Raw genomic sequence first — 57,671 nt, forward strand, 5'->3', positions numbered from 1 at the left:
TAAATTAGGAAAGAAGAAAATTCCTACCACAAAAGCAGCCAAAATTAGTGGAGAAATAAGCATCCCCATTGGCGCTTCATGAATTGGTTTATCCAACTTTTCAGGTTGAGCAGGCCCAAGAAATGTTTTAAAGATGAAAATCATACAGTAAATGAACGTAAAGATACTAGCAACCCACGCAACAATAGGGAATACAATGCCAAATGTTTGAAGGGAAAAGACATCCGCATTACTTATTTGAACGGTTGCAGCAAAAAACATCTCTTTACTTAAGAATCCATTAAATGGAGGTAATCCAGCCATCGATAAACTACCTATTACAGCAACTGTAAATGTAAATGGCATTAACGCCATTAATCCACCTAGCCTTCTAATATCACGAGTACCAAGCCCATGATCGACAATCCCAACGACCATGAAAAGTGCTCCTTTAAACGTAGAGTGATTAATCATATGGAAAAGAGCAGCAAATGTAGCTTGAGTATAAATAACAGATTCCGTCGAGTAACCTATATGTAGTGCTACTGAACCGAGTCCGAGTAAACTCATTATGAGACCTAGTTGACTTATCGTTGAATAAGCTAACAATGCCTTTAAATCGGTTTGTTTAACCGCATTAAATGAGCCCCAGAATAATGTAATCATCCCGACGATACTAACCGTCCAAAACCACACTTGATCTCCGCCGAATACTGGCGTAAAACGAGCCACCAGGTAAATCCCTGCCTTTACCATTGTTGCAGAGTGTAAATATGCACTTACTGGAGTTGGGGCTTCCATTGCGTCTGGCAACCAAATATGAAACGGAAACTGTGCTGACTTTGTAAAAGCACCTAACAATACTAAAATCATTGCGGGCATAAATAAAGCATGGTCTGTGAAACCACTTATGCTACTAATAATTTCCCGAATACTAAAAGTACCTGTCATCGTATGAAGCATGATAAAACCAACAAGCATAGCCACTCCACCACTTACCGTGATAAGCATTGCTTTTTGCGCTCCTAGTCTAGAACCTTTACGATGATTCCAAAAGGCAATTAATAGGAAAGAAGAAACACTCGTTAATTCCCAAAATACATATAACACCATTAAATTATCAGAAAATACGACGCCGAGCATGGCACCCATGAATAATAATAAGTAGACATAGAAGTGTTGGAGGGATTCTTTTGTAGAAAGATAAAAAATGGAGTATAAAATGACTAAACTACCTACACCAGTTATAAGTAAACCAAATATCATACTTAAACCATCTAAATAAGTAGTGAAGTTAATATCTAATGTGGGAATCCATTGGTATGTATCAGTAAATGTTTGACCACTTGCTACCGAGGGAATTAACCTAGCAAGCAGGATAAACAAAGTAATAGGTACTAACATAACAAACCATCCAATATGTATAAATCTGAATCGTCTATAAATAAATGGGACGAATGCAGCTATGATAAATGGAAGAATAATTGCGAAATTTACGGAAAACAAATCCTAACCTCCAGTTCTTTTTTACTTTTAATTTTTGATTTTGATAGAATCATTCTATTTCGTGAAGAACGCTTGACTATACCTGAAACTAGTAGCATAATAAGAAGCCATGTGGGTCATTAACAATTTCCCAAAATTTAAAAATATATTAAGGAAAAGCACTAAAAATACGAGTAGATGTGGACATATACTTAGTAAATTATACACTAAGATAACACCCACTGCACTTCAAGCGCTTTAATACTAAATAACTTAAAACGAATTAGATATGTATATAGATTGTAGAAACGAACATAAAAGAGGAGTAGGTAACGATGAAACGTACAAAAGGTCGTATGGACGAAAGTATACTAGTTTGTGTATACTACGGACCAAACGGAGAGCGTCTTATTAGAAGAGGACATAAAATGGCAAGTATGCTAGATTGTCCCCTATATATCTTGACAGTTGATCCACTACCATACGATGCATTTGATGCTGAGAAATCAGGATATATTGAACAATGGAAAAGCTTAGCGGAAGAATTAGAAATAGAAGAATTTATCATTCGCGACAATGAAAAACGACCTTCTCCAAAAGTTATTAAAGAAGTCGCGCATAAACTAAACATCACCCAAATCATCATTGGCCAAACTGCTCAAAGTAGATGGGAAGAAATTACCAAGGGATCTTTTATGAATGTCTTATTAAAAGAAATTCCATTTGTTGATTTCCATGTCGTTTCCGTTGAACGTTCCGTAAAAGAATCAGAAGATGGAGTTTTCGAAAAAGGAGTCCGTGCTTATTTAGTTGTTGACGGAGATACGTACAAGGTTTCTTTTACATTTGCTAAAAACATGTGCCAAGAGGGCATATTCTTTAAAGAAGTAGGTACAGACTTTGATAATGGAATTTTTAAGTTTATGCATAACAACAAGATGCATCAAGTCCATATCCAAGATAATTTATGTACCGATTCTTCTCAAGTTCCAGATGGTTGTAGCTTAAAATTATAATCCCAAAAGAGAGACTCCAAGAGTTCTCTCTTTTTTTAATGAAGATTTTGCGAATTCCGAGTGAAATCTTGCGCATAACGGGGGCGACCTTGCGAGTAGCACCAATCTTGCGTGTTCCGAGTGAAATCTTGCGCATAACAGCGGCTACCTTGCGAGTAAGACAAGTAATCTTGCGAATATGGCCAGTGACCTTGCGAATAGCACCAAACTTGCGTGTTCCGAGTGAAATCTTGCGCATAACAGCGGCTACCTTGCGAGTAAGACAAGTAATCTTGCGAATATGGCCAGTGACCTTGCGAATAGCACCAATCTTGCGTGTTCCGAGTGAAATCTTGCACATAACGGGGGCGACCTTGCGAGTAAGACAAGTAATCTTGCGAATATGCTCTCCAATCTTGCTCCTAAGCATTTTCTACACAAAAAAAGAAGCGACTACTAAAGTCACTTCCCTCCCATTTATCCTTGCAATGCAATCTTTCTATCTTTTGGCAACGCTAAGGCTACCAGCCCGATGATTGGTAACACTGAAACAATAATCATCGTCGTATAAACACCTAGATGATCCATTAATATCCCGATCACTACTGCTCCAATAGCACCCATTCCAAATGCAAGTCCTACCGTTAAGCCTGCCATAGTACCAATTTTACTCGGCACAAGCTCTTGTGCATAAACAACTGTCACTGAAAAGCTTAGCATGATGAAAAATCCGATTAAAGTAAGTAAAATAACAACCACCCATATAGGAACATATGGCAATATTAAACTTAGTGGAATCGGTACAGCCACAGAAAGTAAAATAACATTTTTTCTGCCCATACGATCCGCCATCGGCCCTCCAAAGAATGTTCCAACTGCTCCTAATGCTAAGAAAATAAAGATGAAAAGTTGCCCTTTTTGAATCGTAAATCCGTAATTCTCCATCAAGTGAAAAATATAGAAATTGGTCATGTTGGTCACATAAAATGATCTTGCAAAAATGATAACCATTAGAAGAGTCAAAGCGATAACTACTTGTTTCTTAGTTAAAGATGGCAAGGAAGATAGAAGTACTTTCTTCGTTTTAGAAAGCTTCTCCTCTTCCAACTGTTTCTTATACCAAGCAGATATTTTCGATAATATAAAGATTCCCACTGCAGCAACAACAAGAAATAATGCTGCTCCTCTTTGTCCAAATGGTACTAAGATGAAAGCACTAATTAGTGGTGCGAGTGCTTGTCCAGAGTTTCCTCCAACTTGATAAATAGATTGTGACAATCCTCTTTTAGATCCTGCTGCCATGTATGAAACACGAGAACCTTCTGGATGAAAAACAGCAGATCCAAAACCTAAAAATATAACAGATACAAGAATAATCCAGTATTCCGGTGCAAATGCTAATCCTAACATACCGATAAATGAGCTCGTCATTCCGATTGGAAGTGCATAGGGCATTGGCTTTTTATCACTAATAAATCCAACAACCGGCTGCAATAATGATGCCACTATATTTAAAACAAAAGAAATCAACCCTAATTGCGTAAAAGTAAGTCCAATTTCTTTTGCTAAAACTGGAAACATTGCTGGAATAACAGCTTGTAATGAGTCATTAAATAAGTGGCAAACCCCAATCGCAAACATGACAGGATACACCGGATTTCCAAGTTTATGCGTAGAATCTACCGTAGCCATACTATTTGATCACACTCTTTCTTGTTTCCGAATAAAGTAATAGATTTATTATAGCGCAAATCCCGTTGAGTAAACTGAAAATATTTACTTTTAGAAATAAGAATAGATTATAGTTGGTTGTTAACACTGAAAGGAAGGACATTTAGTTATAAAGGGGTCGAGCCTAATGAAGGATTTATTTGAAATAGATTTTTGGGAAATGATTATTCGAACTACTGTTTCTTTTGCGGCACTTCTATTATTAGCAAGAATTTTAGGGAAAAAACAACTTAGTCAGTTAACCTTCTTCCATTATATTACCGGAATAACCATTGGATCAATCGCTGCAGAAATTGCGTCACAAACAGAAACGCCATTTGTAAACGGACTAATATCACTTATTTGGTGGTCCGTCCTGACATGGCTGATGAGTTACCTCGCTTTAAAGTCGCCTAAGCTTCGAATCCTTTTCGACGATGAACCTACGATTGTTATTAAAGATGGGGAATTATCCGTAAAATCTCTAAAATCTGCACGCTTACATTTGGACGATCTTATGATGATGCTTAGAGAACAATCGATCTTCTCCATTCAAGATGTCCATTATGCAGTACTAGAAACAAATGGAGAATTAAGTGTTTTTAAAAAAGTGGAACTACAAGAAGCGACCAAACAAGATGTAAAAGTACCGACTACGCTTCCTGTATATATGCCAACTGAAATTATATCAGATGGGAAAGTTGTGCAAAAAAATTTAACCGAGCTCGATTTAACAGAAGAGTGGGTCATGAAAAAACTTCGTAAACAAGGAGTAGAATCTGTCCAAGATGTCTTTTACGCACAAATCCAAACAAATGGTTCTCTGTATATTAGCCTTCGTAAAAACGGTATATAAAAAGGACTTCCAGCCTAATGGAAGTCCTTTTTTCTATCAAATCAATTGCTGGATTGCTTTCAAAAGTTCAATCGGTGCTTCGTACATACTCATATGACCAACATCTTTCACTAATACTTGTTTAATATTCTCACCACTTGTTGTAAATGTTTTTTCTGAAGGAATTAATTGATCACTATCCCCCGCCACTAGCAAAACTGGTAACTTAGTATTTTCTAAAACTGCTATGCGATCTTTTCTTTCCTTCATCGCATGTAGAGCATTTTTGGCTCCTACTGATGATGTTGTATACCCTATTTTCTTCGCTTCCTCTATTGCTTTCTGATGATCTTCTATATGATCTGGAGCAAATAATTTCGGTACTAAACCATCGATGAATACTTCCATTCCTTCTTCATCTATTTTATAAGCTGATGATACTCTGCCTTCTCTTGCTTCTATAGAATCTGCATAAGCTGTAGAATGTACTAATGAAAATCCATTTAATCGATTACTATACGATTCCGCAAACGCGAGCGTTATATAGCCCCCTAAAGAATGTCCAACCATCGTCACTTTTTCAATTTCTAATTCATCTAGAAAATCTTGTATAAAATCTGCATAATGATAGATCTCATTCATATTTTCCCAAACCTCTGAATCGCCATGTCCTGGCAAGTCAATCGCTAGTACTCGATTCGTTTTAGAAAGCCCCGGAATGACTTCATTCCAATAGGTAGAACTCCCACAAAAACCATGGATAAGTAAAAAAACTTCGCCTTTACCCTCGTCTTGATACGCTACTTTTTTGTTATATACTTCTACAGAATGCACATTCATTTCTACACTCTCCTTTTTTACTCATTATAATGTATTCTACCCTTTCCTTCCAAATAAAAACCAAGAGTATAATATTTATACTTGATATATATTTTATACTAAATTATACTAATTGTAGAAATGAGGATTGAAGATGAAAATTTGTCCATACTTAGAGTCGTCTTTTCAAATACTCGGTAGACGTTGGAACGGATTAATCGTTCATTACTTATCGAACTGTCCAGACTATACCGCACACTTTTCAAATATGAAAAAAGACTTAACCGATATTACGCCACGTGCATTATCACTTAAATTAACTGAACTCGCTGAGCATGGTTTAGTAGAGAAAATAATGACCGTAGAAAATTCGGTTAATATAACCTATCACTTAACTATCGCCGGCCAAGAACTTGCTGAAGCTCTTAAACCAGTACACGCTTGGGCAAAGAAACATATAACGTTAGAAAACTAGGGAATGGGGAAAATAACATGACAAACCAAAATCCAATGATGTGTGATTTAGAAACAGGAATTTGTGGACCAGCTGGAGAAGGAAACGCTGAAATGAGCTTTATCGATTTATCTACACCAAGCAAAAAAATCGATCTATATTACGTAACAGATCCAATTTGTTCACATTGCTGGGCCCTCGAGCCAACATTGCGTAAATTCGTAGAAGAGTATGGTCAATACTTTAACATGCATACAATTATGGGAGGCCTACTTGAAAAATGGGATGGCTTTGCAGATGTTTCTAACGGAATTTCTGGTCCTGAAGACGTTGCAGGACACTGGAGAGAAGTTGGAGATCATACGCGCATGCCAATTGATGGATCATTTTGGTTGGAAGATCCAGTCTCTTCATCCTTCATACCATCTCGCGTTTATAAAGTAATACAACAAAAAGATGCTAGCTTAGCACCAGTTTTCTTACGTAAAGCAAGAGAAGCAGTATTTCCTTTCAACAAAAATATTGGTAGAGACCAAGTATTAATCGACATTATCAATGAAATGGGATTGAACGGAGAAGAAATTGTAAAAGAATCATATCTTCCAGCAGCACAAGATAGCTTACAAGAAGACTTCCAGATGGCCGGTCGCCTAAGTGTACGTGGATTCCCAACCATTATTTTCTTAAATGAAGAAAAAAAAGGAGTCAAAGTAGGCGGTGCTCGCCCATTCGACTCTTATGTGCAAGCATTAAAACAAATACTACCTGAAGAAAATATCCAACCTAAAACCGCTCCAAAACTACAAAATATCTTGAAAAAAGAAGGCTTATTATTCTCTCGTGAAATCGAAGAACTCTACGGATTAGAACAATCCGACGTTGCCGCATTTGTAGAAAAAGAATTAACTACTGACGGCTATATTGTAGAAGAAGTTCTTGGAGAGAAATACATTAAAGTTAATAAGTAATCATAGAACGCCCTCAGGTATTGATACTTGTGGGTGTTCTACGTCTTCTTATCCCGGTACTTTTCATAAGCCATTTCTAAGTACATCACTTTACATCATACTTTCTCCCCTTCTAAATGCTTCGTACAATTATATAAATGACACAGATTTTCACTTTCTTGTAATTCAATAATCGTAACCGATGCATTATCTACATCCTTTAAAAATTCTCCGTCTGGAACCAGAGCATGGATAAGCCTTCCTATTAAATCTCCATGACTAACTACTAATACACGGCTACCTGAATGTACTTGTTTTACTCTCTCGATAAAAGACATCCCACGAGAAAAAGTAACATCCTCTGGTTCAAAACCTAAATCCAACTCTTTCCAAGATGCTCCCCACTTTTCTAAGCGCTCTAGCTCAGTTGTTCCTTCAGCAACTCCTCCACCAACTTCAACTAAACGCTTATCTATACGGAATTCAGCACTTGGTAACCTTTCAGCAATAATCTCAGCAGTTCTCCTTGCTCGAATTAAAGGACTTGTATAAATGACATCCCATTCTTCCTGCTCCATTCTATCGGCAACCCGTTCTGCCATTTCAATTCCTTCTTCATCTAAAGGAATGTCCGTATTACCTTGCTCTCTTCCTTCTTTATTCCAAGCTGTTACACCATGCCTTATAAATCCAATAGTCGTCATACCCTTACCCCCTTACATGCATTATAAATAAATAACGAGAAAATTAACAAGTCATCGGTGAATTTGCGATGCTGCCTTATTATTACCGTTCTACTTGACCTTAACGCTACGTCAAGGTTTAAACTAAGCTTATAAGGAGGTGCTGACTTGGAATATACGGTGCAAAAACTTGGCCAGTTAGCAGGAATAAGCACGCGGACACTTCGCTATTATGATGAAATTGGATTACTGAAACCAACTCGAATTAATTCATCTGGTTATCGCATTTATGGCTCTGATGAAGTAGACCGACTGCAACAGATTCTTTTTTACCGAGAGCTTGGCTTAAACTTAGATAGTATCAAAGAAATAATCACATCATCCACTTTTGACGCAGCAACTGCATTAAAAGAACATCGAAATAAACTGCTCCAAAAAAGTGCACAACTGGATATGTTGATAACTAATGTGGATAAAACCATTCAACTAAGAGAAAGGAGCATTACAATGTCAGATAAAGAGAAATTTGAAGGCTTTAAACAAAAATATGTGGATAACAATGAGGATAAGTACGGAAAAGAGATTCGAGAACTATATGGGGATAACACTGTTGATAAGTCTAATGCAAAAGTTAAAGGAATGAACCAAAAACAATATGATGAAGTAACAAACTTAGAGCAACAAGTATTAGATAACTTGAAAGTGGCTATGGAAACAGGTGATCCAGCTGGCGAACTATCACAAAAAACAGCAGATTTACACCGACAGTGGATCAGTTATTACTGGTATCAATATTCAAAAGAAGCACATGCAGGACTGGCCGAAATGTACGTTGCGGATGAACGTTTTACTGCTTACTACGATAAAGTACAAAATGGTGCTTCTGTATTTTTAAGAGACGCCATTCTTATATACACAAAAAACTAGAAGGCGAGCCAAACGCGGAAGCGCCTATCTCTGCTTCGCGCAGGAGCACAAGAGATAGAAATAGAAATAGACATATTATGTAGAAATTTTCTTATTCTTTTAAAAAATATCCAGTTCTAAAGCAATTTTAAATTGCTTCAGAACTGGATACCTAGTGTCAAGCCAATATGCGTGTTGAAAGCTTACCCTTTTTTCACTTACAGCCATTCTTTCCTCAATTCATCATCATATAGGTTACGATGATCCCCAGAGTAATCCCGATTACGACAGTTGACACATACAATACTGCTCGTTTCAATTCCCCATCCTTTCATATCCTTATTACCTAAAGTTTATTAATGAAGCTTGAAACTTATTCGGTAGCAAAAAATGAACGAGCTGGATCAGGGAGAAATGAACGGTAAAGCTTATACCATCTATTTTTCTAATACTTGTTCGAGTATGTGGATATCCTCTGGATAACTCAAAGGAAGCATTTTAATTTCCTCCAATGACTTCCAAGCAACTTCATGTATAAATTCATCTGAATCTTGGAAAGTTATTTCCCCACTCTCTATTTCTACTAAAAAATATTCGACATAATAAGAAATTCCATATTCACTAATAACTCCACTTTTATTATGTATCTTTTCATCTGTTCGAACGATTAAACCCGTTACTTCATAAAACTCTCGTTCACAGCACGCTTGAAAAGTTTCTCCTTCTTCGAATGTCCCTGTAGGAACAGTCCATTTCTTTTCTTCCTCCGGAGCTGCTTGAAGAACCATTAACACTTCATTCTTATCATTTATACAAATGCCAGCAGCACCTTGCGAACTAAATACATTCATTTTCATACCTCTTTCTTTCGATCACTTTGTTTAGATTAAATCTTCTTCAGATACTACAGGTTCATACCTCGACTGTTCTAAATCAACAAGCCCATTCGCTAGAAAGGACACTCCCTCTGCTTCTAACAATGTTCTTTGAGAATAAGCAGATTCTTCATCCTTCATGACGATTTCACCCTTTGCATTGATGACACGGTGCCAGGGTAATTTATGCTTCTCACTCATCGAATGCAAGATGCGCACAACTTGTCTTGCACCCCTTGGACTGCCAGCAACCTTTGCTATTTGCCCATACGACATAACCTTCCCGATAGGAATAGACTTTATTATATTAATTACTCTTTCAGTAAAAGGGTTCATCATGTTTCAATCCTTTCATTCTTTTCAATTATAACCGATTTTCACGTATTTCTTTCTAGTACGAAATAAAAGACTGTTCTAAAAGTCAGTGATAAGTTGACTTTAGAACAGCCTTTTAGTTTTACTATTTTTCATCAAACAATTCTTTTACCCATCTGTCCTAAAGCGTAGTGAATTCCATGTTGAAGCGTTTTAAAACAATCGAATTTTGATAATTGTACATCTGATTGTATAATGACCATACTTAATTGTGGTGAAATTCCTACGAGAACAGTTTTGATCCCAATTAGCGAAGTAGCAGAAGCTATATTTTCTATTAATCTCGCTGTATACTGACTTATATTTTGATGAAGTCCAGTTAAATCGAGAATTAAGTAACTCGCTTTATGCGAAGGCAAGTTTGTTAATGTTTTTTCCACTATTGAAATAGCGCGTTCTTCATCGTATTTTCCGATTAGTGGAACGACCACAATCCCCTCTAATACTGGGATAATCGGAGAAGATAGTTCTTTTACAAGCTCCGTCAAGTCTCTCGTTTTATCTTCCACAAGTGCTTCTAATTCCAGAATGTGGTCCGTCTCCGTCTTTTTAGCCAACTGACGAATGTTATGATTGACCGTAATATCAGATTGGAAATATCTCACAACACTATATTCATGTCCCTCTATTTGATCTTGAATTATTTCATACCAAATATTGGTCCCTAACATCGCTGTAAAAATCCCTGCGTAATGAGCTGGTATGTACTTTGCTCCAGCAGACTTTCCTTGTGCTTTATGAATTTTATATTCCCAACTATTTTTAAACTTCACTGTAAATGTTTTGGACTCTATATCCAATTCCTCAATAACTGCATGTCCCCATCCTGCAGAAGCATATGTATTGGTAATTAATTTAGAAGCTTCTTCAATACTGACATTCTTCTTTTTTTCAAAGTACTCACCTACAGTAATTCCTTGTCTAAATCCTGTCGTTTCAAATACTAATTTAGAAGCTTCTGTTCCAGAAATTTCTTCGATTGTGTCAAAAAATGATTTCATGGCTGAAGAAATCCAAAATAATACAGAGTCCTGTTGTTCAAAAATCAATTGACCTTCTTCTAAATTCCAACTAAACTCAATCCCATTTATATCCATCTGTTTTTTCATATCCATTTATATATTACTCCTTTGAACTTCTATAATGTTACCTTTATAATTCGACAAGATTAGCAAATTTCCTTTTCATGAAATAATTATACCTTACTTTTCTTCTATTATTTAATGTGTACAATATGTATTTACATATCGACGAAAACCTCACTAACCATCACCCTCATTATCTTTGTATGTTAAAATTACCTAAAGTACAAATCTGAGAGGAGATTTTTTTATGCAAGTCGTTTCGATCCGAGACGTTCATATTGGAGAAGGTATTCCTAAGATTATTGTCCCATTGATGGGAAAAAAAGAGGAAAACCTGCTTTTAGAGATTAGAGAAATACTACAAACTGAGCCTGATATTATTGAGTGGCGTGTAGATGTACTTGAAGAAGTAGAAAACATAGCAGCCGTGAAACAAACGCTATCTGCTATTCGTAAAGAGCTGTACCCTATTCCCCTCTTGTTCACTTTCAGAAGCCATCGTGAAGGTGGAAATAAAATAATTACGGATGCTTATTACAAGCAATTACTTGAAGAAGTTTCGCAAACAAACGATGTTGATTTACTAGATGTGGAATTATTTTCTCCACATGTAAACGAAATCGTAGAAACTGCGAAAAATAATCATGTAACAATCGTTATGTCCAATCATGATTTTGAGAAGACACCCGCCAAAGAGGAAATCGTTTGGCGACTAAGAAAAATGCAGGAGCTTGGTGCACATATACCTAAAATTGCAGTAATGCCAAAAACTCCTGAAGATGTACTCACATTACTAGATGCTACATATACCATGCATACACTTCATGCGGATCGTCCCATAATTACGATGTCGATGGCCTCCACTGGCTTGATCAGCCGAATTGCAGGGGAAACATTTGGTTCTGCTGCAACATTTGGCTCCGGTAAAGAGGCTTCTGCTCCTGGTCAAATTCCAGTTAACGAATTACGAAACGTACTCGGGATCTTACATAAAAACATGAGATAAATTAAGTATTTTTTCCTTATATTTCTAAAAAGGGGCTATCCTCAGGAGGCCTGTTTTCACAGACGTCCTGAGGATAGCCCCTTTTTATTAAAAACAGAATTATGACACAAGAAACTTAATTTAATTTTGTCACTTCTAATAATTCGTTGATTGGTAATTGTAATGCTCGGTTACCCAGCTCTTGCTTTAATTGTTCATTATGTAAGTACTCTTCAGGCGTAAATAACTCTTCACGACCTTTTTTCAAGTACTCATAAAATACAGGAGGTAAGAAGTTCTCTTTTAATATAACTTCAACCGCTTCTCCTGTTTCCCGTGTAAAGACATACGCGTAAGAAGTTGGACGATATGGATCATATTGAGCTTTTGGATAAGCTGTATCGACCGTATAGGTGCCTCTCGTTTGAGCACGTGTAACAAATTCGAAAGCATCGCGGAAACCTGGACCACCATGACCAGACAATATGGAAATATCTTTACGATTTGGAATCTCCTCACCATATAAAGCTTCAAAAGCTGCTTGAATAATTCGGAAACCAACACCTATCGCCATATAAGCAAGCGTCCCATGATATTTGCGAATATCCTCAAAGCTAATTTCTAATAAATCTTCACGGTCATAAATGTTAATTGTATTCATACATTTTATCTCCTAACTTGTTTTTTGTGGTTTAACCTTCTTATAATTAAAATGTAATTAGTAATAAAAAAAGGAACAAATAAGTATGGTTTTTTTCAATATATCCCCTCTATCTCCTTACTTCGATAGTATACGTAAACCACCGTTTATTTGTTGAATATACGGTGCATTAATATCTTCTAAACTCATTAAAGTATCATACTGAATCGTAAATGGAATTAACTCTACTAGTAATTCTTCTGGTAAAAAGAACCCGTTATAAAAGCCTGATTCTAAGATTAAACTTGCACTATTTCCATCCTCATTTTGTAAGACTTGCCCAAGTAATATAACGTGCCCATCTTTCCTCTCATACACGACATACACATGATCGCTACGGAAAAAATAGCGTACCTCGCTCCCTTCATTAAGAAAGGATTCCTGTACTTCATAAAAGGATGAATCTCCTCTTTCTGCCCATTCAGTTAATGACTTTTCTACCCTTTTATTGTCTGCTTCAAGGGCTGCAATGAGAGAGTCTTCTATTTCAGCAGTCCAGTCAATATCCAAGTAGTTAGCAATTTGTTCTAATCCTATATCTGCATTTTCCATTAAAAAAGCTTCTCTTGACGCTAGATTTCGTTCAATCATTTCAAGTAATTTATGATGCCCCTCTAATGATGTTTTAGAAGCCTCAAGTTGCTTAAACTCTAAGTACAACGTATTTAGTTCTTCCATAGACGATTGAATACTTTTTTCCATTACCCATCTACTACCCATTAAATCAACAATATCTTGGCCATCTAATATTAAGGCAAGCCAAGTATCCAGACCAACCTCTGTATAAAACTGGAGTTGTTCCGCCCCATCCCGTTGATTCTCTTTAAAATTCTTATCCATTTCTTCTACTGTTGGTGTTAACTTTGCAATCTTTTGTTCTGTATGATCCATTTCTTCTTTTAACTGACCAATCGTCGACTCATCGTAAACAACTGCCAAGAAATCGGCGAATGCACCAGTCAAATGTCCATATGCCGGTGTTACAAGTACAAGGAATAACGCTATAATAAGCCCTATTTTTTTATACATTTTTTATCAGCTTCCTTGTGGATAAATAACTTGCGCATAGTCCAATACCAAGACCACAGAATAATTGGCAGCCCAGTACAAACAAGAATGTCGATATGTCCATTTTCCACAAAAACTGTATCGTCTCACTTACTGGTTGAAATACGAAATAATATATGCCAATTACCATTAAAATGGAAGCTATACTTCCTATCAAACCAATAATCAAGCCCTCTAATAGAAATTGAAATCTAACTATTTTCGGATTAGCTCCAATTAATAACTTTACACGAATTTCTTTTTCTCTCTGATATAGCGCTAAGTGAAAAGCTATGTATACCATCATAAACGCAATAACAAAAAAGAAAATAATCGCAAATAAACCATACAGTTCTATTTTCTCAAGTGCACTCGCTAAATATTCGGCCATTTGTTGTGGATAAACAACCTTCTCTATGCCCTTCATTTCACCAAGACTTTCGGCTATTTGTGACATTAGCTGTACATCTTTCACTTGAAACTTCACAGCATCTTGCATTGCACCATTACTAAATGAATCCAATAAATATTCTTTTCCAATAAAAAATAAAGATAAGCGGTCTAGTAGTACCTCCGCGGTTTCAATTTCCACTTTTTCAATATATGTATTTTTCTCTAGAACTTGTGCTACTTCTTCTACCACAAATCCCTCTTCGATATACACTTTCATGGAAAGCTGAGATTCCACGTAAGCAATCGTATCTTGCATAGCCAAACGTGCAAGTAGTAAAGAGCCAACAAGTACCATCGCTACAAAAATAAGTGCAACTGATGCCAACGCTGCACCTTTATTGCGCTGCATACCTTGTCTGACATCTTGCCACATATAGCGCACATTATTGGCGTTCATATACTCCCCCCTCTTTCAATATCCACGACTTCTCTGCAAATGTCTCTATTAAATGCTGCGAATGGGTAATGACGAGCATCGCTACGCCTTCTTCCTCCCGCAATTCACGCATTAGCATCAATACTTCACTTGCTGTCTCTGGATCCAAGTTCCCTGTAGGCTCATCTGCTAAAATAATTTTCGGCTTATTGAGTAGAGCACGCACTATCGCAACACGTTGCTGTTGACCTCCAGATAATTTAGTTGGAAGTACATGGGCCTTCTCTTCTAATCCAACTCTCTTAAGTAAACGCATTGCTTCTGCTTCCATCTTATCCGGGTCTCTTCCTAGTATTTGACCAGCAAGCACTATATTTTCTAGCACTGTTTTTCGCTCAAGTAATTCAAATGATTGAAAAATCACTCCCATTTTTCTACGTAATTCATATTTTGCCAGCTTATCAATCGATACGCCATCGATTGTAATGCTACCAGTATCTCTTTCTAACTCACGGTAAAGTAGTTTTACTAATGTACTTTTCCCTGATCCTGAGCGTCCTTGGAGAAAAGCAAATTCTCCAGGAGCTATATGCATATTTATATTGTGTAAAATAGGTTGTTGTTCAAAACTTTTTGACACTTGTTCCAGGTGGATCACCTTATAACTGTCCTTCCACTAACCATGGTAAAAAGCCACGTAAAAACCGTTCAGTCGCCGGCATGAAATACGAACCATAATGGAAATCTGGATCGAGTGTAGTATTTACCCAAGTACCCTTTGTGCTTACTCGGTCAATATATAGAACTGCTCCACCATCATCTGTTGAAACGAGCACTTCACATTTTTCTGGTGGCCAATATACGCCGTGTTGATGCCATGTTGCATCAGAAAGAGTTAAATAATTTGTGAATAAATCATGTTCGGGAGCAGATAATACTAATCCGCTTTTCGGATCTTTTTCAAGCCACCACCAAAAGTTTGTTGGACGGAATTCCCATTTGTGACTTGGCAACCAATCAAATCCCTGTGGACCCAACGTCACAACTGTTCCTCCATCATTGGCAAACGCATAAATCTTCTCTACATTTTTCTCAAGCAATCCCAAATGTGTTTGAGAAGGAATAAGTAATACATCGACCCCTTCTAAAGAGGCTGTTTCTAATTCACGTATCGGAATCAGTCGATTAATATACTTTGCAAACTCAGATGTTTTATATGTACGATGATGGTGTGAACTGCCACCGTAAACAACCGCTATTTTTTTCATCCTGTAGTCACCTCTTCTTGTAATGTCGCATTCTCTTCATGTACCCATTTTAATAATTGCGGACCAATTCGATCGGTTGTTTTATTGATTTCAGGTGTCATATAACCAAACAAATCTGAACCTACATGGACAAATATAATGCCTTTTGTACTCACTCGGTCAATATATGTTATAGGAGTATCACCAGGTAAAGTTAAGAGAACTTCTGCACCCTCTGGAACAGGATGATGCCCTCTCGCAAAAAATCCAGAAACCCCTTTATTATATGTCATATCATCTTCTAATACACCTTCAAATATTGGATGTTGTGTATGAATAGAAACTTCATAATCTTTATAACTATGTATCTCTTTTGGAACGAATAATTGACCACCCGGTAACCAGTCTGTCACTAAGTTACCTGAAAATATAAGTATTTTTCTTGCATTCACAAAATCTAATATAATTTGGCGATGTTCATATAAAAAGTCTTGATCCGCAAAGCCACTTATAACTAAACAGTTATAAGGTGTTAAATTGATATTCGGCAAATCATAAATATCAACATTCGTAAAATCTTCTCTTGCTTTATTTTCACCACGTTGTGCAAAAACTGCTCCTGGATTTAGTTCTATAAAGTTAGTTTTCATTATTAATCTCCCTTATGATTTTCTAATATGAGCAATGCATCGATCAATGACTGTGTATAAGGATGTTGTGGATTTTCAATAATATCTTTTGTTTTACCTTCCTCCACAATTTCACCTTGTTGCAACACGATTAATCGGTCACAAAACCCTTGTGTCAGTGCAATATCATGTGTGACGAATAAGTAAGAAACTTGATTGTATTCGTTCATTTTTTTCATTAATGCTAATAGTTCTAAACGCAGCGAAGTGTCTAACATGGATGTTGGTTCATCTGCAATAATAAGCTTCGGTTCACATACGAAAGCACGCGCAAGACCAACCCGTTGTCGCTCACCTCCAGATAACTCGTGTGGATAACGATCTATATATTTATCTGGATCTAATGTCACGCTATTTAATGCACGGCGCACCTTCTCTATTCGTTTCTCTTTATTCCCTTTATCAATTCCTTGAATCACAAGTGGCTCTGCTACAAGCTGACCAATTTTCATACGGGATGAAAGTGCTTCATATGGATCTTGAAACACCATCTGAATATACTTGGCAAGTGAACGGCGCTCTTTCCCTTTTAGAGATAAAATTTCTTGTCCTTCGAAGAAGATCTGTCCTGCATTTGCCGTCTCGAGACCAGCAATAATACGACCAATCGTACTCTTTCCTGCTCCACTCGCTCCGATCAGCCCTATAATTTCACCGTGCTTTAATGAAAAAGAAACAGATTTTAGCACATTTACTTGTACATCTTTTGAGCGTCCGAATGCTTTTTCTAAATCCTTCACCTCTAATAAAGATGTCACGAACTCAGCACCGCCTCTCTCACTTTTTTCGGTTTCAATAATGGGATTGAATCGACTAAACGTCTCGTGTATGGATGACTCGAGTTTTCTGCAACTTCTATCGACTCGCCACTATCTATGATATGACCATATTTCATGATGATTAAGCGATCCGTAACTGATAAGACTGCCGGTAAATCATGTGATATAAAAATCATCGAAATGTTTAACTCACGTTGTAATTTACGTAGCAACTGGACAATTTCAACTTGAACAATCACATCAAGCCCAGTTGTCGGCTCATCAGCTATGATAAGTTTCGGTCGATTTATTAATGCCATAGCAATAATTACTCGCTGACGCATACCACCAGATAATTCATGAGAAAAGGCAAATCTCCATTTAGTATCAAGTCCGACTTGTGTCATTACTTCCATTACACGTTTATCCATTTCAGCTTCGTCTAATTTTTGATGTACTTTAATCGCTTCTTTTAACTGTTTATCAATTGTAATAACTGGATTGATCGCATTCATCGCTGCTTGTGCAATATAACCAATATCCTTCCCACGCAATTGACGGATTTGCTCATCATCTAAAGTTTCCAATGCTTGTCCTTCAAAATAAATCGACCCTCTGCTTCTTCCCGGTAACTTCAATTGTTGAATAATACTAGTAGCTACTGTTGATTTACCGCTTCCTGACTCTCCGACAATTCCTAGCACATCACCTCGTTGTAAATCGAAAGAAACGTTTGATACGACTTCTTGATACAAACCTTTTTTAGGGTATTCCACAGTCAAATTTTGAACAGATAGCACAATATCTCGCTCAACTTGCGTTAAATCCTCTACCACTTCTCGTTTTTGACGTTTCGGTGCTAGCGCGTATGAGCTTAGTCTTGGATTCACTTTTTCTTCTAAATAATAGCCCATTAAAGAAAAGGCTAATACGACCATGACGATACAAATACCAGGCGGAATAATCCACCAAACCCATGCCTCTGTTAAAAATGCACTTCGGCTATTGGCATAATATAAAATACTTCCCCAACTCTTAACTAATGGATTCCCCATCCCTAAAAAACTTAAAGAAGATTCCAATAAGATTGCTGTATTCACGGCTCCAACAAATTGTGGAATGAATAGCGGAAAAACGCTTGGAAAGATATGTTTCTTAAAAATATACAAATGATTTGCACCCATCGTTTTAGCTGCAAGCACTGGTCCTGTTGTTTTGATAGATAAAGTTTGCGCACGAATTTGCCTTGCCTTTCCTGCCCACATAACTAAAGTAATAACAAATATTTGCGTAAATATCCCCGGTCCCATATATACGGCAATAACAATCATCAACGGTAGAAATGGCAGTGTTAATACAACGTCAATAACACGCATCACGACTACTTCAAACCAGCCACCGATATAACCCGCTAAAATTCCTACACTACCTCCAATGATTGTGGCAAAAAGAGCCGTCAAGATTCCAATCGTTAATGAGGTTCGCGCCCCCTCAGCAAGCTCCGCTAAAATATCTTGACCCATATCATTCGTTCCAAGCCAGTGGTCCCTGTTAGGAGCCATAAAAGAAGGACCAGATTGCTTATATGCATCATATGGGATGATAAAAGGTCCAAGTACAGCAAAAAGAACAACGGCTATAAATAATACGAATCCTACAGCACCAATGACTTTTGTTGATTTACGCATGATTCATATCAGCTCCCTTTATCTTTTTAAGCGTACGTGCACGAGGATCAACGAGAGGATATGTTAAATCAGCAAATAAATTCGCTCCAATCACACCAAGTGTAATAATTAAAAATATACCTTGCATCATTGGAAAGTCTCTTGCAATAACACTTTCATACAGTAGTCGACCAATACCTGGATATGAAAAGACAGATTCTACCACTACCGCTCCGCCCACTAGAGTACCTAGAGTCATCGTAAAATGCGTATAAATTGGTAGTAAAGCATTGCGCAAGGCATGATTGAAGATTAGTCCTTTTTTATGTACACCTTTTGCCTCCGCCATCGTAATATAGTCTTGTCCAAGAGATTCAAGCATCGAAGAACGTGTTAGTAAATAGTTAGACCCTACTGTTGCTAATGTAATCGTCGTTAATGGCAGCACTGCATGCATTGCAACATCCTTTATATAACCCCAAACGCTCCCATCTTGCATCATCGAAACAGCACCATATGTCGGAAACCAACCTAGTTGAACCGCTAAAATAGCTAAAAACAAAAGTCCTACCCAAAAACCTGGAACAGCTTGTAATGTCAGCATTCCTACTAATAATGAGACATCACGACTTTTCCCACGATTCCAAGCAGAATAAGCGCCCAATATAACACCAATTACAGCGCTAAATAACATTGCAGGCCCGACTAATAACAATGTCCATGGTAATCTATCGCCGATTATTGTCATAACAGGCTCTGCATATTTAATCGACATTCCAAAATCAAACGTCACAATGCCTTTTAAATATTCAATATACTGTTCCCATAAAGATCCACCAAGACCCATTGATTCAAGAGCCTGCTGCTTTTGTACTTCTGTTAATTCATTAATCGTGTCCCCGAAAAAATATAATAGCGGATCACCCGGGGCTAACCGGGGCAAAGCGAAATTAATCGTCAATGCCACGAGTAACACAAGACCATATTGAAGTAGTTTTTTTCCAAATGACGATAGTGTACTATTCATTTCTTGCAAATCTCCTTATTCGCTCAATATTGGAGCCGTTGCCGAAACAGCTTCACGCGTTTCCTCTGGTAAGAATGAATATTTGTGTACAATCCCATAACCTATAGACTCTACGTATTGATCATACACGTCAGCATTATAAGCAAAGACTTCTTCCGGATAATACAGTGCAATAGCGGTTGGTTGGTTATTGTATAACTCTTGCATATCAAATGAAATGGTTTTACGATCTTCGATTGTAGTTGCAGCCATCCAATCTTCAATTAATGTATCCATTGCCGGATAAGATACACCTTTCGTCCATAGATAGGATGCACGATGAGACATAACGAATTGGTCTGGATCCGCTACACCATGTGGACCTATTAAACTAACATACGAATCAAAATTATCTTCTGAATTGGCAGCTGCATATGTAGTGGCATCCATTGCTTCCACTTCAAACTGTAACCCTACACCTCTTAACTGCTCTTTCAACATTTCTGCTACTCGCACATAAACAGGTTCGCTTGCAGAAACAATTGTATTCATTACTAACGTTTCGCCTTCAGGTGTTTCACGGAAACCATCATTATTTGTATCCTTGTAGCCAAGTGAGTCTAGAATTTCATTTGCTTTAGCAATATCATATGGCGTCGATAAATCTGGATTTGTCCACGGAGAATCGGGATGTGGGTAACCCGTTAAACCAGCACGTCCCTGACCTAATAACACAGTATCCACAATGCTTTGACGATCTATCGCTAGTGATACAGCTTGACGTACTTCTTCTGTATTAAATGGTGCACGTTCATAATTTAAGCCAAATTGGACAATGGATAATGGAGATACTTCTGCTAATTCCAGTGAATCAGTATTTTTAAATGAAGCTTGTAATTCAGCTGGTACTGTACGTGTAGATACATCAATTTCACCTGCACGTAATGCGTTAAACATAGCTGTTGCATCTTTTATTATCGGCATACTCAATGAAGCAACGGTAGGTTTGCCCATGAAATAGTCATTATTTGCTTCAAATTTATAATACTGATCTGCTACATATTCTTTTAAAACAAAAGGACCTGTTCCTACAGCTAACTCAGCATACTTACGTGGATTTTCAACATCTTTCCAAATATGCTCTGGTAAAATTGGTAAGTCTGCAAATGTAATTGTTGCAAGTGATGGACATGCATAAGCACACTCAAAACGAACCGTTTTTCCATCCTCTTCAATTTCAATTACATCAATTTTTGGTACTTCACTAACATGGTGCGTATGGCGGTTTGCTGGACCATCCCGGAAGTATTCATACGTAAATTTCACATCTTCCGCCGTAAAGTCTTCCCCGTCATGCCATTTAATACCATCGCGTATTTTCACAATCCAAGTTGTATCATCTAGCTGTTCTGCAGACTCCGCTAACCAAGGAATCGGTTCATCTACATATGGTGACGGTGAAAATAACTTGTCATACACTAAATCAGTTAACCAGTCTACGTTTCCTGTATATATATTTAATGGACCCACATCTGATGGAATTCCAACTTTTAATTCTTGTACTTGTTCTGTTGCCGTTCCTTCACTTTCTGAATTTGTTTCACTGACCTTTCCTTCCGCTTCATTCGACGAACAACCTGCTACTAGAAACACTAATAGTAAAAGCGGTAAGCTCCATAATTTTTTAATCTCTTTATGCAAAATAATTCCCCCGTTTAGATTTAATAATAGAATTTGAATTTCTTCTTCCTTCCGTACTTTAACATCAACGATAATGATTCTCAATATCAACTAAACGTGGGATTTCGATTTTTCTCATAGTTAAAAGGAATTTAGCACTAACTATAAAATATATAAATAATAGTATTCAAAATATTAATAGTTAAGATATGGGGTATTAAGATATAAAAATAACCCAAGCTATAATAAGCTTGAGTTACTTCACACTATTTGCATTCAACAAGGGCTTTTCATATGTATAAAATTGGTTTTGAACGTATTGACAGAAGTTTATCTCTCTTTGTGACAGCATTTTTTGAGGATTCGATACAATTGCATTTTGGCGTTTAATACAAAGTCCGTGAATCGACGTCGCTACAATCTTTCCCTGATTTAAAATTGATTCTATTATTTTTAGAGGTAAAAAAGAAACTCCTATATTAGATACTACCGCTTGCTTAATAATTTCAAAATTTGTCATTTGCATATACTGCACATTTAGATTCTTTTGATCAATTTTATCTTTGATTAACTGTTGCAAATACAAATTTTCTGGCAACAATAGCGTCTGATTTTCTAAATCTCGTGCATAGATCAATTTTCTTCCCGCTAATGGATGATCGCAGGACATTATTAAAAATAATTCCTCTTCAAATAACAAGTCAACTTTATATGCTTGTTGAAATTCTGAATCATTCTCATATACTGGCATAATCGCAAAATTTGTCTTCTCATTAAGTAACTTTTCCTTAAGACTTTCATAGCAATTGCTTTTAATTGAGAACGACTGCTGTTCAAATCCTTCTAAATTAAGAGGTAAAATAGTCGTGAAAAATTTTTCTGCTATGTAATGACTTACATGTACAGAAAGTGGAGAATCTACTTGATGCATTTCTTGCAACATTTGCTTATCTAGTAATAACATTTTCTTAGAATATTGTAAAAAGACCTCACCTTGCTCAGTCAATTCGATCTGTCTATTTTTACGTTGAATTAACACCGTCTTATATTTTTCTTCTAACTGCTGGATTTGATGACTAATTGTCGGTTGTGAACAAAACATTCTACGGGCCGTTTCTGTAAACGAACGACATTCGTCTAGAACAATAAACATTTGCATTTTATCTAGCATATAACTGACTCCTTTATAAGTTAATACTTTATGTGATAATGATTATCGTTATCATTATATCTTACCACTCGTAACTTCTGATGTCGATTACAATAGTTCTATGAATAATCATCGACATTAACCTACAAAAAAACCAAGGGATGCTCAATTCCCTTGGTTTCCATTTATACATCCATACTTTCCAATGCTAACAATTTCTCTTTCATTTCTAATCCGCCTCGAAAACCAGTTAATGCGCCGTTCTTTGCTACTACCCGGTGACAAGGAATCGTCATTAATACTGGATTTGCACCAATCGCTGCACCAACTGCTCTCACCGCTTTTGGATTTTGAATCATATTTGCAATATCCGAATATGATTTCTTCTCTCCATATGGAATTTTCGTCAGCGCATCCCAAACCGCCAATTGAAAAGCGGTTCCTTTTAAATCCACTGGTATCGTAAATTCACTGCGTTCACCATCTAAATACGCTTGTATTTGATTTGTATAAACTTCTACTACTTCATCATTACCTACTAACGCAAGCTTCGGAAAGCGTTTTGTCAGCCACGTTTCCATTTCTTCAAATGGTTTATTTGGTGAACCTATGTAACACAGTCCTTTTTCAGTTGCTGCTATATATAATTTCCATTCGTTATGAATGAAAAGCTTCCAAAATATTTTATTCATCAGAAAATACCTCCTACTTGCATATACTTGTATCATAACAAAAAAGTTTGAAACATTCTTTCAACCTATTACGTATAGAAGGAAGAATATAAAAACAAAGAGATGGGAGTATACATATGACCTTATTCATTGATCAAGTAACAAAAAAATACCAAGACTTTGTAGCTGTAGATAATCTGTCTTTCACGATAGAAAAAGGTGCAATTTTTGGATTAATCGGACAAAACGGTGCCGGTAAAACAACTACATTTCGTATGATTTTAGATCTTCAAGAAACAACTGAAGGAAATATTACATGGAATGGAACACATATCAACTCTATTAATCGAGACGTTTTAGGTTATTTACCTGAAGAACGGGGTATCTTCCCTTCCATGACTGTAGAAGATCAGCTTTATTTCTTTGGAGAGTTAAGAGGTCAGCAAAAAAAGAAGCTTAAAAAAGAAGTAGATTATTGGATTGATCGTTTTGAACTGGAAGATAAACGAAAAGCAAAGGCCGAAACTTTATCGAAAGGGAATCAGCAAAAAGTCCAACTCATCGCTAGCTTTATTCACAAACCCGAATTTCTCATTTTGGATGAGCCATTTAGTGGATTAGACCCTGTTAACATGGATTTATTAAAAAACGCAATTTTAGAGTTGAGAGACAACGGAACAACGATTCTTTTCTCCAGTCACCAAATGGATAATGTAGAAGAGCTTTGCGATCATCTTTGCTTATTAAAACGTGGGGTCTCTTTGTTCACAGGTAGTTTACTAGACTTAAAAAAACAATACGGGAAAACAAAATTGACGATACGAACAGAAATACCAAAAGAAGTATTAGAAAGACTTGAAGGCGTGAAGGAGATTCACGTCGGCAAGGATCAATACACGCTAACTTTGATAAACGAATCGTATGCACAGTCTATTTTTGACTTTGTGTCTAATGGAAAATATATCGAGAAATTTAGTTTAGATTATTTGTCTTTAGAAGAAATTTTCAAAGATAAGGTTGGTGGTACACATGTCTAAATTTTGGCTGCTCGTCAAGCAACTATATAAACAAAAAGTGAAAGCAAAATCATTTATTTTCTCTATCGTACTTTATATAGCAGTTATTAGTGGAGTCATGTTTTGGTCCGATATTAAAGAGGCCTTCTTCCAAGATGAAGCTATGCAAATTGCTTTAGTTAATGAAACAAATGCAGAGCTAGAAGGGTTATTTGAGTCTACAAGTGATATTGAATTTACATTTCCAAATGAAGATATAGCTGATTTAGAAAAGCAGGTCATTGACGGGGAGTATGCCGCAGCAATTTTTGTCAAAGATCAAGAAAATTCATTGGCCGCAGAAATCGCTACATTCGAACCACTGACATTTAATGATCAGTTAAGTATATCTTCTATACTGCAATATGCAGGCAAACTATATGAAGTCCAACAACTAAATTTGACTGCTGAACAGGCAGAAAAAATTCTTCAATCCGAAACGGTTATTTCAATGAAAAATTTAAACGAACAATCTGTTAGCGGTAAAAGTGAGGACGAAAAAGCTGCCGGTATAGGTGCTTCGTTCTTAGTTGGATTTTTAATCTATTCGTTTGTCATGACATTCTTATCTATGATTACAACGGAAGTCGCTTCTGAAAAAGGATCGCGTGTATTAGAAGTATTACTTGCAAGTGTGAAGCCGGCCACTCATTTTATGGCTAAACTGACAGGAATATTCCTTCTTGCATTAACCCAAATTGCAGCATTACTAATTATTCAAGGACTATTATTTATGTTCATCGATGGCGGCTCAAAATGGGATCTCGTAATGGAGATAGCCAATGAATTATCCTTGACTTATATTGGATATGCAGTCGCGTTTTTATTGTTAACTATTATTCTTTATCTAATCCTTGGAGCATTACTAGGCTCTCTTGTTTCCAAAGTAGAAGAAGCTGGCCAAGCAATGATGCCTGCTATGATGCTTGGACTTACTGGATTTTATGTATTAATCTCAGGAATGGCTAGTCCCGATACTATGCTCATAAAAGTATTTTCATATATTCCATTCACATCTGGAATGGTTATGCCACTTCGAATTGGGGCAACAGATCTCGCGGCATTCCAGCCAATGCTATCCATGCTTATATTAATTGGAACAGTTATACTGTTGTTCCTACTAAGTCTATCGTTCTATAAACGAAGTGTACTGACATACAGCTCAGGCGGAATCATTCAAAAAATAAAAACAGTTCTTAAAGTAACAACCTAATATTTCTTCAAAAATCGTGAAAGCTATTCGCTTTTGCGATTTTTTTGGATTCAAATCAATTTTTCTTGCATAAAATAATTCATGAAAGAAGGGATGCGGATATATGTGTGGAATAACAGGTTGGATACATTTAAAAAAAGATTTACGAAACGAAATGCCAATTGTGGAAAAAATGACTGAAACATTGAAAAAACGTGGACCAGATGATCATAATATATGGCATGCCCCTCACGTACTACTAGGTCATCGTCGTTTAACCGTAGTGGATCCAATTGGTGGAAAGCAGCCTATGGTCAAAACAGTTCAATCTAACCAATATACACTTTCGTATAATGGGGAACTGTATAATACAGAAGATCTACGAAAAGAATTATTAAAGCGTGGTTATTCTTTTTCCGGGCATTCAGATACGGAAGTGTTATTAACCTCTTATATCGAATGGAAAGAAAAATGTATAGACCATTTTAATGGAATTTTTGCTTTTGCAATTTGGGATGACCTGGAACAAAAGCTTTTTATCGCTAGAGACCGACTAGGTGTTAAACCCCTATTTTATACAGAAAAAAATGGTAGTTTCCTCTTTGGGTCAGAATTAAAAGCTCTCTTGGCACATCCAGATATTTCGGCAAAAATAAACCGTGCAGGCTTGTCCGAAGTTATCGGTTTAGGACCATCTCATACTCCTGGATCTGGCGTTTATGGAGGCATCAATGAATTACGCCCTGCTCATGCACTTACCTTCACCCGAGATGGTCTTCATATTTGGCGCTACTGGAACGTAGAAAGCAAACAACATACAGACTCATTGGATGAAACTACTGATCGTGTTCGTTTCCTAGTAACGGACGCTGTAGAACGACAACTCGTATCAGATGTACCCCTTTCTACCTTTTTGTCAGGTGGCATAGACTCCAGTATCATCACAGCAATTGCAGCGAATGCATATGCGAAAGACGGCAAAGGACCTCTTCACACATACTCCATTGACTACGAAAATAATAGCCAACATTTTCAAGGGAATGCTTTCCAACCCAGTCAAGATGCGCCTTGGATACAAAAAGTATCTGACTATCATCATACAAATCACCATTTTTCCGTCATAAGTCAAAATGAATTGGCTGAATACTTAACCGAAGCTGTCCACGTTCGAGATCTCCCTGGGATGGCGGATATTGACTCTTCGCTCCTTTGGTTCTGTAAAGAGATAAAGCAAGATTTCACGGTCGGTTTATCTGGAGAATGTGCGGATGAAATATTTGGTGGATATCCTTGGTTCCATACAGTAGCTGAATCTGAGAATGAATTCCCTTGGATTCGTTCTCAAAATGAGCGCAACTCTTTACTCAATGATAGCTGGCAAAAGAAGCTTCACATAGATGACTATATACAACATGCATATCTAACTTCTATTGCAGAAACTCCCCAGTTAGAAGGTGAATCTGCAATCGACCGTAAACGCCGAGAATTATTTTATCTGAATATGACTTGGTTTATGACCACTTTACTAGAACGTAAAGACCGAATGAGTATGGGAGCAAGTCTCGAAGTTCGTGTTCCATTTGCAGATCATCGTTTAGTCGAATACGTCTGGAATATTCCATGGGAGTATAAAATGGTTGGCAATCAAGAAAAAGGTATTTTGCGAAAAGCACTTCAAGGAGTGCTTCCCAAAGACGTTCTTCAACGCAAAAAAAGCCCTTATCCTAAAACACATAATCCCGTTTATTCGGAAAAAATACAAAGCATGTTAAAAGAACAATTAAAAGATAAAAATTCCGTTCTTCATGAACTTTTTCATGCAGAGCGTCTAACTGATTTAATCGATTCTAACGGGTCTGCATTTAAAGCTCCTTGGTTCGGCCAGTTGATGTCTGGACCTCAGTTATTAGCATACTTAGCTCAGATGCATATTTGGTTTAAAGACTATAACGTTCAGCTTGTAGATTAATTAGAAAAGCGGAAGCGCCTATTACTGCGTAAGGCAGGCAAATGGGCGTTTTCTGTTCACTTTGGACCAAACTGTGTCCTGTCCCTGTTTCAGACTCAAACGTTTCATAGGCTTGTGGCTGACTCCTGGGCGCGATCATAAAAGCCATCCCAAATATTTTGATTTGCATGGCCCTGAATCATCAAAAATAAATTAGACACCTACAATTGCTACATGTTTAACTTTTCTATTTAAATTTTTAATCCTGATTTATAAAATATAGCAAAATGACTATACGACTTATCCGAAAATAAGTGCCAAAAGAGACTTTTCTCCTAGATTTGTACTTATTTTAAAATATGTCGTATGTGGATTTTGGCCATTTTTGAGGTTTGGGAGTTTTTTTGGGTGGGTTCGTTTTAGGAGTACTTTCTTGTTTTAGCAACATTCCCACTTTTAGTTTGTAAATCTTGCAGCTCCTCTCTTCTTAACAAAAGCTTCTACACGATGACTAAAAAGGGGTTATCCTAAAGAATAGGATAACCCCTTTTACTATTTGCTATCTATTTCACGAAAGTAAGACGCAACAAACGGTATTAGATAATCAATAATTGCTTCATTCGGATTTAACTTTGCATGATGCAGTCCATAAGGTGAATCTACCCCTGCCCAAAATAACACCCCTGGAATTTCTTCTAGAAAGAAACCGAAATCTTCACCTGTCATTGCAGCGCCACAAAGAATTCCATTCGTTGACGAATCTTGCTCAGCAAATGCTAAAAACTCAGTTGCAAGTGTTTCATCATTTTTTACTTGATAATAAGTAAACCCAAAATCAAGCTGTATTTCACAATCAAATGCAATTTCAGTTGCTCGACATAATGACTCAATCTTCTCTTTAATAATCGTCATCGTTTCTGCATCCATTGCTCTAAAGGTTCCTTCTAATCTTGCCTTACCTGAAATAATGTTTTGAACAGTGCCTGAGGTCATTTTCCCTATTGTTACAACAGCTGGTTCCATTGGGTTTAACGTTCGGCTCACAATTGTTTGTAACTGAAGGAGAAGTGTTGCAGCCGCAATGGACATATCTCTAGATTGATGAGGGTATGCTGCATGGCCTTCTGTTCCAATTAAATCAATAAAAAGCTCTGATGTATTGGCAAATAACAGACCCGGACGAGTTGCAACAGTTCCTACAGGATATTCAGGTGCAATGTGAAATGCGAAAATTTGATCCGGAATTAGCTCTGGATGCTCAGACTTCAACCACTCTCTCATTGGAAAAGCTCCGCCCGGTCCTTCTTCAGCTGGCTGAAAAATAATCACGATATGATCATTTATTGGATTTTCCACAAAGTTTCTTAGCAATCCTATTGCAATCGTCATATGCACATCATGACCACAAGCGTGCATTTGACCTTCATGCTCTGATTTAAAAGCAAGACCGGTAGCTTCTGGAATTGGTAGGCCGTCAATATCCGTTCTCCAGCCAATTGTTTTATTCCCTTGCAAACCTTCTACTTTTACAACAATTCCTGTTTTCCAGGGAATGATTGTAAGTCTATCTTGGGGTAACTCAAGAATTCGTTCAAGTAAATAAGCATTCGTTTTTACTTCTTGAAAGCCAAGCTCAGGAATACGATGCAAATCACGCCTAATATCTAGTAAAGATTTCATACAGCACCTCTTATAATTGACGTAGTTCTTGCATAATTTCTGTTTTAGATCTTGTTTGATCATCGATATCTTTAATTACTTTTGCAGGCATACCAGCAACTACCGTGTACGGGGGAACATCTTTTGTTACTACTGCTCCAGCAGCAACAACCGCACCTTTACCAACTCTGCAGCCCTCTAATACAACTGCATTTGCACCGATTAATACATCATCTTCAATTATTACTGGCAATGCAGATGGTGGCTCAATAACTCCAGCAAGTACTGTTCCTGCTCCAATATGACAGTTCTTCCCTACTGTTGCACGTCCTCCAAGAATAGCACCCATATCAATCATAGTACCTTCTCCAATAACAGCACCAATATTAATAACTGCACCCAACATAATAACCGCATTGTCTCCAATACTCACTTGATCACGAATAATAGCACCTGGTTCAATACGTGCATTAATGCCTTTTAAATCTAATAATGGAATAGCAGAATTTCTACTTTCATTTTCAATAACAAGGTCTTCAATTTTCTCTTTATTTGCAGTCAGAACTGGTTCAATTTCAGACCATTCACCAAATAAGACAGCTGAGTTTCCTTCTCCAAATACTTTTGTATTTTCGCCAAAAGGTAACTTATCAATTGCTTGCCCTTTTATATATACCTTCACTTTTGTCATTTTTTTTGCATGTTGAATATAAGAAATAATTTCATGTGCGTTCATTTTTCATTCTCCATTCCTTCTTAAAACATGTGCTAATTGTACAGGAATTATTGTGAAAAATCACTTATTATCAAGCGTTTTTATCTAATTTTTTGAAAAGTAAATCATTATACCTGAATGGATATTTAGAAAGTCTAATGCTCAAAATCCAAGCTTATTACTTGTTGAATTCTAGCTCATTTTGACAATTTCCCGGGAAATAGCAAGATAAAAAGATTAATTTATTTACATTCTCGACATTTAATCATATAATGAAAATAAATCCCATAAGAAAAGTAGGTTTTAGTATGAAAACAATTCCAAAGCCTTTAGTAATGGCCAATCAATGGACTATTGTTTTATCTGTCATTATTGCGCTTATCACACAATCTGCGTGGATTTTACTCATTCCATTAATCGCAAATCTCTCTAGTCTCTTGACTGGATTCCATCCAATTTTAGTAGTTGTAAAACGCTTTTTATCTAAGCCAGCAAATCAATATATTCAAGAGGACCGTGCGCAACTTCGATTCAATCAGTGGTTAGCTGTTGGCTTTTTATTTGTTGCTAGTCTTAGTTTTATATTAAACCAGATAGTATTATTTAATATCGCAACTGTTATGGTCGGTTTAGCAGCACTCATCGCAATTTTAGGATTCTGTGTTGGCTGTTTCGTTCGTTTCCAATACCAACAATGGAATTATAGAAGAAAAAATACAGTGTCATGAAAAAAACCAATCTTATGTATTAAAAAAGAAAGCTAAGAATAAATCCTTAGCTTTCTTTTCTATTACTCTCCCAAGTCTACGTTATGGTAAACCTGTTGAACGTCTTCTAGATCTTCTAGTGCATCAATCATTTTTTCAAATTGTGCAAGGTCATCTGCGTCTAATACTAGATCATTTTGCGCAAGCATTGTTAGCTCAGCTACAGTAAAATCTGTAACTCCAGAATCTCTTAATGATTCTTGTACAGCATGAAATTGGTCTGGTTCTGCATAGACGATTACTGCATCTTCTTCTTCTTCTAAAATGTCACGAGCATCTACGTCCGCTTCCATCAAGATTTCTAACACATCATCCGCTGATTTCCCTTCAATCCCAATGACAGCAGTTGCGTCAAACATATAAGCAACCGAACCACTTACACCCATATTACCGCCATTTTTACCAAATGCAGCTCTTACATCAGATGCAGTACGGTTTACGTTATTTGTTAACGCGTCTACGATTACCATAGAACCTCCTGGACCAAAACCTTCGTAACGAAGTTCATCAAAGCTCTCTTCCGATCCACCTTTTGCTTTTTCAATCGCTTTATCAACAATATGCTTTGGCACACTGTATGTTTTTGCACGCTCTAATACTACTTTTAATGCTTGGTTAGAAGTAGGATCAGGTTCACCTTGTCTTGCAGCAACGTATATTTCACGTCCAAATTTCGCATAAATACGGCTAGTATTTGCATCCTTGGAAGCTTTCTTTTCTTTGATATTATTCCACTTACGACCCATAAAATCCCACTCTCTTCCAATTAAATTTATACTGTAATATTATACATGAATTTTGCATTAAGTAGCAAAACTATTACATTAACTTCCAATACTTCTCAGTTGCTCGGGTATAAATCTCGTAAAAACGTAATAGATTGGTTTATCAATTCTTTGAGAACTTCTACGTCAATATCATCTACTTTGTTTATATACACGCATGATTTCCCTGAAGTATATTTACCAAATCTCTTTAATGTTTCTTCGCGTTCCGTGTCACCAGTTGCAAAGTACAGACTAATTTTTGCTTTTCTTGGAGAGAAACCAACCAGCGGCGCATCCCCTTCATGACCAGTTGCATATTTATAATGATATGTTCCAAATCCAATAATACTTGGTCCCCACATTTTGGCCTCAAATCCTGAAGTTTCCTCAAAAATTTCTAGAAGTTTATATGCGTCCTTCCGCTTTTTCGGACTGTCTACCTTTTCAATGAACTCCACAACACCATGATCCGTTTCCTTTGTCTTCTGCTCATACCTTGCCAATTAGCACCTCTCCTTTCCAATCTACCGTTATTACTAAAAGAAAAAGAGCCTATTCTTAAAAGAATACAGACTCTTCTCATTTTATTTAGTTGATTTTAATAAGAATCCACCGTTAAATCTAGATGGCTCATAAGAAATGATGAAAGCTTTTGGAGACAATGATTTAATATAATCTTTTAGCTTTATTTCATTTTTACGTTTTGCTAATACTTTCATACACAGTCGTTTGCCATCTTTCCCATCCGCTACCCATGATGTTACTCCATAGCCTTTTGCTCTAATTTGAAGAGGTAGTTCTATTTCTAAAGAATCAACAATTACATCAAATACGACATAACCTAGCGCTAAGCGACTTTCAATAATACTTCCACAATATACTCCTAATCCAAAACCAATACAGTAAGCAACCATATTCCATGGATTGTCTAGGTTATCAAGTACAATCGTTAACCCCATAAGATATATAAACACTTCTACCGTCGATAATAATGACGCAACAACTTTATAGCCTTTGATAACCATAATAAGTCGTAAAGTAGTAAGAGTCATATAAACAACATTTATAATGATGATTAATAAAATAATCGAAAAATCCATACTATTTTTCACTTCTCCCTTTTGTACAATGACTTTCTTCCATCTTTCAAGTCATTATACAGGAGTTCGCATTTAATGGAATTAGGTTTACTTAAATTTTACATAAATAGAGCATTTGTCTTACTTTTTATAATAGACTCGAGAAACAAGTAAACCAACAATTCCCAAAACGATGAAGAGAAGCGCCTTGATTGGCACAGTTACAAATGAAATATCAAAAAGTATTATTTTTGCAAGGGTGAAAAATAAGATTCCCACACCTACGTACTTCCCTTGTTGCAACGAAAGTCGACCACTCAATAGCATGAATAAAACTGCCGTTATAATCCATAATGCGCTAGTAAATACACGTTCTAAGTTACTTCCAACGTCACCTGCCACTAGTGAACCAATCATATATAAAAAATATAAAAACAAAGCTGCAAAATAAGGCACCCCAATATTTCGAACGACCACGCTTTGCTTGTTATTAAGTGAAATATAATACACTAAAAAACTCGTTCCTACTAAAAACACAATCCAGTGGAGCATTCCCCATGATAACCAATCGTCAATTGAATAATTGGAGATATACATCAACGCGAAGAAATAGGCTATTGTAGCAAGAATTATGTGAAGCGTGTTATTGAATTTTTTATAAACATATAAATAGACGAGACTTAAGCCAATTAGTCCTTCGAAAAACAAGTCTTCTAATTGAAGCTGTACGAGATATAGCAAGGCTAAGGATGCATTCGCAATGAATATTGGTGTCCGTATGACATCCTTTTGGTATTTATACAAGCATGCACCATATATAAGTCCAATTATTACGATAATAATAGATGCTTCGTTGGTCGTGAAAATAAGTTCAATCCAAATCAACGAAACTAGCATGACAGAAAAAAGTGTGTATGCTAAATCTCTTAACATCTGTTTGGAAAGTAAAATTCCAATTAGTAACGCACCTTGCTGTACGAAAACAGGTAATATATAAAGCAATTTATGTTCTTCTAAATTCCCTGAAAACAAAGTAAAGGTGATCAATGCAATTTGTAGGAATACTACAGAAACATAGAATAACAATTTATAACCAAGCCTTAAAGCAATCCATAAGAATAGCGTAAAGAGAATGGCTTCATAAAAAGAAAAAACAGCTATATTCGGTGAAGTACTCTTTATTAAAAATGGTACAAATACTCCTCCAACAGTAGAAACTATTCCGATACCCTGTGATTTATAACGATACGTAAAGAATAACCCTAACATAATCCATAGAATATTTAACAAAAAGGAAGTAGTAGGTCCTGTCATAGCATACAGTTGATGCATAGCAAAAGTGGTCAGCATCAATACAGGGATAGCTCCTCCTAAGAGCATTTGCCCCAAACTTTTGCGACTTTGTTTTATTTGCCACACACCTAATCCAATTAACACCAATCCAACCACATATCCTAGCATTACTTTCACTGGTGCAGTTAAAATACCATAATCAGAAACAGCTTTAAAGCCCCAAAGAACTCCGATGATAAACACAACAATAAATAATGGCGGGAGGATTTTTTGGAAAATAAGGATATCCCATTCTACAGGTTTTTTCTCTGCCTGGGTTACATATTGTTGCTGTTGCTTATCCGGATAAACAATTGAGCTACTGAGCTGTAATCCCTCTTCTAAAAGACGAACCCGCTCTTCTAATTGTTCTAGTCGCTTTTCCATCATTTTATTCTCTTCCATATAATGTCTCCTTTTGTTGTGACCTCTTACTCTATAGTATTAGACAAATGGTGAGAATATCCTTTATTCCTAAACCTTTATATATGACAAAAGAGCCGTCAATTCGACAGCTCTTTATTTTGGGATATCATAATTTCTAACAGTGCCAGGCTTCATTTAATCCACCCTTTAGTCTTTAAAATTCCTTCTTATTGCTATTCAATATATAATAAAAGTAACTTTATGTCCAAATAGGATGGTGAAAAAATGAGAAATCGTGGAGCCACTATTATTATTGAAAACGGTCGTGTTGCATTAATAAAAAGAACAAAACCTAATAGGACCTATTATGTATTTCCTGGTGGTGGAATTGAAGCTGGCGAAACCCCTGAACAAGCAGCTATTCGTGAAACGTATGAAGAAATAGGCGTCCATGTGAGAATTCAACGATTGTTTAAAGTATTAAATTACAGCAACACCCAACATTACTATCTTGCTGACATTATTGGAGGTACTTTTGGAGTTGGTACTGGAGAAGAGTACACACATCCCTCTCTTGAAAGAGGAGGCTTTGAGCCAATTTGGATGGACCTTCACGACCTTTCTTCATTCGACGTACGGCCCAAAGAAATTGTAGAAATTATTTCTCTTGATCAAACCCGCTATAGCAAACTTGACTCTGATTCTCCACCTAGTAATTAGAGTCAAGTTCGATAAGATTGAATCCGATGAAATAAAATGAAACTCCTCTCTTTTTATGCTACTCTTTTCATATGAAAAAAATAATTCCTCTTCTAATTTTGATATTCATCGTTTTCATTTCATCTGGACAATCAGCTGAACAACAATCACTTGAAACACTACTTACAAAATGGCTTCCAAACAAACCGTTGGAATCCTTTCTTGCTATTTTTGAAATTCCCTATTGGGGCATTCTCGTTTCTATTGAAGAACGGGGATATTATCCTTTCGTTGAATTTTTGATTCGAAAAGGTACACATTTCGTTTATTTCGGGATCATAGCACTTGCCGTTTATGCTGCTTTGCCAAAGTTTACATTCCGAACGTTAGCCGCAGGAGTTCTTACGATAGTTTTTGCCATTGTAGATGAATACCATCAATCATTAACAAGCGGGCGTACCGCTACTGCTCAAGATGTAATGCTAGACACTGCCGGTGCTATTACCGCCCTTCTATTATTAACCTGTGTTCAATTCATAAAACATAGAAAAACCACTAAAGTCTAATCCTTTAGTGGTTTTTTCATTATTAAACTCACTCATTCTTTTCATATATATGTTCAAAATATGTCACAGTTCAACAAATTTCTACAAAATATGACACCTGACACTATTAATCGTAAAGTTGATAGTGTAGATTAGCGTTAACAAGAAACTATTACATTAAATAAAATTTAATACACTATATAAATAGGAGTTTTTCAATATGACTAAGAAAATAGCTTGGATTACAGATACCGCTGCTCTATTAGATGAAACTTTCATTAAAGAACATAACGTACATGTGTTACCATTAAATATTGTATTTAAAGAAGGCACTTTCAAAGAAACTGTTGATATGACTCATGATGAGTTTTATGACAAACTGCGAGATGCAAAAGTTCACCCTAAAACATCTCAGCCTGCTATTGGCGAGATGGTCAAACTTTTTGAGGATTTAAAAAAACAGGGCTATGATTGTGCGGTAGCTGTTCATGTTTCAAGTGGATTATCTGGCACTTTTGCTAGCTCACATTCAGCGTCACAAATGGCTGATTTTAAAGTTTACACTATTGATTCAAAAATCGGCTCATACCCCATGGTTAAAATGATTGAAATTGGACAAAAATTGATTGAAAATGGCACTGATGTAGAAGAAGTAGTTGAACATATTGAAAATATGACTAAGAATTCCGAGTTATCTTTCATACCATCTAGCCTAAATCAACTGCATAAAAGTGGACGTGTATCAGGTACACAAGCATTTTTAAGTAGTCTATTAAATATTAAAGTAGTCATTTCATTCGATAATGGTAGCGTTGTCATGAAAGAAAAAGTTCGTGGAAATAAACGAGCGAAAAAATATGTGACCGATTTACTTAGAAGTGACATGAAAAAAGCGAATGTCCCAGAAGTCGCAGTCATTAACTGTAACAATCCAAGAGATGCTGAAACCTGGCATGAAGAGCTATTACAGGAATTCCCAGAGCTAAAAGTAATTGTCCTACCACTCAGTGCTTGCGTTGGTGTACATGCTGGTGAGGGTACTACGGGTCTTAGTTGGGTTAGATACTAAATCATTTTTTAGAGACAATTCTAAAAAGGGAGGGATGACGCTCAGAAGTTGTATCTTCTGGAGACCCGCACGATTCTATGATTTTCTCTTTGCTAATTGCTGTAATGGATCCCAAACACCATTATACGGTGGTGCATAAGCAAGATCTAAATCTAATAAATCAGGTAGCGTCATTTCATGGAAAAGTGCTGTCGCTAGTACATCGATTCTCTTATCTACACCATTTCCTCCTATTATTTGTCCACCTAAAAGTAATTGGTTCTCTTTACCATAAAGTAGTTTGATCTGCATCATTTGATTTCCAGGGAAGTACCCAGCAATGTCGGTAGCTTGTTGTATATGAACATCATATGAAATACCTAACTGCTCCGCTTCTTTTTCAGAAAGCCCTGTTTTACCAAGAGATAAATTAAAAAACTTCATAATCGATGTCCCAACTATTCCTTTAAATTCTTTTACTTGTCCAACCATATTTAAGCCTGCAAGTCTTCCTTGTTTGTTCGCAGTAGTGCCGAGAGGGATATAATCATCGATTTGTTTTATCCGGTGGAAATGTGTTGCACAATCTCCAGCTGCATAAATACCTTCCACATTTGTTTCCAAATGACTATTTACGACGATTGCACCATTTTTTATTGTTTCAATTCCCGAATCCTTTAGAAATCCTGTCGTTGGATGAACACCTATTGCCAATATTACCAAATCAGTCGAGTAGCTTCCTTTGTCCGTTATGACAGTGTTCACACGTTTTTCTCCAGTAAATGACTGCACTTCTTCATTGAAAACGACTTCTACGTGATATTTCTTCGCTTCATCATGTATAAAGGAGGCCATGTCTTCATCAAAAATCTTGGCTAATTGATTGCCACGTTGAATAATTCGAACTTTTTTTCCGATTTCCGATAAATTCTCTGCCATTTCAAGCCCTATATAGCCCCCACCAATAATTGTTACATGCTGGACATCATCTAAATCTGCAAGAATAGCCTCTGTATTTGGTATTGTTTTAATCGTATGAATGCCTTTTAAATGGATTCCCTCTAAGTTTAGGATGTTCTGATTTGCTCCAGTCGCTATTAATAAGCGATCGTATTTTATGTTAAATGTATCTCTTGTTTGCAAAATTTGTCCTGACACTGTTTTCTTTGTCGGATCAACTTTCAGTACTTCATAACCTGTTTTTGCATCAATTCCATATTTACTTCGAAACGACTCTACACTTCTTGCAATAACATCTGTTGAAGATGGGATATGTCCACCTATTACGTAAGGTAGCCCACATTGTCCATATGAATAGATCTGCCCTTTTTCTAACGTAGTTACTTTTGCATTTTTATCATTTCTTACAATTTCCATGGCTGCACTCATTCCTGCAGCATCTCCACCAATAATTACGTAATGCATTAATCTTCCCCTCCACATTATAAGTATTTACAATTATTACCCATTTAAATAGATACTGAAACTAAAATATCCAATCCTCACTAAACCATTAAGAACTTAAATTGAGTTATGGTTTTGATAGGAGTAGAATTAAATTATCAATTTATTATGAGACGACTAGTTAAGGAGATTGTGTAGATGAAGAAACTATTTATTAAAAATGAAACACAACAAAATTGGTTAGATCGACTATTTGAATTAAAAGAAAAATTTACAAGTAAATCAGCTGAAATTGATGAACTATCTATTTTCCCTAAAGAAAACATTCAAGATTTAGTGAGTCTTGGCTATTCAAGTGTTACATTACCTAAAGAGTATAATGGCGAAGGTCTTACTGTTTACGACATGGTCCTTCTACAAGAAACAATTGCAAGCTACGATGCAAACACTGCCTTATCAATTGGATGGAGTTTGGGAGTAGTTGGAGACCTCTTCGAGAATAAACTTTGGACTCAGGATAAATTAAATTTCTTTGCAAAAGAAATTTTGAATGGAGCCCTAGTAAACCGCTCTGTAAGTGAAACACAAACGGGTAGTCCGACACGAGGCGGTCGTCCCGGTACAGCTGCAGTAAAAGATGGGAATAATTGGGTACTTAATGGAAGGAAAATATTCACAACTGCCTCACCTGTATTAACATACTTTTTAACTTCCGCTTGGATTGAAGAAGAACAAAAAGTTGGCTTCTTCCTTATTCATCGAGATACAGAAGGGGTTTCTATAGAAGATACTTGGGATGTTATCTCCATGCGGGGTACAAGTAGCAATGACTTAATCCTTAAGGATGTTGTTGTTCATGAATCAGATTTAGTAGAACTCCCTGAATTTTCAAGTGGGGGGAAACCCAATGGCTGGTTACTTCATATTCCAGCTACTTATCTTGGAGTTGCACAAGCTGCTCGTGATTACGCAGTTCACTTCGCTAATACGCATGCGCCGAATAGCTTAAATGGACCAATTGCAAAGTTACCTAATGTTCAACAACTAATAGGTGAAATTGACTTAGAACTAACAAAAGCTAGATTTATAATATATGGGGTTGCTTCTGCATATGACAATGAAAGTTCTAGGAACTTATTGTCCAATGAAATTGGCGCTGCCAAACATATTGTGACAAATTCAGCCATTACAATCGTCGATAAAGCAATGCGTTTAGTTGGAGCAAAAAGCTTACAACGAACAAATCCATTACAGCGCTACTACAGGGATGTTCGTGCAGGACTACATAACCCTCCTATGGATGACATGACAATAAAAAAATTAGCTTTAACAGCTCTTGAAGAAGACCTACAATAATAAAACCGGATGGAGACTAGTGTCTCCATCCGGTTTTATTATTTTTTCTGTGCAAATGATAATCCTTTTGCCTCAAGAGCAGCTTGAAGTTTCGTGAAAGCATTTTTCCCAATACCATGTAGCTCCATAATCTCTGCTACTGTAAACTTCGATAATTGCTCCCAGTTTTCAACATTTGCTCTTGCAAGTGCTCTTTGCGCAGGCTTTGCGAGTATTTTTTCAAAACCATTTTGGTTGATCATCGCATTCTCACCTCTTTTTGAGGTTACCCCATAATATTATATCCAGCATCCACGTACACGATTTCTCCTGTTACGCCACTTGATAAATTACTTAGAAGTGCAACAGTCATGTCCCCTACTTCTTCTTGTGTCACATTACGTTTTAACGGAGCTGTTTCCTCAATTTTATGCAAGATTGTGTTAAAAGAAGAAATGCCCTTCGCAGCTAATGTACGAACTGCTCCAGCAGAAATGGCATTGACACGAATATTATTTTTCCCTAGATCTAACGCCAAGTATTTAACAGAAGCTTCTAATGATGCTTTTGCAATTCCCATCACGTTATATCCTTCTAATACACGCTCAGCTCCTAGATAAGTCATTGTTACTAGAGAACCGCCTTCTGTCATGAATGGAGATGCTTCTCTTGCTGCAGCAATAAGTGAATATGCACTCGTATCTTGTGCAAATGCATAACCATCTCTAGATGTATTGATAAAGTCTCCTTTTAAATCTTCTGCATGAGCAAAAGCAACAGAGTGTACAACACCGTGGATTACTCCCGCTTCTTTTCCTATATGTTGGAAAGCAGCTTTTATACTTTCATCGCTATTTACGTCGCATTCAACTATTAACTTCGCTTCTAAACTATTATCCTTCAATAACTTTTCCAGCTTTCCTAAAGAACGCTCTTTACGGTAAGTAAAAATAACATTTGCTCCTACTTCAAAAAGGGACTTTGCAACTCCCCAAGCTAGGCTACGTTCATTTGCAACACCCATTACGACAATATTCTTATCTTTCAATTGAATTAAGTCTCTCATAAGTACCTCCAGTTATTTTTCTACTATATTATACCTAATATTAGTACCAGTTACTAAATTTATCATAACATATTTGATTTGTTTTGTACTATTCAATTTATCTTTTTAGGAGTTTTGAAAACGATCGTTTTCCCAGAACGTCGCACAGATACTAATGACAGGATTACCGAGAAAAGCGCAAGCGCCTATCACTGCCCCGACAGGCAAATGTGGAATCACGAGGAGGCAGCTCCTCAGCCACCGCAGTGATTCCACATTTGACCCCGAGGGGCAAGGCGCTGGAGCTAGACATATTATGCAGAAATTTTATATACTTTCTTATCCTCAAAAAAAGGGACTTGAGCAATGAAGCTCAAATCCCTTTTTGTACTAGTCTTTCTTTTTTACTTCTGCATCTTTATCATCTAATTTGAATTCGACTGCTACATCGTCAACAATACCTTTTGTAGAGTTTTTAAATTCCTTCAATGTTTCTCCAGCTGCTCTACCTAACTGAGGTAATTTGGCCGGGCCAAAGACGATTAATGCAATGATAAGTATAATTATTAAACCTGGTACGCCGATATTTGGCATGGTATTTCCCCCCATTGTTGTTTATTTATCAATTGGCGAATATGCAATAAGTTGTTGTTATTTAAAAATATAAGGTGTCTTGTATCAATTACACATTATACTCCTTCGTTTCAATTTGTAAATACAAGTGTTACGAATGTTATCACCAGAAAATAACAAACATTCATTTTAAAAACAAATGTGAAAGAAGTGTGTACAAATTGTTAAGCATATGTGTACAAGTTATGAAGGAAGTGTAGTAGAATGAGTGAGGTTGTTTTGTATCACTATTTTTTTGATTACTAAAAATACTAAATCTGCTTTTTTTAAGAGAAAGGAAAAGAAATTTGACACAGTACAATTTGGAAGAAATGAAAATTCTAAATCAAATGCTACTTGCATTATTTATAGTGGCTGATTTTGCATTATTTCTATTCTTCACTAATAACGCCTTTCCATGGTTTGCATTATTAGGCTCAGGAATTGGTCTTTCTATTATCGTTCTATGCTGGACAGGAAATAAACATACATACTTTATTGCCTCTTTACTCGTATTTACTGCTTTATTTTCTATCGTATATAACTGGCAATCAATTGTTCACTAAACAGATTTTTAAAATTCCATATTTACCTAGTTAAGTATATTAATAGACTATTTAATCATTTCAATCAGGAGGTTTTATAATGTCAGAAAAAAATGTTCCAATTTTAGATAAGCGTTCTTCTAGACGTACTTTCATCAAAAATTCTGGATTAACAGTTGGTGGGGTAGTCCTAGGTGGGGCACTTGGATCACTTTTAGGAAAAGATTCCTCTACACAAACTCAAGAAACAGCTGTACACTCCGAAGCCACTGCTTCTAATGCAAACATCGCTTTAATGTACTTTACACCTGATCAGTATCGTATAACGGAGGCTGCTTCTGAGAGAATTTTCCCGAAAGATGAAAACGGTCCCGGAGCGAAAGAATTACTTGTTGCCTATTATATTGACCACCAACTTTCAGGTGCGTGGGGAATGGGATCAAAAGAATATTCATCTGGTCCTTTCTTCCCTGGTGAAGCTACTCAAGGCTATCAAGGTCGTCAAAACCGTCAACAAATCTTCGAAATTGGTTTAAAAGGAATAGAAGATCAAAGCTTAAAAACATATGAAAAGTCTTTCATAGATCTTTCAGAAGAAGAACAAGATGCAATATTATCCGAGTTCGCTGATGGAAACGTGAAGCTTAAAGGAATATCTTCCGCTCACTTCTTCGGAGTCCTAAGAACAGCAACAATTGAAGGTGCTTACGCTGATCCATTATACGGTGGTAATGCAAATATGGAAGGTTGGAAGATGAAAAACTTCCCAGGCCATCAGATGAGCTTTGTTAATATCATTGAAAAAGAATTTACTAAGATTGAACCAATGGCATTAAACTCTCAGCACAAACATTAATAGAATCGTAATAATATAGAGATTGACGATTGAGGAGGAAATAATAATGGTAACAAAATTACCTAAAGTAGATGTTGTCACAATAGGTGTTGGCTGGTCCGCTGGTATCATCGCAGCTGAGCTAACAAAAGAAGGTAAAAAAGTTGTTGGATTAGAACGTGGTAAAGAGAGAAAAACAGAAGATTATTTTATGGCACATGATGAGCTTAGATATGCGGTTCGACATGAAATGATGCAAGATCTTTCAAAAGAAACAATTACTTTCCGTAATAATGATAAAATGCGTTCTCTTCCTATGAGATCTTATGGTTCATTCTTACTTGGTGTCGGTGTTGGTGGTTCTGGAGCACACTGGAATGGTCAAAACTTCCGTTTCCTTCCATATGATTTTGAAATGCGTACAAAAACCATTGAAAAATATGGAGTAGATAAAATACCTGCCGATATGACTATTCAAGACTGGGGTATTACGTATGATGAAATCGAGCCTTACTATGATCAATACGAAAAAATGGCAGGGATTTCTGGGGAAGACAATCCACTAGGTGGAAAACGCTCTAACCCGTTCCCTACTCCAGCGATGAAAAAAACAGAAGCAATGCGTTTATTTGATGATGCTACAAAACGAATGGGTTACCATCCGTATGTACAACCATCTGCCAATCTATCGGAAAATTATACAAACCCAGATGGAATTTCTCGAGCAGCTTGCCAATATTGTGGATTCTGTGAGCGTTTCGGCTGTGAATACGGAGCAAAAGCAGAACCTGGTGTAACTGTACTGCCAGTTGCAAAAGCCACGGGTAACTTTGAAATTCGTCCACATTCTGAAGTACGTCGTATTTTATACTCAAACGGAAAAGCTACAGGTGTTCTATACACAGACTTAATTACTGGAGAAGAATTTGAGCAACCAGCGGATGTTGTCGTATTATCAGGATATGTATTTTCAAACGTTCGTCTTCTATTACTTTCTGGAATTGGACGTCCTTACGATCCAACTACAGGTACAGGAGTTATCGGGAAAAACTATGCTTACCAAATTCGTAAAGGGAGAGCAACTGGATTCTTCGATGATCATAAATTCAACAACTTTGCTGGAGCCGGCGGTTTAGGAATGATTATCGATGACTTTAACGGGGATAACTTCGATCATACTGATTTAGATTTCATTCACGGTGGGATGATTATACTTGGTCAAACAGGACAAAGACCTATTGCAAACAACCAAGTTCCATCGGGTACTAAATCTTGGGGTAAAGATTTTAAAAACGCCTCTTTAAAATATACAAATGCTTCTTTAACTGTAAGTGGTGAAGGTGCTTCTATGGCTTATAAACAGCATTTCCTTGACCTTGATCCTACTTATAACGATGCTTTTGGTGATCCATTAGTACGAATTACTTTTGACTTCGAAGAACAAGATCGTCAATTGACGAAGTTCATGGCTACTAAGTGTGAAGCGATCCTTAAAGAGATGGGTGCTGATCATGTTGATGTTAGTGGAGACCTTGGGCCATACAACGTAGCTGAATATCAATCTACTCATAACACTGGTGGTGTAATTATGGGTGCTGATCCTGAAACTTCTGCAGTAAACAATTACTCTCAAATGTGGGACGTAGAAAATCTATTTGTTGTAGGGGCATCTTCTTTCCCGCAAAATGCTGGATACAACCCAACTGGTACAGTAGGTGCATTATCTTACCGTGCAGCTGAAGGTATTCTTAAGTATATGGAAAAAGGCGGATCTTTAATTTAATAAAAATATAAAATAATAAATCTCTATTAATAGAATTAGCAATCAACTTGAAAAGCTACCAGCCCCCTTACTAGAGGGAACTGGTAGCTTTTTCAATTCTAACTTAATACTTCTTCAATCGAATTTGCCACTCGAATTGTTTGCAGTTTTTTATCAGCTACATATCTAACAGATCCTGCACCACCGATGAAGAATTTAACCGTGTCATTCTCTGTTGCAAATTGATCTAGCTTTGGTAAAAGCTCTGGATTCTCTTCAAATGGAAGCGTAGTTGATGCTGATAATAATACAATGCTAGGTTTTAGCTTTTGGACAAGTGCTTCTATAGAACCAGGAGCTGGTGAAGCACCGACCAATATAACTTTCCAACCTCGCATCATAAATTGAAGCAAAATAATATGCAATGGAATTTCATGATGCTCACTTGGAAGACATGTACCTAATATTAAAGGAGCATCTTCTCTGTATTGATAATTTCTTCGTATTTGCACCAAGAAATCTCGTGTTACCATGCTAGAAACAGACTCTTGATACTCGTCCCATTCCTTTCTTACCCATCTATTCCCTACTTCTTTTAAAAATGGTCTTACTACTTGTGTCAAAAACCTTTCAAGTCCATAATGATTGTATCCTTGTTGCAAAATAAGATTCAGTTCAATCTCATCACAATTCGTTCCTTTTTCGAGTAATTGTAATACATAATCATTAAACCCTTCATAATCCACGCTCTTTGTTTTAAACTCTTGTTTTGGCTCATTTCCGTCTTCTTTTACGAGAATAACAGCTTGTTTAATAGAATATCCTTGCTCGGAGAGTGTTTTTACCTTCAGTAATATATTTACATCTTTTTCACTATATATTCTATAGCCATTATCTAACCTATCTGGCTGAACAAGCTCATACCGTTCTTCCCATTTGCGTATCACTTGCTTAGACAAACCTGTGACATCTGCAACTTGTTGTATATTATAATATCCGCCTGCGCGTGATTGAACCATTTTTTTCACCCTTTCAGCCTATACCTATATTGAGTAGTTTGCGTTTTACATACAACCAGTATAATGTTCACCCACAAAACATTATACAACAATTTGACGAAAAAGTGGATAGTTGTTTATAATAAATAAAATGCCGTATGAAAGGGGTCTCTCCATGTCAAAATTTAACCATTTAACAAAAGCAGCTTTAGAAGGACTATTAGCCGGTATAGTATTGACCTTTTTCTTAAAATTAGTGGAGTATTTGAGTGATTATAAAGTATATACACTTCTATTAAATGTTGACTATATTCCATTCGTCAATCAATTTAATTTCCCTGAAATTGTAGAAGTTTCTTTTCACCTCATTGTATCTATCGTTCTAAGCATATGTCTTTCTATCTTCATAGCCTATTTAAAAATAGAACTTCCAAATAAAGTCCTTCTCTTTTACACAGGCATATCTTTTCTTATTGGATTACTATTGTTCCCAACGACAGCCCTATCCACTCGAACACCACCAATTACGAGTATCCCATCCCTCACTTATTGGTTAGCTGGCCACGTTTTATTTGGTTTAATATTGGCCATTTTATATATTAAGAGAGAGAAATTTGCATCTAAACCCTAAATCGTATAACTTTTTAGAGTTTGTCGTTATACAAACGTTAGACAAACGTTTTTGTTTATGGTATTATTAACATATTAAAATAATGATATGGGATGTGACTACATGTTTTTAGCTTGGAATGAAATCAAAAAAAATAAATTGCGTTTCACCTTAATCATAGGTGTACTGATGTTAGTATCGTATCTGGTGTTTTTCCTCTCCGGACTCGCAACTGGTCTCGCTAGTTTAAACCGTGAAGCCGTAGACAAATGGGATGCAACAGCAATTGTATTAAATGTAGAATCAGATAAGAGCTTACCACAATCTTCTATTACCACCGATGAGTTAAATACAATCAAGGGAAAAGAAACTGCTGTACTTGGACAATTAAATGCCATTGCAACAAGTGGTGAACTAAAACAAAACATTTCCCTTTTCGGTATTAATCCAGATGAATTTATCATGCCCGAAGTAACGGAAGGCGATGTATTTACAAACGAAAATGAAGTCATTGCTAGTGATACCCTACAAGACGATGGATTTAAAATTGGGGATGAACTGGCATTATCTTCTACTGAAGAAAAATTAACTATTGTTGGTTTCACAGATAGTGCACGATTTAACGCTGCTCCAGTTTTATATGGTGAGCTGTCTACCTTCCAAAAAGTGAAGTTTGGCGAAGGTTCAGAAGAAAATAAAGACCAAATCAACGGAATTGTTATACGCGGAGATGACGTTGAATCCATCACTACATCAAATGATGATCTAGAAGTAATTGAAGCGGAAACATTTATCGAAAACCTACCAGGCTATACGGAACAAAGTTTAACATTGAACTTTATGATTTACTTCTTGTTCGCTATTTCATCTGTTATCGTAGCTATTTTCTTATATGTCTTAACCGTGCAAAAAATTAGTATGTTTGGCGTTATGAAAGCACAAGGTATTTCGAATGGATACTTATCTCGTTCTGTTGTTGCTCAGACATTCTTACTCGCTGTAATAGGTGTAGTTGTTGGATTCGGTTTAACATTATTAACTGGTGCATTTTTACCAAGTGCCGTACCAGTTGCTTTTGATATACCTACTATGATTATTTACGGGCTAGTGCTCATTGTTGTTGCCATTCTTGGAGCAGTATTCTCAGTGTTAACGATTGTTAAAATTGACCCGCTTAAAGCGATAGGAGGATAAATACATGGCTATTATTGAATTAAACAAAGCGAAAAAAACATTTGGCTCAGGACATAAACAAGTAGATGCTATGAAGGAAACAGACTTTACCGCTGAAAAAGGAGAGCTCATCGCCATAATTGGGCCCTCTGGATCTGGTAAGAGTACCTTTTTAACAATCGCAGGTGGCTTACAAAGTCCATCTAGCGGTGAAATTATCATTAATGATCAAAATCTTTCTAACATGAATGAAAAATCACGTTCTAAAGTGAGATTAAAAGAAATTGGTTTCATTTTACAAGCATCTAACTTGGTCCCATTTCTAACAGTGGATAATCAAATGAAGTTACTCGACAATGTGAAAAAAGACAATATGACTAAAAAAGAATTAGACAAATTATATGAAGACCTTGGGATCAGTGATTTACGTAAAAAATATCCTGCCGACTTATCCGGTGGTGAACGTCAACGTGTTGCCATTGCTAAAGCCTTATATAGTAAACCTTCCATTATTCTAGCGGATGAACCAACTGCATCTTTAGACTCGGAGCGTGCATATGAAGTTATGGAACTTTTGAAAAAAGAAACGAAGAGCAATGATACAACAACAATTGTCGTAACACATGATATTCGCTTAATCGACTACTGTGACAAAGTATATAAAATGACAGATGGGATTTTAAAACTTCAGGAAAAACAGGAATCCGAAGAGTTGAAAACATCTTAAGTGAAAAAAATCATAGTATGGTTTAGAAAAGATCTTCGCTTACATGATCATCCTGCACTGTGGGAAGCCCCAAATGCTATAGCTATGTATACCAGTTCCAATTGTTGATCATGCAAGTGCAAGGCTACGTGCTCTTGAAACATATAAAGTCATTAAATAAACCACGGGCTTAGAATTTTTAGCTCGTGGTTTATTTATATTTTTCGTAAAATACAATATATTGCATTCATATTTTTTTCAATTTCAATGTATTTTGTGATAAAATGAAACCTTAATTTATTTCGTAATTAAGGAGTGCTTTTAATTGAATATCGAACCATCTATAAAAATGTCTCTTTTTGAACCAGCTATTTTTGGTGATTTAAAAACTGCAGCAGCAACAAAAAAAGCAGCCGGTTTTAAATTATATGATTTAAGTTTAGGAAGTCCTGATCTCCCTCCAGACGAGAGAGCAAGAAAAGTATTGTCCGAACAAAGTTACTTACCACATACATACGGATATACACTAACTGGTACTAAACGATTTTACAATGCAGTTGCTGACTATTACATGCGACGTTGCAATGTTGCACTTAATCCTGAAACAGAGATTGTTCAAACGATGGGTTCACAAGAAGGACTTGTTCACCTACCACTCGCATTTTGTAATGAAGGTGACATCGTATTTACTACCAACCCTGGCTATGTAGCATATGATGCAGGTATTAAACTTGCTGGTGCCAAGCCTTACTATATGGAATTACTAGAAGAAAACAATTTTCTACCAAACTTAGATACAATCCCTGAAGAAATTGCATATAAAGCAAAAATGATGATCTTGAACTTACCGGGAAATCCAGTCCCTGCAATGCCAGATCCTGCATTTTTTGAAAAAGTCGTTGCTTTTGCCAACAAATACAACGTAATTATTCTGCATGATTCCGCTTATTCTGAGTTCTATTTTACAGGAGATTCACCAAGCAGTTTCCTTACCACTCCGGGTGCTATGGAGGTTGGGATGGAAATTAACTCATTATCAAAAAGTTTTAGTCTAGCTGGTACGCGCCTTGCATACATCGTTGGAAATGAGAAAATGATTAGCATAATGAAGCAACTTAAATCAAATTTAGATTTTGGTATCTTTGAGCCAATTCAAGAAGCTGGCATTGTAGCATTAAATAATGCAGAAGAAATTACGGATGGTCTTCGCAAAACCTATACAGAACGTCATCATGTACTTATGGAAGGTTTAACAAATATCGGTTGGAAGGTTGCTCCTTCAAGTGGTGGTATGTTTGTATGGGCGAAATATCCATACGACATGGATGATAAAGAATTTGCTTTTGAAGTAATTAAACAAGTTGGTGTTGTTATGGTTCCAGGTACTGTATTTGGATCAGCTGGAGCAGGATACGTTCGTGTTGCGCTTGTGCAAGAGGTAGAAGTGCTTAAAAATGCGGTAGAACAATTAAAGAAACTAAAATTTTAATAGATATTCCTCATTACCTGATACCCTTTTAACAATAGGTATCAGGTATTATTTTAACCAACGAAAAAACCACTCATGCCATCATGAACGGTTAATTTGATATAAATTTTTACCCGCTTTTTTCACTTCATACATTGCCTCATCCGCTGATTTTATAATAGAAGTAGCAATTGTACCAGTTGTAGTAGAATAGGCGACACCGATACTTGTCGTAATTCTTACATCTGTTTTTTGAATTGACCAAGGCGCTTCCATAACTTGATGAATTTTGTTTACTGCAGCAACAATATCCTCTTCCTTTTCAACTTGTGTCAAAAGTGCGATGAATTCGTCGCCACCAAGTCTTGCTACAACATCTTCTTCTCTAAAAGTAGATTTTAATCGGTCGCTGAATTCTTGAATCACAGAATCTCCAATTTCATGACCAAAACTATCGTTTATATTTTTAAAATCATCAATATCTAAAAGAATAACTGCAAAACTAGTGTCTTTTTCTTCTTGGCATTCTATAACCTTTGAAAGATGTATTTTAAAATATCGACGGTTTGGCAACCCAGTCAACGAATCGTGATAAGCAAAATATTGTAACTGTTCTTCTTTCTCTTTTTGAAGCGTCATATCTCTTGCAATCATTAGCATATGTTGAAAGTTTCTTTGTTCATCAAACACTGGATTCCCATTAATCTCAGTCCAAATCCATCCTCGCTCCGCGTGTTTTGCTTTTAAATGTACTGTATATGATTTTCCATCAAGAACTGATTGGTTAAATTGTTGTTCTAATATCTCAATATCATCTGAGTGTATGTTGAAAAAAGCTGGTTTTTCGCCTATACTTTCATTATTAAATCCAAATACTTCTTTACTCGAGGGGGAAACATATAAGTATTCTTTTCTTTTATTCATCAATATAACTACATCTTGTACATTTTCTGCAATAATTTGAAACCTCTTTTGACTTTCAATATATTTACCTACTAATTTATCCAACTCTCTCATGTCTTTCACTACAGCAAAAATTCCTGTGATTTCATTATTTAGCTTGATGGGTGTAAGTTTTATTAAGCAACCCACTCTTTCACCTGTCTTATCCAAAAAATTCAACCGGTAATCTTTATACGTTCCTTCCAGTGAAAGCCTAAGACATTTCCTTGCACTTTCACGATCTGCAGGGTCTACATAGTCAATAAAGTTTACTCCAATCATCTCTTCCATCGAGTAGCCACTTATTTGTTCGACAGTAAAATTACCACCTAAAATATTGCCGTTTAAATCAACTGTAAATATAGCATCTGTATTATAGTCAAATAATGATTGATACTCCGATTGAGTAATTTTCACATTCGTAATATCTTTTATGATTCCTACTATATGCGTGCATATAGCCTCGCTATTTAATATGGGTGTTAATGTAGTTTCGCCAAATATCCGCTCTCCTGTATTTGTGATAAAGATATTTTCAAAAACAACTATTTCTTTGCTTTTTAAAACTTGATTGAACTGCAGCTCTATATTATTTAATATATTCTGACCATTAAATTCTGGGGTTTTCTTACCTATATCATTTTCATTAAGGTCTAGTTTCTCCATTACAGCTCTATTTAAAAATTCACAATAACAAGTATCTCCCTCTACTCTTACAATATAAACCATTTCTTGTATACCGTCCATCAATGCTTTTACTAAAGAAAGCTTAGCTTTTGACATACTCAATCAACTCCGAATGTTAGTAATGTTACCTTTATTTAAACATATTTTTTACATATTAGCGAATTGAAAAAGACCAAGGAACTTAGGCAAACATGCCCTAGTTTTCACTTGATCCCATTCTCTTAGCTTTTGGATGTATGAGTGCAAATTTCTCCCATCTTTTGCTTTTCCATCTAAAATACATAATAATTGCACGAGTCCATTCATCTGCAGCAATCGCAAGCCAAATACCTGGCAACCCCAAATCTAATACGAAAACTAACAAGTAACCTAATGGTAAACTCATCATAACCATCGATAATGCTCCAATAGCTACAGGAAAACTAGCATCACCGGCTGCTCTTAAAGAGTTTATAATCACGATATTCATCGTGCGGCCCGTTTCAAGTAACAAGCTTAGTACTAATACAGATGCTCCAATTTTAATAATTTGCTCATTATCCGTAAATAAACTCATTAATGGTATACGGAAAATCGTTACTATCGCAACCATAACTAATGTGAAAACTAGCGCTCGTTTCACACTGAACCAAACTGCCTTATACGCTTCTTCCGTTTCACTCGCTCCTACAAATCTACCTACAATAATTGCCGTTCCCATTCCAATAGCGATGGCAAATAAATAAGTAAACATCGATATATTTACTGCATATTGCCTTGCCGCTAAGGACTCTGCTCCTAAATACGTTGCATAGTATAAGAATACAATTTGGCAGCCTTGATATAAAATTTGTTCAAATGCAGAAGGTAATCCAATTTGTAGAATCTTACGAATATACTCTTTGGAAATCGTAAAATAATACTCTACTTTCACGCGATATTCCATCACTTGATAAAGTAACCAGAAGAATACAAGTAAAGCTACAAAGCGGCTAACAACTGATGAAATAGCTGCTCCTTGCACACCTAATTGCGGGAAACCAAAGTTTCCAAATATTAATAAGTAATTTCCGATAACATGAATAATGTTCATACCTAAGGAAACAAACATCGTCTGCTTTGTATACCCATGAACACGGATAATAGCAGCCAATGCATTTATAACAGCTTGAAGGAAAATTGCTCCACCTACAATTGATAAATATTGATGTGCATGAGCTAGTACTTCGCCTTCTAAATTCATCGCTGACATGATGCTTTTCGAAAATAAAACGAATCCAATACTTAAAACAATGCCGACCCCTAGATTCAATGTCACTGCTAATCCAGAAATCTTCGAAGCTTCGATATAACGTTTAGAACCCAAATACTGCGAGACAACAATCGCTGCTCCGTTTCCAACTACTTCTAATATTAATATAGCAATATGAATATACTGATTCGCTGCTCCCACACCAGATACTGCATCATCTGAGAGTGCACTCAGCATGAACGTATCCGCAATTCCCATTAGCATAAATAAAAATACTTCTAAAAAAATAGGCCAAGTTAAATGAAAGAGGCTTAACTTCTCTCCCAAATCTTTCTTCTTACTAATCGCCACTAAAATTCCTTCTTTACATTGATTTTAACTAGAGAAGTCTTACCACAGAATGGATATTCCCACTATAGTTTAGTTGCTCTCTCTTGCTTGTTTTCAAACGAAATATTTATACTTAACGAATAGACAAGGAGGATTCTCATGTATATATATTTAACATCTGGCACACCTGATTTCATGCAATCATTAGAATTGGAACATCCAAAAGAAAAAATGTTTTTTTTACAAGGTGAAGACAATACTGTACTACTTCATGAAACAGTAGAATCAACTATTTTTGAATCCCCAAGAAAATATGAAATACTCGATCAATCTGGAGAACTTCACAGCAAAGGTTTCTTTGTCTTTAATAACATCCCAGTTACAGATGAAGGTAGACCGATCTTCGAACAGCGTTTTCAAAACCGTGCACGCGCAATTGAAAATGAACCAGGTTTTGTTGCAATTCGTGTCATGAGACCATTAAATTCCGATACATATATTATTTTGACAGAGTGGTCTGAAGAAAGTGCATTTAAAGCTTGGCAATCTTCGCAAGCGTATAATACAGCGCATAAAAAACGCGGTACAGATGAGGGAATAGACAAACGCCCCAATATTTTCGCAGGCCCTACCTATGTAAAAACATATACTGGTTTATAAATAATTAGAAAAGCGGAAGCGCCTATCTCTGCCCCGACAGGCAAATGGGGAATCGCGAGGAGGCAGCTCCTCAGCCACCGCAGTGATTCCCCATTTGCCTGTCGGGGCAAGGCGCTGGAGCTAGACATATTATGCAGAAATTTTATATACTTTCTCAAATAAGAAGAAAAGCGGCTATCCAGTAGAGGATAGCCACTTAATTTTTATATTTTAATTAGAAATCCTACTATATGTTATTCAATGCCAACTTGTTTATGAATATATACTTTCAATGAATCTTCCGAAAGTTCCAGTTCATTAATGAGAAGACTATTTTTAATGTAAGCTAATTTGTTTCTTTCCACCGCATCGGATTGAATGTGTAGAATATTGTCAATATGAAGAATTCCTTCATTTGTGATTCTTTGCTTGCCATCTTCTTTGGTAACATTAACCATACCCTTACCTTTTAATTCTTCGTTTATTGTTGCAAACTCTTCACTTGCATTCAATGCCTGTTCCAATTCCATCCTAGCATCTTCCGACTCTTCAAGAAAATTATAAATATAATAAGACAGTAGTGTTTGTTCTTTTCTTGTTAGTTTTTCCATTATTATAAGCCTCCTCTAATTTACTTTATTCACCAGAATCCTTCTTCATGCATACAACTAACTATTATTTTAACATAAAAAAATGACTCGAACCTCTTTTAAGTTCGAGTCAACGTATATTTTTATCATAAAACTTTTTGAATATCTTTTTTAAATGACTCTGGATTGTCAGTTGGAGCGTATCGTTCTACTAAATTTCCTTCTTTATCTACAAGGAATTTTGTAAAATTCCATTTGATACTATTTGATAAAAAGCCTTTACTATGCGAAGTCAAATAATCAAATAAAGGATGTGCATCCTTGCCATTTAATTTTACCAACTCATGCATCGGAAATGACACTCCGTAACTTAGGCGACAAGCCTCTGCAGCATCCTCTGCACTACCAGACTCTTGCTTAAATTGGTTGGAAGGGAATCCAAGTACCATTAACCCTTGATCTTTGTACTCATTATATAACTTTTCTAACCCATCAAATTGGCCACTAAGTCCACATTTCGTAGCCGTGTTAACGATTAGCATTGGTTTTCCTTTGTACTCGCTTAAATCATATTCCACACCGTTAGAATTTTTCACTTTAATATCATAAATACTCATTTCAATCACTCCTTCAATTTTCATTAGTCTATCTGCCCTAAAAACGAATTTAAATCTTTCAAATTAGACATAAGTGTTTCAGCGTTTAGTTCTAAAAAATTGCAGTTGATAACTTTCTGGATGATCGCTTTTTCTATTAACTTTTCTTCATTTTTTGCTTTTTCTGTTAATGAAATGATAAATGAACGTTTATCTATTTCAGACTGTCTCTTATCAAGCCATCCTCGATCGATCATTCGAGTAATGATAGGATTCAAAGTTCCTATCCCAAGCTCCAATCGATTCCCAATATCCTTTGCAAGCAAGTGATCTTCGTCCCACAGCGTTAATAATACTAAGTACTGCGTAAATGTTAATTGAAATGGTTCCAAAGTACGTGCATATATCTTTGCAAAGTTACTGGAAGCTTTGTATACTTCAAAACATAATTGTTGATCTAGTTTTGATGGAGTGTTCATGTTTTATCTACACCTACATATTTATTTATTTTACAATATTCTCTTCACGAGATAATACATCGCTCCCGATCTATATATATTACATTAAACTATATCGTTCACGATGTAAAGAAAGGAGATTTACACTCCTTAACAATGTACCTGTTTTTGTTTCCCTATATTTCCTCTATCTTAAATGTAAATTGATTTTCCGAATGGAATTCTCCTTCTAGAAAAGTTCGTTCCACGAAAGTTATATTATCCGCTTGATCAATGAGCAAAACAGTCGATGATCGCGTACCATAATTCGGAATCTTAATAAACAATGGGGATAGTAGTCTCTCCATCTCCAAGCCAACTCCCGTATTGGGAAGTTCCTCGTCATTAGCCTTTGATTGATCTGAAATAATATTAAATAATGAATCTAATTGTAGCTCGCCTAAGGATGAATGGGCATAATCCCCAAGTCTCTTCTTACCCTTTTCCACTTTTGGCCATGGTGTATTCAGTGTATGATTGCTCAAACTATGCGTGCCTGAAAAAATTTCATTTGTTTCATCTAAAATACTATTGTAGTGAAATAATTGATTCCCATCCCCAATAACTATATTATAACCACCATAACTTTCTTTATTTCCAGCAAGTTTTTGAATGAAATCTACAGGATTATCTTCATTCGCCAAAAAATCACGAACAATGTCACCACGAGAAAAACGCCCTGTCTCCATAAGCCTAGGATCACGATAATTTGTTAATGCTGCAAAACGTCCACCTTTCGTTACTCCAAGCCAAGTGCCCATCTGTAACAAATCACGACCTGCCAAAATAGTAGGATGATCCTCCCAAAAATCCGCTGTAGCAGTTGGGCGTTCATAAAACTCGTCCCGATTCGCTACCACAATTAGCTTATAAACTGGATGATTTTGAAAATGAAAATTCACTAAACACATGCATGTCTACCCCTTTTTTTAAAAGTAAATAAATTTCTTCCATCATAACATATCTTTTCGAGACAATTGACAGGTCTTTTTAATCCACAATAAAGGGATTATTTCATCTAATAACGAACTAGTAATATATATGCGCCACTACAAATTACTAACTTAATGGAGGAATTTGATGTCACATCTTTTAATAGATCACCTTGGTAGACAAGTGAATACTGTCCATTCGCCAAAGCGAATCATCTCTATATGCCCAGCCATTACAGAAACTCTCTTTTCACTAGGGCTAGAAAATGAAATTATTGGTCGCACTAAATACTGTATTTTCCCTAAAGGAGTAGTAGAAAACGTTCAAGTTGTTGGGGGAACTAAACAAGTAAACCTAGAGATGATACGTGAATTACAACCTGATCTCATCCTTGCTGAAAAAGAAGAAAATACAGAAGAGATTGTGCATGCACTTGAAAAGATTGCACCTGTATTTGTCTTGGAAGTACAGTCAATTGAGGATGCTTTTCGCTTTATTCAAACACTTGGTTTTCTTACAAATAGGGAACAGAAGGCTGAGCAAATCATATCTACCTGCAAATCATCTTTCCCTATCTTCACACAAGTACAGAATGGAAATGCTGCTTATGTAATTTGGAGAAAGCCATATATGGTTGTCGGTGGGACTACTTATATCAATGACGTCTTACATACACTGGGTTTCAACAATCCCTTTGAAAAAGATGGAGCTCGGTATCCTGCGGTAACGAAAGAAGAGTTTATAGATGCAAATCTTGATGTGCTTTTTTTAGCCTCCGAACCATTTCCTTTTAAAGAAAAATATATAGCTGAATTTCAGGCCTTTCTCCCGAATACTAAAGTTGTTTTAGTAGATGGGGAAATGTTTTGGTATGGATCGAAGATGATTACAGCGGGGCCGTATTTAAAAGAATTAATGGAAATGATATAGAATAAAAAAGGATTAAGAGAATCGTCGCTATATGTGCGATGATTCTCTTAATCCTTTTTATACATACTGAGTGTACTATGAATTTTTATATTAACTTTTGTTTTCTAATGAAATAACCTCTAACTGTTTCTTCACTTCCATCATGTCAGATAAAATTCCCTTAACATTACTTGCATGTAGTAAATATGTTTTTGCCATTTCATAAGTTATTGCGCCACTTCTCTTTGCTTGAAGAACTTCCATTTCGTAATTTTCTAATAAACCTTCCACTTGCGTTCTATACTCTCTAATACTGTTCATGTGGTCACTTACCTCTTATTTTCTATATTATTCTTGATGTAAATTATGTATTCCCGATTTTTACTTTCTAAAACCTATAAATGAAAAAGAAAAGCACAAGCAGTTTTTGCTCCTTCATAAGCAAAAAAAACGCTTATTAAGCCACTTTCATGACTTAATAAAACGCTTTTTAATAGAAGTTTAGATATTCAAAGAACTAGAGAAATTATACTAATTGTTTAGAAAGTTTACCAGCTACTGCTTTTACTTTTTCTAAACCTTCTGCAATGATTGCTTCTGCTTTGTCTGGAGTAGCATTGTGACCTTCAATGATTACTTCATCAATGATTTCCATACCGAATACGCCACCTACTACATTTTTAATGTAGTTTACTGCCATTTCCATTGGTGCTGCTTCTGGAGATGAGTAGATACCACCACGTGCGTTTAAAATAATTGCTTTTTTATCAGTCATTAATTGCACTAGTTGTCCTTCTTCGTTGTACTTAAATGAATAACCAGCTTGGTAAGTATAGTCAATGAAAGTTTGTAATGGTGCTGGAATTGTTAAGTTCCATAATGGGAATGCGAATACTACTAAATCAGCAGCAGTTAAAGCGTCCATTGCTTTTTGTTTCGCTGCTAATAGACGAGCTTCAAGGTCTGTTAACTCTTCACCATTTTGTACTTTACCAAACGCGTTGAAAAGATCTTGACCAAAATAAGGCATATCTTCTGCAAATACGTCAAAAGTTGTTACGTTTGAACCTTCTAT

62 protein-coding genes (2 of these 62 running past the window's edge) are annotated in these 57,671 nt (G+C 36.2%); 24 read left to right on the forward strand and 38 right to left on the reverse strand.

Annotation, left to right across the window (positions count from 1 at the left end; translation table 11 throughout):
- Positions 1-1,485: the 5' portion of a Na+/H+ antiporter subunit A gene (locus C7437_RS11990; protein WP_111439969.1), read on the reverse strand. 918 nt of this gene lie to the left of the window's left edge; 1,485 of the gene's 2,403 nt are visible here — the first part of the coding sequence; it begins with the start codon at positions 1,483-1,485; its stop codon lies off the left edge, out of view.
- Positions 1,486-1,799: 314 nt separating this feature from the next.
- Here C7437_RS11990 and C7437_RS11995 point away from each other — a divergent pair, with 314 nt between their 5' ends.
- On the forward strand, positions 1,800-2,480 hold the full coding sequence (locus C7437_RS11995; protein WP_111439970.1) for a universal stress protein: 681 nt from the start codon (positions 1,800-1,802) through the stop codon (positions 2,478-2,480).
- A 456-nt stretch (positions 2,481-2,936) separates the two neighbouring features.
- Here the strand turns inward: C7437_RS11995 and C7437_RS12000 are convergent, their stop codons facing one another.
- Complete coding sequence (locus C7437_RS12000) at positions 2,937-4,151, reverse strand: MFS transporter (RefSeq protein ID WP_111439971.1); 1,215 nt, start codon at positions 4,149-4,151, stop codon at positions 2,937-2,939.
- 166 nt (positions 4,152-4,317) lie between these two features.
- Between C7437_RS12000 and C7437_RS12005 the strand changes: the two genes are divergently transcribed.
- A complete protein-coding gene (locus C7437_RS12005; RefSeq protein ID WP_211310018.1) occupies positions 4,318-5,025 on the forward strand; it encodes a YetF domain-containing protein in 708 nt (235 codons plus the stop codon).
- 36 nt (positions 5,026-5,061) lie between these two features.
- On the opposite strand, the gene C7437_RS12010 is transcribed toward C7437_RS12005, so the two are convergent.
- Complete coding sequence (locus tag C7437_RS12010; protein ID WP_111439972.1) at positions 5,062-5,844, reverse strand: alpha/beta fold hydrolase; 783 nt, start codon at positions 5,842-5,844, stop codon at positions 5,062-5,064.
- A 133-nt stretch (positions 5,845-5,977) separates the two neighbouring features.
- On the opposite strand from C7437_RS12010, the gene C7437_RS12015 reads away from it, so the two are divergent.
- On the forward strand, positions 5,978-6,298 hold the full coding sequence (locus tag C7437_RS12015) for a winged helix-turn-helix transcriptional regulator (RefSeq protein WP_111439973.1): 321 nt from the start codon (positions 5,978-5,980) through the stop codon (positions 6,296-6,298).
- A 17-nt stretch (positions 6,299-6,315) separates the two neighbouring features.
- Complete coding sequence (locus tag C7437_RS12020) at positions 6,316-7,245, forward strand: DsbA family protein (protein WP_245909283.1); 930 nt, start codon at positions 6,316-6,318, stop codon at positions 7,243-7,245.
- 95 nt (positions 7,246-7,340) lie between these two features.
- On the opposite strand, the gene C7437_RS12025 is transcribed toward C7437_RS12020, so the two are convergent.
- On the reverse strand, positions 7,341-7,928 hold the full coding sequence (locus C7437_RS12025) for a histidine phosphatase family protein (RefSeq protein ID WP_111439974.1): 588 nt from the start codon (positions 7,926-7,928) through the stop codon (positions 7,341-7,343).
- Positions 7,929-8,075: 147 nt separating this feature from the next.
- On the opposite strand from C7437_RS12025, the gene C7437_RS12030 reads away from it, so the two are divergent.
- Positions 8,076-8,834, forward strand: coding sequence for a MerR family transcriptional regulator (locus C7437_RS12030; protein ID WP_111439975.1), 759 nt, complete (start codon positions 8,076-8,078; stop codon positions 8,832-8,834).
- A 416-nt stretch (positions 8,835-9,250) separates the two neighbouring features.
- On the opposite strand, the gene C7437_RS12035 is transcribed toward C7437_RS12030, so the two are convergent.
- The 3 genes from C7437_RS12035 to C7437_RS12045 all read right to left on the reverse strand — a co-directional run bounded on the left by C7437_RS12035 (position 9,251) and on the right by C7437_RS12045 (position 11,178).
- Positions 9,251-9,664 (reverse strand): NUDIX hydrolase, encoded by a 414-nt coding sequence (locus C7437_RS12035; protein ID WP_111439976.1) that lies wholly within the window; start codon positions 9,662-9,664, stop codon positions 9,251-9,253.
- Positions 9,665-9,694: 30 nt separating this feature from the next.
- On the reverse strand, positions 9,695-10,024 hold the full coding sequence (locus tag C7437_RS12040; RefSeq protein ID WP_111439977.1) for an MGMT family protein: 330 nt from the start codon (positions 10,022-10,024) through the stop codon (positions 9,695-9,697).
- A gap of 134 nt (positions 10,025-10,158) precedes the next feature.
- Complete coding sequence (locus C7437_RS12045; protein WP_111439978.1) at positions 10,159-11,178, reverse strand: STAS domain-containing protein; 1,020 nt, start codon at positions 11,176-11,178, stop codon at positions 10,159-10,161.
- Positions 11,179-11,395: 217 nt separating this feature from the next.
- Between C7437_RS12045 and aroD the strand changes: the two genes are divergently transcribed.
- A complete protein-coding gene (gene aroD, locus C7437_RS12050; protein WP_111439979.1) occupies positions 11,396-12,154 on the forward strand; it encodes a type I 3-dehydroquinate dehydratase in 759 nt (252 codons plus the stop codon).
- Positions 12,155-12,269: 115 nt separating this feature from the next.
- Here aroD and C7437_RS12055 read toward each other — a convergent pair whose 3' ends face one another.
- The 12 genes from C7437_RS12055 to C7437_RS12110 form a co-directional block, all read right to left on the reverse strand.
- Entirely contained in the window at positions 12,270-12,794 is a 525-nt protein-coding gene (locus C7437_RS12055) for a hypothetical protein (protein WP_111439980.1), read from the reverse strand.
- 117 nt (positions 12,795-12,911) lie between these two features.
- Positions 12,912-13,862 (reverse strand): hypothetical protein, encoded by a 951-nt coding sequence (locus tag C7437_RS12060; RefSeq protein WP_111439981.1) that lies wholly within the window; start codon positions 13,860-13,862, stop codon positions 12,912-12,914.
- Complete coding sequence (locus C7437_RS12065) at positions 13,855-14,730, reverse strand: cell division protein FtsX (protein ID WP_111439982.1); 876 nt, start codon at positions 14,728-14,730, stop codon at positions 13,855-13,857. Before C7437_RS12065 ends, C7437_RS12060 begins: the two co-directional genes overlap by 8 nt.
- Positions 14,717-15,349 (reverse strand): cell division ATP-binding protein FtsE, encoded by a 633-nt coding sequence (locus C7437_RS12070; RefSeq protein WP_146249628.1) that lies wholly within the window; start codon positions 15,347-15,349, stop codon positions 14,717-14,719. The genes C7437_RS12065 and C7437_RS12070 overlap by 14 nt, the downstream gene beginning before the upstream one ends.
- Positions 15,350-15,368: 19 nt before the next feature.
- Positions 15,369-15,977 carry a hypothetical protein gene (locus tag C7437_RS12075; protein WP_111439984.1) on the reverse strand — a complete coding sequence of 203 codons (609 nt, stop codon included), beginning with the start codon at positions 15,975-15,977 and terminating at the stop codon, positions 15,369-15,371.
- Positions 15,974-16,606: a phosphate starvation-inducible protein PhoH gene (locus tag C7437_RS12080; protein WP_111439985.1), complete on the reverse strand. Its 633-nt coding sequence runs from the start codon at positions 16,604-16,606 to the stop codon at positions 15,974-15,976. Before C7437_RS12080 ends, C7437_RS12075 begins: the two co-directional genes overlap by 4 nt.
- 2 nt (positions 16,607-16,608) lie before the next feature.
- Complete coding sequence (locus C7437_RS12085; RefSeq protein ID WP_111439986.1) at positions 16,609-17,403, reverse strand: ABC transporter ATP-binding protein; 795 nt, start codon at positions 17,401-17,403, stop codon at positions 16,609-16,611.
- The gene (locus tag C7437_RS12090; protein ID WP_211310019.1) at positions 17,400-19,091 is read right to left on the reverse strand and encodes a dipeptide/oligopeptide/nickel ABC transporter permease/ATP-binding protein; all 1,692 of its coding nucleotides are present in this window, start codon (positions 19,089-19,091) and stop codon (positions 17,400-17,402) included. Before C7437_RS12090 ends, C7437_RS12085 begins: the two co-directional genes overlap by 4 nt.
- A complete protein-coding gene (locus C7437_RS12095) occupies positions 19,084-20,097 on the reverse strand; it encodes an ABC transporter permease (RefSeq protein WP_111439987.1) in 1,014 nt (337 codons plus the stop codon). The genes C7437_RS12090 and C7437_RS12095 overlap by 8 nt, the downstream gene beginning before the upstream one ends.
- Positions 20,098-20,112: 15 nt before the next feature.
- Positions 20,113-21,777 carry an ABC transporter substrate-binding protein gene (locus tag C7437_RS12100; RefSeq protein WP_245909284.1) on the reverse strand — a complete coding sequence of 555 codons (1,665 nt, stop codon included), beginning with the start codon at positions 21,775-21,777 and terminating at the stop codon, positions 20,113-20,115.
- Between the two features lie 235 nt (positions 21,778-22,012).
- Positions 22,013-22,927, reverse strand: a complete 915-nt coding sequence (locus C7437_RS12105) for a LysR family transcriptional regulator (RefSeq protein WP_111439988.1) — start codon at positions 22,925-22,927, stop codon at positions 22,013-22,015.
- 164 nt (positions 22,928-23,091) lie between these two features.
- On the reverse strand, positions 23,092-23,598 hold the full coding sequence (locus C7437_RS12110) for a methylated-DNA--[protein]-cysteine S-methyltransferase (protein ID WP_111439989.1): 507 nt from the start codon (positions 23,596-23,598) through the stop codon (positions 23,092-23,094).
- Between the two features lie 116 nt (positions 23,599-23,714).
- Here C7437_RS12110 and C7437_RS12115 point away from each other — a divergent pair, with 116 nt between their 5' ends.
- The 3 genes from C7437_RS12115 (at position 23,715) to asnB (ending at position 27,793) form a co-directional block, all read left to right on the forward strand.
- Entirely contained in the window at positions 23,715-24,614 is a 900-nt protein-coding gene (locus C7437_RS12115) for an ABC transporter ATP-binding protein (RefSeq protein WP_111439990.1), read from the forward strand.
- Positions 24,607-25,845, forward strand: a complete 1,239-nt coding sequence (locus C7437_RS12120; protein WP_111439991.1) for an ABC transporter permease — start codon at positions 24,607-24,609, stop codon at positions 25,843-25,845. Before C7437_RS12115 ends, C7437_RS12120 begins: the two co-directional genes overlap by 8 nt.
- A 103-nt stretch (positions 25,846-25,948) precedes the next feature.
- Positions 25,949-27,793, forward strand: coding sequence for an asparagine synthase (glutamine-hydrolyzing) (gene asnB / locus C7437_RS12125; protein ID WP_111439992.1), 1,845 nt, complete (start codon positions 25,949-25,951; stop codon positions 27,791-27,793).
- Positions 27,794-28,324: 531 nt separating this feature from the next.
- On the opposite strand, the gene C7437_RS12130 is transcribed toward asnB, so the two are convergent.
- Together C7437_RS12130 and dapD are read right to left on the reverse strand one after the other, a co-directional pair.
- Positions 28,325-29,452 (reverse strand): N-acetyldiaminopimelate deacetylase, encoded by a 1,128-nt coding sequence (locus C7437_RS12130; RefSeq protein WP_111439993.1) that lies wholly within the window; start codon positions 29,450-29,452, stop codon positions 28,325-28,327.
- Between the two features lie 10 nt (positions 29,453-29,462).
- Complete coding sequence (dapD, locus tag C7437_RS12135) at positions 29,463-30,167, reverse strand: 2,3,4,5-tetrahydropyridine-2,6-dicarboxylate N-acetyltransferase (RefSeq protein WP_111439994.1); 705 nt, start codon at positions 30,165-30,167, stop codon at positions 29,463-29,465.
- A gap of 287 nt (positions 30,168-30,454) precedes the next feature.
- Here dapD and C7437_RS12140 point away from each other — a divergent pair, with 287 nt between their 5' ends.
- Complete coding sequence (locus C7437_RS12140) at positions 30,455-30,874, forward strand: DUF4395 domain-containing protein (protein WP_111439995.1); 420 nt, start codon at positions 30,455-30,457, stop codon at positions 30,872-30,874.
- Between the two features lie 62 nt (positions 30,875-30,936).
- On the opposite strand, the gene C7437_RS12145 is transcribed toward C7437_RS12140, so the two are convergent.
- The 4 genes from C7437_RS12145 to C7437_RS12160 all read right to left on the reverse strand — a co-directional run bounded on the left by C7437_RS12145 (position 30,937) and on the right by C7437_RS12160 (position 34,496).
- A complete protein-coding gene (locus C7437_RS12145) occupies positions 30,937-31,659 on the reverse strand; it encodes a YebC/PmpR family DNA-binding transcriptional regulator (RefSeq protein WP_111439996.1) in 723 nt (240 codons plus the stop codon).
- Between the two features lie 95 nt (positions 31,660-31,754).
- The gene (locus C7437_RS12150) at positions 31,755-32,183 is read right to left on the reverse strand and encodes a DUF1801 domain-containing protein (protein ID WP_111439997.1); all 429 of its coding nucleotides are present in this window, start codon (positions 32,181-32,183) and stop codon (positions 31,755-31,757) included.
- An 81-nt stretch (positions 32,184-32,264) separates the two neighbouring features.
- Positions 32,265-32,780 (reverse strand): DUF2179 domain-containing protein, encoded by a 516-nt coding sequence (locus tag C7437_RS12155; protein WP_111439998.1) that lies wholly within the window; start codon positions 32,778-32,780, stop codon positions 32,265-32,267.
- A 120-nt stretch (positions 32,781-32,900) separates the two neighbouring features.
- A complete protein-coding gene (locus C7437_RS12160; RefSeq protein ID WP_111439999.1) occupies positions 32,901-34,496 on the reverse strand; it encodes a DUF2339 domain-containing protein in 1,596 nt (531 codons plus the stop codon).
- Positions 34,497-34,742: 246 nt separating this feature from the next.
- Here C7437_RS12160 and C7437_RS12165 point away from each other — a divergent pair, with 246 nt between their 5' ends.
- The 3 genes from C7437_RS12165 (at position 34,743) to C7437_RS12175 (ending at position 36,770) form a co-directional block, all read left to right on the forward strand.
- Entirely contained in the window at positions 34,743-35,177 is a 435-nt protein-coding gene (locus C7437_RS12165; RefSeq protein WP_111440000.1) for an NUDIX hydrolase, read from the forward strand.
- A 71-nt stretch (positions 35,178-35,248) separates the two neighbouring features.
- Positions 35,249-35,722 (forward strand): VanZ family protein, encoded by a 474-nt coding sequence (locus tag C7437_RS12170; RefSeq protein WP_111440001.1) that lies wholly within the window; start codon positions 35,249-35,251, stop codon positions 35,720-35,722.
- A gap of 199 nt (positions 35,723-35,921) precedes the next feature.
- Positions 35,922-36,770 carry a DegV family protein gene (locus tag C7437_RS12175; RefSeq protein ID WP_111440002.1) on the forward strand — a complete coding sequence of 283 codons (849 nt, stop codon included), beginning with the start codon at positions 35,922-35,924 and terminating at the stop codon, positions 36,768-36,770.
- A gap of 75 nt (positions 36,771-36,845) precedes the next feature.
- Here the strand turns inward: C7437_RS12175 and C7437_RS12180 are convergent, their stop codons facing one another.
- Complete coding sequence (locus C7437_RS12180; protein WP_111440003.1) at positions 36,846-38,174, reverse strand: FAD-dependent oxidoreductase; 1,329 nt, start codon at positions 38,172-38,174, stop codon at positions 36,846-36,848.
- A 177-nt stretch (positions 38,175-38,351) separates the two neighbouring features.
- On the opposite strand from C7437_RS12180, the gene C7437_RS12185 reads away from it, so the two are divergent.
- Positions 38,352-39,509 (forward strand): acyl-CoA dehydrogenase family protein, encoded by a 1,158-nt coding sequence (locus C7437_RS12185; protein ID WP_111440004.1) that lies wholly within the window; start codon positions 38,352-38,354, stop codon positions 39,507-39,509.
- Between the two features lie 38 nt (positions 39,510-39,547).
- Here the strand turns inward: C7437_RS12185 and C7437_RS12190 are convergent, their stop codons facing one another.
- From C7437_RS12190 to tatA, 3 genes are all read right to left on the reverse strand, one after another.
- Positions 39,548-39,751, reverse strand: coding sequence for a helix-hairpin-helix domain-containing protein (locus tag C7437_RS12190; RefSeq protein WP_111440005.1), 204 nt, complete (start codon positions 39,749-39,751; stop codon positions 39,548-39,550).
- A 23-nt stretch (positions 39,752-39,774) separates the two neighbouring features.
- Positions 39,775-40,554 (reverse strand): enoyl-ACP reductase FabI, encoded by a 780-nt coding sequence (fabI, locus tag C7437_RS12195; RefSeq protein ID WP_111440006.1) that lies wholly within the window; start codon positions 40,552-40,554, stop codon positions 39,775-39,777.
- A gap of 369 nt (positions 40,555-40,923) precedes the next feature.
- The gene (gene tatA, locus C7437_RS12200) at positions 40,924-41,127 is read right to left on the reverse strand and encodes a twin-arginine translocase TatA/TatE family subunit (protein WP_111440007.1); all 204 of its coding nucleotides are present in this window, start codon (positions 41,125-41,127) and stop codon (positions 40,924-40,926) included.
- A gap of 326 nt (positions 41,128-41,453) precedes the next feature.
- Between tatA and C7437_RS12205 the strand changes: the two genes are divergently transcribed.
- The 3 genes from C7437_RS12205 (at position 41,454) to C7437_RS12215 (ending at position 44,308) form a co-directional block, all read left to right on the forward strand.
- Entirely contained in the window at positions 41,454-41,711 is a 258-nt protein-coding gene (locus C7437_RS12205) for a hypothetical protein (protein ID WP_111440008.1), read from the forward strand.
- A 79-nt stretch (positions 41,712-41,790) separates the two neighbouring features.
- Positions 41,791-42,546, forward strand: a complete 756-nt coding sequence (locus C7437_RS12210) for a gluconate 2-dehydrogenase subunit 3 family protein (protein ID WP_111440009.1) — start codon at positions 41,791-41,793, stop codon at positions 42,544-42,546.
- 46 nt (positions 42,547-42,592) lie between these two features.
- Positions 42,593-44,308, forward strand: coding sequence for a GMC family oxidoreductase (locus C7437_RS12215; protein WP_111440010.1), 1,716 nt, complete (start codon positions 42,593-42,595; stop codon positions 44,306-44,308).
- A 98-nt stretch (positions 44,309-44,406) separates the two neighbouring features.
- Here C7437_RS12215 and C7437_RS12220 read toward each other — a convergent pair whose 3' ends face one another.
- A complete protein-coding gene (locus C7437_RS12220) occupies positions 44,407-45,306 on the reverse strand; it encodes a MerR family transcriptional regulator (RefSeq protein WP_111440011.1) in 900 nt (299 codons plus the stop codon).
- Between the two features lie 154 nt (positions 45,307-45,460).
- Between C7437_RS12220 and C7437_RS12225 the strand changes: the two genes are divergently transcribed.
- The 5 genes from C7437_RS12225 to C7437_RS12245 all read left to right on the forward strand — a co-directional run bounded on the left by C7437_RS12225 (position 45,461) and on the right by C7437_RS12245 (position 49,263).
- Positions 45,461-45,916 carry a hypothetical protein gene (locus C7437_RS12225; protein WP_111440012.1) on the forward strand — a complete coding sequence of 152 codons (456 nt, stop codon included), beginning with the start codon at positions 45,461-45,463 and terminating at the stop codon, positions 45,914-45,916.
- Positions 45,917-46,018: 102 nt separating this feature from the next.
- A complete protein-coding gene (locus C7437_RS12230) occupies positions 46,019-47,089 on the forward strand; it encodes an ABC transporter permease (protein ID WP_111440013.1) in 1,071 nt (356 codons plus the stop codon).
- Between the two features lie 4 nt (positions 47,090-47,093).
- On the forward strand, positions 47,094-47,795 hold the full coding sequence (locus C7437_RS12235) for an ABC transporter ATP-binding protein (protein ID WP_111440014.1): 702 nt from the start codon (positions 47,094-47,096) through the stop codon (positions 47,793-47,795).
- Complete coding sequence (locus C7437_RS17465; protein ID WP_111440015.1) at positions 47,796-47,903, forward strand: deoxyribodipyrimidine photo-lyase; 108 nt, start codon at positions 47,796-47,798, stop codon at positions 47,901-47,903.
- A gap of 196 nt (positions 47,904-48,099) precedes the next feature.
- Entirely contained in the window at positions 48,100-49,263 is a 1,164-nt protein-coding gene (locus C7437_RS12245) for an aminotransferase class I/II-fold pyridoxal phosphate-dependent enzyme (protein WP_111440016.1), read from the forward strand.
- Between the two features lie 81 nt (positions 49,264-49,344).
- Here C7437_RS12245 and C7437_RS12250 read toward each other — a convergent pair whose 3' ends face one another.
- Together C7437_RS12250 and C7437_RS12255 are read right to left on the reverse strand one after the other, a co-directional pair.
- Entirely contained in the window at positions 49,345-50,967 is a 1,623-nt protein-coding gene (locus C7437_RS12250; protein ID WP_111440017.1) for a diguanylate cyclase domain-containing protein, read from the reverse strand.
- A 100-nt stretch (positions 50,968-51,067) separates the two neighbouring features.
- Positions 51,068-52,453, reverse strand: coding sequence for an MATE family efflux transporter (locus tag C7437_RS12255; protein WP_245909285.1), 1,386 nt, complete (start codon positions 52,451-52,453; stop codon positions 51,068-51,070).
- A gap of 138 nt (positions 52,454-52,591) precedes the next feature.
- Here C7437_RS12255 and C7437_RS12260 point away from each other — a divergent pair, with 138 nt between their 5' ends.
- On the forward strand, positions 52,592-53,092 hold the full coding sequence (locus C7437_RS12260) for an antibiotic biosynthesis monooxygenase family protein (RefSeq protein ID WP_111440019.1): 501 nt from the start codon (positions 52,592-52,594) through the stop codon (positions 53,090-53,092).
- A 233-nt stretch (positions 53,093-53,325) separates the two neighbouring features.
- On the opposite strand, the gene C7437_RS12265 is transcribed toward C7437_RS12260, so the two are convergent.
- The 4 genes from C7437_RS12265 to C7437_RS12280 form a co-directional block, all read right to left on the reverse strand.
- Positions 53,326-53,682 (reverse strand): hypothetical protein, encoded by a 357-nt coding sequence (locus tag C7437_RS12265; protein ID WP_111440020.1) that lies wholly within the window; start codon positions 53,680-53,682, stop codon positions 53,326-53,328.
- Positions 53,683-53,807: 125 nt separating this feature from the next.
- The gene (locus tag C7437_RS12270; protein WP_111440044.1) at positions 53,808-54,278 is read right to left on the reverse strand and encodes a glutathione peroxidase; all 471 of its coding nucleotides are present in this window, start codon (positions 54,276-54,278) and stop codon (positions 53,808-53,810) included.
- A 23-nt stretch (positions 54,279-54,301) separates the two neighbouring features.
- Positions 54,302-54,736, reverse strand: a complete 435-nt coding sequence (locus C7437_RS12275; protein WP_111440021.1) for a MarR family winged helix-turn-helix transcriptional regulator — start codon at positions 54,734-54,736, stop codon at positions 54,302-54,304.
- 155 nt (positions 54,737-54,891) lie between these two features.
- Positions 54,892-55,665: an NRDE family protein gene (locus tag C7437_RS12280; RefSeq protein WP_111440022.1), complete on the reverse strand. Its 774-nt coding sequence runs from the start codon at positions 55,663-55,665 to the stop codon at positions 54,892-54,894.
- A gap of 169 nt (positions 55,666-55,834) precedes the next feature.
- On the opposite strand from C7437_RS12280, the gene C7437_RS12285 reads away from it, so the two are divergent.
- On the forward strand, positions 55,835-56,617 hold the full coding sequence (locus tag C7437_RS12285) for an ABC transporter substrate-binding protein (protein ID WP_111440023.1): 783 nt from the start codon (positions 55,835-55,837) through the stop codon (positions 56,615-56,617).
- 90 nt (positions 56,618-56,707) lie between these two features.
- Here the strand turns inward: C7437_RS12285 and C7437_RS12290 are convergent, their stop codons facing one another.
- Together C7437_RS12290 and C7437_RS12295 are read right to left on the reverse strand one after the other, a co-directional pair.
- The gene (locus tag C7437_RS12290; protein WP_111440024.1) at positions 56,708-56,917 is read right to left on the reverse strand and encodes a hypothetical protein; all 210 of its coding nucleotides are present in this window, start codon (positions 56,915-56,917) and stop codon (positions 56,708-56,710) included.
- A gap of 205 nt (positions 56,918-57,122) precedes the next feature.
- Positions 57,123-57,671: the 3' portion of an FMN-dependent NADH-azoreductase gene (locus C7437_RS12295; RefSeq protein ID WP_111440025.1), read on the reverse strand. Its footprint extends 84 nt past the window's final position; the window shows 549 of its 633 coding nt (coding positions 85-633); its start codon lies off the right edge, out of view; the stop codon is at positions 57,123-57,125.

The sequence above is a fragment of the Psychrobacillus insolitus genome, from assembly GCF_003254155.1.
Lineage (GTDB): Bacteria > Bacillota > Bacilli > Bacillales_A > Planococcaceae > Psychrobacillus > Psychrobacillus insolitus.

What these genes read in the sequence shown, in the direction of transcription:
- C7437_RS12020 (WP_245909283.1), top strand. Translation starts at nt 6,316, where the DNA reads ATGACAAACCAAAATCCAATGATGTGTGATTTAGAAACAGGAATTTGT.
- C7437_RS12025 (WP_111439974.1), bottom strand. Translation starts at nt 7,928, where the DNA reads ATGACGACTATTGGATTTATAAGGCATGGTGTAACAGCTTGGAATAAA.
- C7437_RS12080 (WP_111439985.1), bottom strand. Translation starts at nt 16,606, where the DNA reads ATGAAAACTAACTTTATAGAACTAAATCCAGGAGCAGTTTTTGCACAA.
- C7437_RS12250 (WP_111440017.1), bottom strand. Translation starts at nt 50,967, where the DNA reads ATGTCAAAAGCTAAGCTTTCTTTAGTAAAAGCATTGATGGACGGTATA.
- C7437_RS12105 (WP_111439988.1), bottom strand. Translation starts at nt 22,927, where the DNA reads ATGCTAGATAAAATGCAAATGTTTATTGTTCTAGACGAATGTCGTTCG.
- C7437_RS12185 (WP_111440004.1), top strand. Translation starts at nt 38,352, where the DNA reads ATGAAGAAACTATTTATTAAAAATGAAACACAACAAAATTGGTTAGAT.
- C7437_RS12095 (WP_111439987.1), bottom strand. Translation starts at nt 20,097, where the DNA reads ATGAATAGTACACTATCGTCATTTGGAAAAAAACTACTTCAATATGGT.
- dapD (WP_111439994.1), bottom strand. Translation starts at nt 30,167, where the DNA reads ATGAACGCACATGAAATTATTTCTTATATTCAACATGCAAAAAAAATG.
- C7437_RS12060 (WP_111439981.1), bottom strand. Translation starts at nt 13,862, where the DNA reads ATGTATAAAAAAATAGGGCTTATTATAGCGTTATTCCTTGTACTTGTA.
- C7437_RS12010 (WP_111439972.1), bottom strand. Translation starts at nt 5,844, where the DNA reads ATGAATGTGCATTCTGTAGAAGTATATAACAAAAAAGTAGCGTATCAA.
- C7437_RS12015 (WP_111439973.1), top strand. Translation starts at nt 5,978, where the DNA reads ATGAAAATTTGTCCATACTTAGAGTCGTCTTTTCAAATACTCGGTAGA.
- C7437_RS12210 (WP_111440009.1), top strand. Translation starts at nt 41,791, where the DNA reads ATGTCAGAAAAAAATGTTCCAATTTTAGATAAGCGTTCTTCTAGACGT.
- C7437_RS12075 (WP_111439984.1), bottom strand. Translation starts at nt 15,977, where the DNA reads ATGAAAAAAATAGCGGTTGTTTACGGTGGCAGTTCACACCATCATCGT.
- C7437_RS12225 (WP_111440012.1), top strand. Translation starts at nt 45,461, where the DNA reads ATGTCAAAATTTAACCATTTAACAAAAGCAGCTTTAGAAGGACTATTA.
- C7437_RS11995 (WP_111439970.1), top strand. Translation starts at nt 1,800, where the DNA reads ATGAAACGTACAAAAGGTCGTATGGACGAAAGTATACTAGTTTGTGTA.
- C7437_RS12000 (WP_111439971.1), bottom strand. Translation starts at nt 4,151, where the DNA reads ATGGCTACGGTAGATTCTACGCATAAACTTGGAAATCCGGTGTATCCT.
- C7437_RS12230 (WP_111440013.1), top strand. Translation starts at nt 46,019, where the DNA reads ATGTTTTTAGCTTGGAATGAAATCAAAAAAAATAAATTGCGTTTCACC.
- C7437_RS12170 (WP_111440001.1), top strand. Translation starts at nt 35,249, where the DNA reads ATGAAAAAAATAATTCCTCTTCTAATTTTGATATTCATCGTTTTCATT.
- C7437_RS12280 (WP_111440022.1), bottom strand. Translation starts at nt 55,665, where the DNA reads ATGTGTTTAGTGAATTTTCATTTTCAAAATCATCCAGTTTATAAGCTA.
- C7437_RS12120 (WP_111439991.1), top strand. Translation starts at nt 24,607, where the DNA reads ATGTCTAAATTTTGGCTGCTCGTCAAGCAACTATATAAACAAAAAGTG.
- C7437_RS12290 (WP_111440024.1), bottom strand. Translation starts at nt 56,917, where the DNA reads ATGAACAGTATTAGAGAGTATAGAACGCAAGTGGAAGGTTTATTAGAA.
- C7437_RS12115 (WP_111439990.1), top strand. Translation starts at nt 23,715, where the DNA reads ATGACCTTATTCATTGATCAAGTAACAAAAAAATACCAAGACTTTGTA.
- C7437_RS12045 (WP_111439978.1), bottom strand. Translation starts at nt 11,178, where the DNA reads ATGGATATGAAAAAACAGATGGATATAAATGGGATTGAGTTTAGTTGG.
- C7437_RS12175 (WP_111440002.1), top strand. Translation starts at nt 35,922, where the DNA reads ATGACTAAGAAAATAGCTTGGATTACAGATACCGCTGCTCTATTAGAT.
- C7437_RS12160 (WP_111439999.1), bottom strand. Translation starts at nt 34,496, where the DNA reads ATGGAAGAGAATAAAATGATGGAAAAGCGACTAGAACAATTAGAAGAG.
- C7437_RS12180 (WP_111440003.1), bottom strand. Translation starts at nt 38,174, where the DNA reads ATGCATTACGTAATTATTGGTGGAGATGCTGCAGGAATGAGTGCAGCC.
- C7437_RS12155 (WP_111439998.1), bottom strand. Translation starts at nt 32,780, where the DNA reads ATGGATTTTTCGATTATTTTATTAATCATCATTATAAATGTTGTTTAT.
- C7437_RS12275 (WP_111440021.1), bottom strand. Translation starts at nt 54,736, where the DNA reads ATGAACACTCCATCAAAACTAGATCAACAATTATGTTTTGAAGTATAC.
- C7437_RS12220 (WP_111440011.1), bottom strand. Translation starts at nt 45,306, where the DNA reads ATGGTTCAATCACGCGCAGGCGGATATTATAATATACAACAAGTTGCA.
- C7437_RS12285 (WP_111440023.1), top strand. Translation starts at nt 55,835, where the DNA reads ATGTCACATCTTTTAATAGATCACCTTGGTAGACAAGTGAATACTGTC.
- C7437_RS12190 (WP_111440005.1), bottom strand. Translation starts at nt 39,751, where the DNA reads ATGATCAACCAAAATGGTTTTGAAAAAATACTCGCAAAGCCTGCGCAA.
- C7437_RS12090 (WP_211310019.1), bottom strand. Translation starts at nt 19,091, where the DNA reads ATGCGTAAATCAACAAAAGTCATTGGTGCTGTAGGATTCGTATTATTT.
- C7437_RS12130 (WP_111439993.1), bottom strand. Translation starts at nt 29,452, where the DNA reads ATGAAATCTTTACTAGATATTAGGCGTGATTTGCATCGTATTCCTGAG.
- fabI (WP_111440006.1), bottom strand. Translation starts at nt 40,554, where the DNA reads ATGAGAGACTTAATTCAATTGAAAGATAAGAATATTGTCGTAATGGGT.
- C7437_RS12215 (WP_111440010.1), top strand. Translation starts at nt 42,593, where the DNA reads ATGGTAACAAAATTACCTAAAGTAGATGTTGTCACAATAGGTGTTGGC.
- asnB (WP_111439992.1), top strand. Translation starts at nt 25,949, where the DNA reads ATGTGTGGAATAACAGGTTGGATACATTTAAAAAAAGATTTACGAAAC.
- C7437_RS12055 (WP_111439980.1), bottom strand. Translation starts at nt 12,794, where the DNA reads ATGAATACAATTAACATTTATGACCGTGAAGATTTATTAGAAATTAGC.
- C7437_RS12145 (WP_111439996.1), bottom strand. Translation starts at nt 31,659, where the DNA reads ATGGGTCGTAAGTGGAATAATATCAAAGAAAAGAAAGCTTCCAAGGAT.
- C7437_RS12265 (WP_111440020.1), bottom strand. Translation starts at nt 53,682, where the DNA reads ATGGAAAAACTAACAAGAAAAGAACAAACACTACTGTCTTATTATATT.
- C7437_RS12065 (WP_111439982.1), bottom strand. Translation starts at nt 14,730, where the DNA reads ATGAACGCCAATAATGTGCGCTATATGTGGCAAGATGTCAGACAAGGT.
- C7437_RS12040 (WP_111439977.1), bottom strand. Translation starts at nt 10,024, where the DNA reads ATGAACCCTTTTACTGAAAGAGTAATTAATATAATAAAGTCTATTCCT.
- tatA (WP_111440007.1), bottom strand. Translation starts at nt 41,127, where the DNA reads ATGCCAAATATCGGCGTACCAGGTTTAATAATTATACTTATCATTGCA.
- C7437_RS12035 (WP_111439976.1), bottom strand. Translation starts at nt 9,664, where the DNA reads ATGAATGTATTTAGTTCGCAAGGTGCTGCTGGCATTTGTATAAATGAT.
- C7437_RS12110 (WP_111439989.1), bottom strand. Translation starts at nt 23,598, where the DNA reads ATGAATAAAATATTTTGGAAGCTTTTCATTCATAACGAATGGAAATTA.
- aroD (WP_111439979.1), top strand. Translation starts at nt 11,396, where the DNA reads ATGCAAGTCGTTTCGATCCGAGACGTTCATATTGGAGAAGGTATTCCT.
- C7437_RS12270 (WP_111440044.1), bottom strand. Translation starts at nt 54,278, where the DNA reads ATGAGTATTTATGATATTAAAGTGAAAAATTCTAACGGTGTGGAATAT.
- C7437_RS12140 (WP_111439995.1), top strand. Translation starts at nt 30,455, where the DNA reads ATGAAAACAATTCCAAAGCCTTTAGTAATGGCCAATCAATGGACTATT.
- C7437_RS12260 (WP_111440019.1), top strand. Translation starts at nt 52,592, where the DNA reads ATGTATATATATTTAACATCTGGCACACCTGATTTCATGCAATCATTA.
- C7437_RS12165 (WP_111440000.1), top strand. Translation starts at nt 34,743, where the DNA reads ATGAGAAATCGTGGAGCCACTATTATTATTGAAAACGGTCGTGTTGCA.
- C7437_RS12235 (WP_111440014.1), top strand. Translation starts at nt 47,094, where the DNA reads ATGGCTATTATTGAATTAAACAAAGCGAAAAAAACATTTGGCTCAGGA.
- C7437_RS12005 (WP_211310018.1), top strand. Translation starts at nt 4,318, where the DNA reads ATGAAGGATTTATTTGAAATAGATTTTTGGGAAATGATTATTCGAACT.